This window comes from Chryseobacterium sp. DZ-32, assembly GCF_059587025.1.
The window spans coordinates 57,672-113,324 of the sequence record NZ_JCAIOM010000018.1; the positions used below are offsets into that span (position 1 = coordinate 57,672).

At 36.1% G+C, this 55,653-nt stretch carries 56 protein-coding genes (1 of these 56 cut by a window edge); 48 read left to right on the plus strand and 8 right to left on the minus strand.

The features are described 5' to 3' along the window. The 3 genes from AC59HC_RS18350 to AC59HC_RS18360 all read right to left on the minus strand — a co-directional run. Positions 1-371, minus strand: the 5' portion of a protein-coding gene (locus tag AC59HC_RS18350; RefSeq protein ID WP_411413086.1) for a chloride channel protein. Its footprint begins 1,015 nt before the window's first position; 371 of the gene's 1,386 nt are visible here — the first part of the coding sequence; its start codon is at positions 369-371; its stop codon lies off the left edge, out of view. A gap of 295 nt (positions 372-666) precedes the next feature. After that, positions 667-1,974 carry a dihydrolipoamide acetyltransferase family protein gene (locus AC59HC_RS18355; protein ID WP_343643519.1) on the minus strand — a complete coding sequence of 436 codons (1,308 nt, stop codon included), beginning with the start codon at positions 1,972-1,974 and terminating at the stop codon, positions 667-669. A gap of 63 nt (positions 1,975-2,037) precedes the next feature. Continuing rightward, positions 2,038-2,865, minus strand: a complete 828-nt coding sequence (locus AC59HC_RS18360) for an SAM hydrolase/SAM-dependent halogenase family protein (protein WP_062675025.1) — start codon at positions 2,863-2,865, stop codon at positions 2,038-2,040. Positions 2,866-2,998: 133 nt separating this feature from the next. On the opposite strand from AC59HC_RS18360, the gene AC59HC_RS18365 reads away from it, so the two are divergent. The 5 genes from AC59HC_RS18365 to AC59HC_RS18385 all read left to right on the plus strand — a co-directional run bounded on the left by AC59HC_RS18365 (position 2,999) and on the right by AC59HC_RS18385 (position 7,229). Further along, positions 2,999-3,958, plus strand: a complete 960-nt coding sequence (locus AC59HC_RS18365; RefSeq protein ID WP_202840703.1) for a PhoH family protein — start codon at positions 2,999-3,001, stop codon at positions 3,956-3,958. A 116-nt stretch (positions 3,959-4,074) separates the two neighbouring features. Continuing rightward, positions 4,075-4,737, plus strand: a complete 663-nt coding sequence (locus AC59HC_RS18370; protein WP_110010276.1) for a porin family protein — start codon at positions 4,075-4,077, stop codon at positions 4,735-4,737. A gap of 132 nt (positions 4,738-4,869) precedes the next feature. After that, the gene (locus AC59HC_RS18375) at positions 4,870-5,367 is read left to right on the plus strand and encodes a hypothetical protein (RefSeq protein ID WP_110010275.1); all 498 of its coding nucleotides are present in this window, start codon (positions 4,870-4,872) and stop codon (positions 5,365-5,367) included. Between the two features lie 458 nt (positions 5,368-5,825). Next, positions 5,826-6,482, plus strand: coding sequence for an outer membrane beta-barrel protein (locus AC59HC_RS18380; protein WP_110010274.1), 657 nt, complete (start codon positions 5,826-5,828; stop codon positions 6,480-6,482). Positions 6,483-6,566: 84 nt separating this feature from the next. Further along, a complete protein-coding gene (locus AC59HC_RS18385; RefSeq protein ID WP_110010273.1) occupies positions 6,567-7,229 on the plus strand; it encodes an OmpW family outer membrane protein in 663 nt (220 codons plus the stop codon). Positions 7,230-7,309: 80 nt separating this feature from the next. On the opposite strand, the gene ffh is transcribed toward AC59HC_RS18385, so the two are convergent. Further along, complete coding sequence (gene ffh / locus AC59HC_RS18390) at positions 7,310-8,671, minus strand: signal recognition particle protein (protein ID WP_110010272.1); 1,362 nt, start codon at positions 8,669-8,671, stop codon at positions 7,310-7,312. A gap of 176 nt (positions 8,672-8,847) precedes the next feature. On the opposite strand from ffh, the gene AC59HC_RS18395 reads away from it, so the two are divergent. The 30 genes from AC59HC_RS18395 (at position 8,848) to AC59HC_RS18540 (ending at position 36,986) form a co-directional block, all read left to right on the plus strand. Then, entirely contained in the window at positions 8,848-9,219 is a 372-nt protein-coding gene (locus tag AC59HC_RS18395) for a hypothetical protein (RefSeq protein ID WP_041461471.1), read from the plus strand. 59 nt (positions 9,220-9,278) lie between these two features. After that, positions 9,279-10,376 (plus strand): F0F1 ATP synthase subunit A, encoded by a 1,098-nt coding sequence (gene atpB / locus AC59HC_RS18400; RefSeq protein WP_110010270.1) that lies wholly within the window; start codon positions 9,279-9,281, stop codon positions 10,374-10,376. Positions 10,377-10,423: 47 nt separating this feature from the next. After that, positions 10,424-10,618 (plus strand): ATP synthase F0 subunit C, encoded by a 195-nt coding sequence (gene atpE / locus AC59HC_RS18405; RefSeq protein ID WP_002979108.1) that lies wholly within the window; start codon positions 10,424-10,426, stop codon positions 10,616-10,618. An 84-nt stretch (positions 10,619-10,702) separates the two neighbouring features. Beyond that, the gene (locus AC59HC_RS18410; protein ID WP_047429825.1) at positions 10,703-11,200 is read left to right on the plus strand and encodes a F0F1 ATP synthase subunit B; all 498 of its coding nucleotides are present in this window, start codon (positions 10,703-10,705) and stop codon (positions 11,198-11,200) included. Positions 11,201-11,202: 2 nt separating this feature from the next. Further along, positions 11,203-11,742 (plus strand): ATP synthase F1 subunit delta, encoded by a 540-nt coding sequence (gene atpH / locus AC59HC_RS18415; RefSeq protein ID WP_002979112.1) that lies wholly within the window; start codon positions 11,203-11,205, stop codon positions 11,740-11,742. A 16-nt stretch (positions 11,743-11,758) separates the two neighbouring features. Next, positions 11,759-13,336 (plus strand): F0F1 ATP synthase subunit alpha, encoded by a 1,578-nt coding sequence (gene atpA, locus AC59HC_RS18420; protein WP_110010268.1) that lies wholly within the window; start codon positions 11,759-11,761, stop codon positions 13,334-13,336. A 76-nt stretch (positions 13,337-13,412) separates the two neighbouring features. Next, positions 13,413-14,276, plus strand: a complete 864-nt coding sequence (gene atpG, locus AC59HC_RS18425; RefSeq protein ID WP_110010267.1) for an ATP synthase F1 subunit gamma — start codon at positions 13,413-13,415, stop codon at positions 14,274-14,276. Between the two features lie 267 nt (positions 14,277-14,543). Beyond that, a complete protein-coding gene (locus AC59HC_RS18430; RefSeq protein WP_110010266.1) occupies positions 14,544-15,902 on the plus strand; it encodes a hemolysin family protein in 1,359 nt (452 codons plus the stop codon). A 10-nt stretch (positions 15,903-15,912) separates the two neighbouring features. Then, positions 15,913-16,218: an ATP-dependent Clp protease adaptor ClpS gene (locus tag AC59HC_RS18435; RefSeq protein ID WP_099049883.1), complete on the plus strand. Its 306-nt coding sequence runs from the start codon at positions 15,913-15,915 to the stop codon at positions 16,216-16,218. Positions 16,219-16,428: 210 nt separating this feature from the next. After that, complete coding sequence (gene udk, locus AC59HC_RS18440; protein ID WP_002979122.1) at positions 16,429-17,043, plus strand: uridine kinase; 615 nt, start codon at positions 16,429-16,431, stop codon at positions 17,041-17,043. Positions 17,044-17,046: 3 nt separating this feature from the next. Next, entirely contained in the window at positions 17,047-17,403 is a 357-nt protein-coding gene (locus AC59HC_RS18445; protein ID WP_002979124.1) for an FtsB family cell division protein, read from the plus strand. Between the two features lie 104 nt (positions 17,404-17,507). After that, positions 17,508-18,671 (plus strand): methylmalonyl-CoA mutase family protein, encoded by a 1,164-nt coding sequence (locus AC59HC_RS18450; protein ID WP_496559126.1) that lies wholly within the window; start codon positions 17,508-17,510, stop codon positions 18,669-18,671. Further along, a complete protein-coding gene (locus AC59HC_RS18455) occupies positions 18,671-19,111 on the plus strand; it encodes a DinB family protein (RefSeq protein WP_496559127.1) in 441 nt (146 codons plus the stop codon). The genes AC59HC_RS18450 and AC59HC_RS18455 overlap by 1 nt, the downstream gene beginning before the upstream one ends. A 144-nt stretch (positions 19,112-19,255) precedes the next feature. Next, a complete protein-coding gene (locus AC59HC_RS18460) occupies positions 19,256-20,416 on the plus strand; it encodes a class I SAM-dependent methyltransferase (protein ID WP_496559128.1) in 1,161 nt (386 codons plus the stop codon). Positions 20,417-20,556: 140 nt separating this feature from the next. Next, positions 20,557-20,832 (plus strand): hypothetical protein, encoded by a 276-nt coding sequence (locus tag AC59HC_RS18465; protein ID WP_110010261.1) that lies wholly within the window; start codon positions 20,557-20,559, stop codon positions 20,830-20,832. 157 nt (positions 20,833-20,989) lie between these two features. Further along, positions 20,990-22,369 (plus strand): dipeptidase, encoded by a 1,380-nt coding sequence (locus AC59HC_RS18470; protein WP_227944398.1) that lies wholly within the window; start codon positions 20,990-20,992, stop codon positions 22,367-22,369. A 209-nt stretch (positions 22,370-22,578) separates the two neighbouring features. Further along, the gene (locus tag AC59HC_RS18475; RefSeq protein WP_496559129.1) at positions 22,579-23,499 is read left to right on the plus strand and encodes a T9SS type A sorting domain-containing protein; all 921 of its coding nucleotides are present in this window, start codon (positions 22,579-22,581) and stop codon (positions 23,497-23,499) included. 211 nt (positions 23,500-23,710) lie between these two features. After that, a complete protein-coding gene (locus AC59HC_RS18480; protein WP_202840691.1) occupies positions 23,711-24,634 on the plus strand; it encodes a T9SS type A sorting domain-containing protein in 924 nt (307 codons plus the stop codon). An 80-nt stretch (positions 24,635-24,714) separates the two neighbouring features. After that, on the plus strand, positions 24,715-25,422 hold the full coding sequence (locus tag AC59HC_RS18485) for an SDR family oxidoreductase (RefSeq protein ID WP_137904917.1): 708 nt from the start codon (positions 24,715-24,717) through the stop codon (positions 25,420-25,422). 199 nt (positions 25,423-25,621) lie between these two features. Next, a complete protein-coding gene (locus tag AC59HC_RS18490; RefSeq protein ID WP_047429867.1) occupies positions 25,622-26,368 on the plus strand; it encodes an electron transfer flavoprotein subunit beta/FixA family protein in 747 nt (248 codons plus the stop codon). A gap of 40 nt (positions 26,369-26,408) precedes the next feature. Beyond that, positions 26,409-27,356, plus strand: a complete 948-nt coding sequence (locus tag AC59HC_RS18495; protein ID WP_202840688.1) for an electron transfer flavoprotein subunit alpha/FixB family protein — start codon at positions 26,409-26,411, stop codon at positions 27,354-27,356. Positions 27,357-27,546: 190 nt separating this feature from the next. After that, positions 27,547-28,146: a bifunctional nuclease family protein gene (locus AC59HC_RS18500; protein ID WP_062674981.1), complete on the plus strand. Its 600-nt coding sequence runs from the start codon at positions 27,547-27,549 to the stop codon at positions 28,144-28,146. A gap of 22 nt (positions 28,147-28,168) precedes the next feature. Continuing rightward, the gene (locus AC59HC_RS18505; RefSeq protein ID WP_202840686.1) at positions 28,169-29,551 is read left to right on the plus strand and encodes a nucleoside permease; all 1,383 of its coding nucleotides are present in this window, start codon (positions 28,169-28,171) and stop codon (positions 29,549-29,551) included. Between the two features lie 299 nt (positions 29,552-29,850). Further along, entirely contained in the window at positions 29,851-30,255 is a 405-nt protein-coding gene (locus tag AC59HC_RS18510) for a hypothetical protein (protein WP_202840682.1), read from the plus strand. A 1-nt stretch (position 30,256) separates the two neighbouring features. Continuing rightward, the gene (locus tag AC59HC_RS18515) at positions 30,257-30,667 is read left to right on the plus strand and encodes a hypothetical protein (RefSeq protein WP_202840680.1); all 411 of its coding nucleotides are present in this window, start codon (positions 30,257-30,259) and stop codon (positions 30,665-30,667) included. Between the two features lie 57 nt (positions 30,668-30,724). Further along, the gene (locus AC59HC_RS18520) at positions 30,725-31,903 is read left to right on the plus strand and encodes an acetyl-CoA C-acyltransferase (protein WP_202840678.1); all 1,179 of its coding nucleotides are present in this window, start codon (positions 30,725-30,727) and stop codon (positions 31,901-31,903) included. Positions 31,904-32,197: 294 nt separating this feature from the next. After that, a complete protein-coding gene (locus tag AC59HC_RS18525; RefSeq protein WP_202840676.1) occupies positions 32,198-33,688 on the plus strand; it encodes an MFS transporter in 1,491 nt (496 codons plus the stop codon). 201 nt (positions 33,689-33,889) lie between these two features. Further along, complete coding sequence (locus AC59HC_RS18530) at positions 33,890-34,816, plus strand: mevalonate kinase family protein (RefSeq protein ID WP_227942248.1); 927 nt, start codon at positions 33,890-33,892, stop codon at positions 34,814-34,816. A 10-nt stretch (positions 34,817-34,826) separates the two neighbouring features. Then, positions 34,827-35,756, plus strand: coding sequence for a UbiA family prenyltransferase (locus AC59HC_RS18535; RefSeq protein WP_411413093.1), 930 nt, complete (start codon positions 34,827-34,829; stop codon positions 35,754-35,756). Positions 35,757-35,819: 63 nt separating this feature from the next. After that, positions 35,820-36,986 carry a proline dehydrogenase family protein gene (locus tag AC59HC_RS18540; protein WP_411413094.1) on the plus strand — a complete coding sequence of 389 codons (1,167 nt, stop codon included), beginning with the start codon at positions 35,820-35,822 and terminating at the stop codon, positions 36,984-36,986. 463 nt (positions 36,987-37,449) lie between these two features. Here the strand turns inward: AC59HC_RS18540 and AC59HC_RS18545 are convergent, their stop codons facing one another. Further along, on the minus strand, positions 37,450-37,986 hold the full coding sequence (locus AC59HC_RS18545) for a helix-turn-helix domain-containing protein (protein ID WP_482399148.1): 537 nt from the start codon (positions 37,984-37,986) through the stop codon (positions 37,450-37,452). Between the two features lie 968 nt (positions 37,987-38,954). On the opposite strand from AC59HC_RS18545, the gene AC59HC_RS18550 reads away from it, so the two are divergent. Beyond that, positions 38,955-40,064: a M14 family zinc carboxypeptidase gene (locus AC59HC_RS18550; protein WP_343642692.1), complete on the plus strand. Its 1,110-nt coding sequence runs from the start codon at positions 38,955-38,957 to the stop codon at positions 40,062-40,064. Between the two features lie 207 nt (positions 40,065-40,271). Here AC59HC_RS18550 and AC59HC_RS18555 read toward each other — a convergent pair whose 3' ends face one another. Further along, positions 40,272-40,769, minus strand: coding sequence for a DUF4920 domain-containing protein (locus AC59HC_RS18555; protein WP_202840669.1), 498 nt, complete (start codon positions 40,767-40,769; stop codon positions 40,272-40,274). A gap of 142 nt (positions 40,770-40,911) precedes the next feature. Between AC59HC_RS18555 and AC59HC_RS18560 the strand changes: the two genes are divergently transcribed. The 6 genes from AC59HC_RS18560 to AC59HC_RS18585 all read left to right on the plus strand — a co-directional run bounded on the left by AC59HC_RS18560 (position 40,912) and on the right by AC59HC_RS18585 (position 48,894). Further along, on the plus strand, positions 40,912-42,324 hold the full coding sequence (locus tag AC59HC_RS18560; protein ID WP_110010243.1) for an APC family permease: 1,413 nt from the start codon (positions 40,912-40,914) through the stop codon (positions 42,322-42,324). Between the two features lie 157 nt (positions 42,325-42,481). After that, a complete protein-coding gene (locus tag AC59HC_RS18565; protein ID WP_002979175.1) occupies positions 42,482-42,922 on the plus strand; it encodes a GPW/gp25 family protein in 441 nt (146 codons plus the stop codon). 24 nt (positions 42,923-42,946) lie between these two features. Further along, positions 42,947-44,830, plus strand: a complete 1,884-nt coding sequence (locus tag AC59HC_RS18570; protein ID WP_110010242.1) for a type VI secretion system baseplate subunit TssF — start codon at positions 42,947-42,949, stop codon at positions 44,828-44,830. A 286-nt stretch (positions 44,831-45,116) separates the two neighbouring features. After that, a complete protein-coding gene (uvrA, locus tag AC59HC_RS18575) occupies positions 45,117-47,948 on the plus strand; it encodes an excinuclease ABC subunit UvrA (protein WP_137904926.1) in 2,832 nt (943 codons plus the stop codon). 292 nt (positions 47,949-48,240) lie between these two features. Continuing rightward, positions 48,241-48,645, plus strand: a complete 405-nt coding sequence (locus tag AC59HC_RS18580; RefSeq protein WP_137904927.1) for a hypothetical protein — start codon at positions 48,241-48,243, stop codon at positions 48,643-48,645. A gap of 114 nt (positions 48,646-48,759) precedes the next feature. Then, positions 48,760-48,894 carry a bacteriocin-like protein gene (locus AC59HC_RS18585; protein ID WP_082798797.1) on the plus strand — a complete coding sequence of 45 codons (135 nt, stop codon included), beginning with the start codon at positions 48,760-48,762 and terminating at the stop codon, positions 48,892-48,894. 30 nt (positions 48,895-48,924) lie between these two features. Here AC59HC_RS18585 and AC59HC_RS18590 read toward each other — a convergent pair whose 3' ends face one another. Further along, positions 48,925-49,470, minus strand: coding sequence for a hypothetical protein (locus tag AC59HC_RS18590; RefSeq protein WP_496559130.1), 546 nt, complete (start codon positions 49,468-49,470; stop codon positions 48,925-48,927). A gap of 117 nt (positions 49,471-49,587) precedes the next feature. Here AC59HC_RS18590 and AC59HC_RS18595 point away from each other — a divergent pair, with 117 nt between their 5' ends. The 4 genes from AC59HC_RS18595 (at position 49,588) to AC59HC_RS18610 (ending at position 51,348) form a co-directional block, all read left to right on the plus strand. Then, complete coding sequence (locus AC59HC_RS18595; RefSeq protein WP_202840657.1) at positions 49,588-50,100, plus strand: DUF421 domain-containing protein; 513 nt, start codon at positions 49,588-49,590, stop codon at positions 50,098-50,100. Between the two features lie 5 nt (positions 50,101-50,105). Then, entirely contained in the window at positions 50,106-50,597 is a 492-nt protein-coding gene (locus tag AC59HC_RS18600) for a GNAT family N-acetyltransferase (protein WP_202840655.1), read from the plus strand. A 228-nt stretch (positions 50,598-50,825) separates the two neighbouring features. Further along, complete coding sequence (locus tag AC59HC_RS18605; protein WP_343642712.1) at positions 50,826-51,005, plus strand: quinol oxidase subunit 4; 180 nt, start codon at positions 50,826-50,828, stop codon at positions 51,003-51,005. A 115-nt stretch (positions 51,006-51,120) separates the two neighbouring features. After that, a complete protein-coding gene (locus tag AC59HC_RS18610; RefSeq protein WP_171006281.1) occupies positions 51,121-51,348 on the plus strand; it encodes a hypothetical protein in 228 nt (75 codons plus the stop codon). Between the two features lie 43 nt (positions 51,349-51,391). Here AC59HC_RS18610 and AC59HC_RS18615 read toward each other — a convergent pair whose 3' ends face one another. After that, the gene (locus AC59HC_RS18615; protein ID WP_343642716.1) at positions 51,392-51,706 is read right to left on the minus strand and encodes a DUF4286 family protein; all 315 of its coding nucleotides are present in this window, start codon (positions 51,704-51,706) and stop codon (positions 51,392-51,394) included. A 149-nt stretch (positions 51,707-51,855) separates the two neighbouring features. On the opposite strand from AC59HC_RS18615, the gene gyrA reads away from it, so the two are divergent. Beyond that, on the plus strand, positions 51,856-54,450 hold the full coding sequence (gene gyrA, locus AC59HC_RS18620; RefSeq protein ID WP_496559131.1) for a DNA gyrase subunit A: 2,595 nt from the start codon (positions 51,856-51,858) through the stop codon (positions 54,448-54,450). A gap of 30 nt (positions 54,451-54,480) precedes the next feature. Beyond that, positions 54,481-55,518, plus strand: a complete 1,038-nt coding sequence (locus tag AC59HC_RS18625) for a tetratricopeptide repeat protein (protein ID WP_446105739.1) — start codon at positions 54,481-54,483, stop codon at positions 55,516-55,518. Positions 55,519-55,653: the final 135 nt, after the last annotated feature.

The window sequence follows — 55,653 nt, forward strand, 5'->3', positions numbered from 1 at the left end:
ATAATCTTAATACTTAAAAGATTCCGGATTTTCCTATGTTCTTTCGGATTGGCCAGTTCTACAGCCGCCATCACCTGAGGAATCCCGCTTCCTTTGGCATTCGGCGCAAATTCTTTCACCAGCCACCAGGAAAGTACAAATCCAACAGGTGCAATAATAAAGATCATCCATGCGTGCCAGTCGAAAATGAAATTCATCAGATGTTCGCCCCATGCAAATACCTGTGCGTACATCACAGCAAAAAAGCCTGTAATTACAGATCCTATCCAAAAGGGAATGGCCTGAAGCAGATTATGCTTCAGCTGTTCGTTCCGGATATTATCGAAGGAATTTTTGAGGGATCTTTTTATGAGGACGAAAATTTTCAGCATTTGTCAGTTTAGAGATGTAAAAATACGTGATCTTCTATAATGAGTATCTATTTCAAATAATATTTGTTTTAAAATTAATACTAATACCTTAAACTTCCAAAAAATATTTAAGTGTTAAATTATCAAATTAATAAATAAAAATTGTTTTTATTGAATTTTTATTGTTTGTTTTGTTTGGTTTTTAATCTTATGAGTTTTTATGAGTCTAATTAATAAAAACAAAAAAAACCTCCGATTACATCGAAGGTTTAGTATTTAAAATCAGCAAAAATTACTTATTACTGATTCTCATTACTTATATTTCTGTGTTCAGATCCCAGTTTTCCAGGTAGTCGTGAACGTGCTTCAGCATCATTCCTCCCAGAGAACCGTCTACCACTCTGTGGTCATAAGAGTGAGACATGAACATTAAGTTTCTGATTGCGATTACGTCTCCGTCAGCTGTTTCAAGAACTGCAGGCTTCTTAACGATCGCTCCGATGGCTAAAATAGCTACCTGAGGCTGAGGAATAATCGGTGTTCCCATAAGGTTTCCGAAACTTCCTACGTTAGAAATTGTATACGTAGCCCCTTGAGTATCTTCTGGTCTCAATTTCTTGTTTCTTGCTCTGTAAGCTAAATCGTTGATTGCTTTTGCAAGACCTGAAAGAGATAACTGATCAGCATTTTTGATAACAGGAACGATAAGGTTTCCGTCCGGAAGGGCAGTCGCCATACCGATGTTGATGTTTTTCTTTTTGATGATGTTTTCACCATTTACTGAAACATTGATCATCGGGAAATCCTGGATTGCCTTCACTACCGCTTTTACGAAAATAGGCATGAAAGTCAGTTTTTCACCTTCACGTTTTTCGAATACAGCTTTGTTTTTATTTCTCCATTTTACCACGTTGGTAACGTCAGTTTCAATGAAAGAAGTAACGTGTGGGGCAATTTGTTTTGCTTTCACCATGTTTTCAGCGATGATTTTTCTCATTCTGTCCATTGGAATGATCTCATCACCTGCACTTACCGGAATAGTAGCTGCCGGAGCTGATACTGCCGGTTGTGGAGCAGAAGCTGTCTGTACCGGAGCGGCCTGCTGAGCTGGCTGGCTTCCTCTGTTGGCAACATAAGCTAATATATCTTCTTTGGTAATTCTTCCTTCCAAACCGCTTCCTTTGATAGATTTCAGTTCAGTTTCAGAAATTTTTTCCTGTTGTGCGATAGATTTTACAAGTGGAGACAGATAAAGATCTCCTGAGAATTCTACGTTTGAAACAGCTACTGTTTGCAATGGCTCTTCAATCGCTTTTAAAGTTTCAGCATCCGGAGCAGCCGTTGGAGTTTCAGTTTTTACTTCTTCTGAAGCTGTACCTTCTCCTTCAATTTCTAAAATAGCAATGGCTTCACCTACTTTTGCAACTTCATCTTTTTGCTTTAAAATTTTTACAATTTTCCCCGAAACTGGTGTCGGTACGTCTGAATCTACTTTATCTGTTGCAATTTCTACTACGGAGTCATCCTCCTTTACGTTATCACCTTCATTGAATAACCAAGTGATAATTGTCGCTTCCATAACACCTTCTCCCATGGAAGGAAGCAATAATTTGTATTCTGCCATTTTTGATTTTTAGATTTTGACAAATATATAAAAAAAATCGGTTTTTTTAAGAAATATATAATCTTAGCTGAATTCGATATAAATATTTTCTCCCACATTCAGTCCAAACAGGCTTTTAGCACCGTTTTTCTTGCTTCCTTTGTAGATGGTAAGCTCCAATAACTGACTATCATTGAAGATCGCTGCAGACTGTCCGTGGAATTCGGTCTCCCTTTTCCAGTCTGAAACAACTTCTGTATGGCTGGAAAATATTCTTGAAAGGCTTAAATTTCTGAATTTTATGGTAAAACTGTTGTAACCTTTACTGATGTTCTCAAAAAAATCTTTATTGATATTTGATATTATATTTCCGAAATTATCAATATAGGTCACTTCACCAATAATCATCCCTTCCGATTCATTATAAACCGCCCGCGGGAACATCAGCTGTTTTGCTGTGCTGATTTTTCTTCCTATCACTTCAGGAAGTCCGCCATTGGCAAGATGCACTGCTGCAGGAACAAAAATGTCCGTAGAAGTAAAGTTGATAACGTCGTCAAAACGATTGTTCAGCGTAAGTTCGTAGATGGCTTCCGGTTTTATATCAAAAAATATAAGGCTCAAAAGGCCGTTGTCTGCCGCCAGGAAGTAAGATCCGTCTGCTTTATAGAGGATATTCTTTCTTGATTTGCTGTAAAAACTGTCTACAGAAAGAATGTGAATGCTTCCTTTGGGAAAATATTTATAAGCATTTCTTACAATATATGAAGTCTGTATAAGATTGAATGCCTGGATTTCGTGGGTGATATCAATAATATTAACCTCAGGGTTTAGAGACAGAATTTTGCCTTTCACAGCAGCAACTCTGTAATCTAAATTTCCGAAATCCGAAGTAAGGGTAATAATTGACATGAGCAATTTATAGAATAGTGTAGTATTGCAAAGTTATTTAAAATAAAAAGAAAGCCCGAAAGATTGTTGAAAAGAATTTGATATAAATTTGAAAAAAAGCTTTAATTTTAAAATCTAAAAATAAAAATACTGCATGTTTGAATTAACATATGATTTGGAAGATATCGATGCGAAAATCTTCTATGGAGTTAATAACCAATATTTCAACTTAATAAAATCAAGCTTTCCAACCATTAAAATTACAGGAAGAGATCATTTTATCTTTGCCATGGGAAATCAGGAAGCTTTAGACATACTGAAACAAAAACTGGATGATATTGTCAGTTTTATCTCCAAAAACAATTCAATAGGACTGAAAGATGTTGAAAATATATTGAATATTAAAGACGAAAACGAGAAACAACTGGTATTCGACCAGGATATTATCGTAAAAGGAGTCAACGGCAAAGTAATTAAGGCAAAGACGACCAATCTTAAAAAGCTGGTAAAAGAAACAGAGAAAAAGGACATGGTTTTCGCCATTGGACCTGCAGGGACAGGAAAAACATATACCAGTGTTGCGTTGGCAGCAAGAGCTTTGAGAGATAAAGAAGTAAAAAGAATTATCCTGACCAGACCGGCTGTAGAAGCAGGAGAGAGTCTGGGATTTCTTCCTGGTGACCTTAAAGAAAAGCTGGATCCGTATTTACAACCTTTGTATGATGCGCTTCGTGATATGATTCCCCATGAGAAACTGGAAGGTTTCATGGAGAAGAAAGTGATTGAAGTAGCACCATTGGCCTTCATGAGAGGGCGTACACTGGATGATGCTTTTGTGATTTTGGATGAAGCACAGAACACCACTCATGCTCAGATGAAAATGTTTCTTACCAGAATGGGAATGAATGCCAAGTTCATTATCACGGGAGATCCAAGTCAGATTGACCTTCCGAAAAACCAGCAGTCCGGACTGAAAGAGGCCATGAGAATTTTAAATGGAGTAAAAGAAATAGGATTTGTGCACCTTACAGAAGAAGATGTGGTAAGACACCCGGTGGTAAGAAAGATTATCCTTGCTTATAACGAAGAAGAGAAAAGACTAAGAAACGACTAGTAAAATGAGTAAAAGTTTCTGTTAACCTTTTATTAACCTTAAATTAGTTGGTTAAAATTTGTTAATTTGAAAAAAATAGTTAGTTTTGCACACCTTAAATGTAAAACTAACTAAACATGAAAAAACTTTTACTTGTTGCAGCAGTCGCTGCTATGGGAATTTGTGCCAACGCACAGGAATTTCGATTTGGTCCAAAAGCCGGTTTCGCAATGTCTACTATTAAACTAGACGATAAGCAAGATGATCTTGACGGAAGAAAAATGTCTCCTAAATATACTTTCTATATTGGTGGAATGGCTGAGTACAAATTCAATGATAACTTTGCAGTTCAGGGAGAAGTTTTGTATTCACCACTTGGAGCCAAGGAGAAAATTGATGGAGTAAATGCTGGAGGAATGTATTTTGGTGAATCAACTAAAGTAACTTTTGGAACTCTTTTGGTTCCTGTTTCTGCAAAATACTTTATTACAGAAGGGTTCTCTGTAGCTGCAGGTCTTAACGTAGGAATTATCCTTACTGCTAAACAAAAGACTGTGATAGGTTCAGATTTCCTTGACGTAGAAATGGAAGGAGATACCGGTGATGTAGATATTAAAAAAGATATCAAGTCTTTAAATCTTGCCCCTTTCTTAGGGGTTGAATATATGCTGGAAAACGGACTTTTCTTTGATGCAAGATACAGCTTAGGAGTATCCAACCTATCCAATGATAACAGCGGAGGTACAGTAAAGAACAGCTTTGCTCAGGTAGGTGTAGGTTTCAAATTCGGAGGAAATTAATTCTGAAAAATTTACTTTTAAATGATAATAAAAGCAGGACAAATTTTGTCCTGCTTTTCTGTTATAAGACAATTTTATTCTAATGATGAAAATAATTAGTATTTTTGCAGGGTAAAATTTAAACTTAAAAAAATGAAAAAACTACTATTACTAGGTGCTTTTGCACTTTTAGGAGGTGTTGCTCAGGCACAGGAAGGTTTTAAATTGGGTGGACATATTGGTGTTCCTGTATCTGATGCAAGTGATGTATCTTCATTTACATTAGGAGTGGATGCAGCTTATATGTGGAATATTGCCAAAGGTTTCGACCTTGGGGTAACAACAGGATATTCTCATTTCTTTGGAAAAGATAACTTTGATGATTTTGGATTCGTTCCTGTAGCTGTTTCCGGGAAATATAAATTTAAAGGAGCTCCTGTTTTTGTAGGATTAGACCTTGGATATGGTATTTCTACAAAGGATGGGGTAGATGGAGGTTTCTATGCACAGCCTAAATTTGGATACCAGATGTCCAAAGGAGAGTTGTATATCGGATATCAGTCTATCAGTAACACACGTGATTATGGTTGGTACAAACATAATTGGAACGTAGGAGCTGTAAACTTAGGATTTAATTTCTTTTTGAAATAAGAAAAAGCAATTGCATATGAGAACTCCGGCCGAAGGCCGGAGTTTTTTGATTATATTATATATAGACTGTGCAGATTTTTTATCAGAACTTTTGTTATAAAGGGGCTGTGACAACCAGAAAAAAGAAAAAAATCTCAAATAATAAACATTTGTTTAAATTTTAAGAGTTAATGGCTTTACAATAAGCAGATTAAGTTAATAGGTTTTAGCATTTTACCAGAATTTATGGGCTTTTGCTAAAAAATACAAAATTTAAAAAACTAAATATATTCAGCTCTTGTTGAAAAAAAGTAATTTTTTTATTCATAAAATTGTGAAAAACTTAATAACATCTCTTAACTAGGATTTATTTTTATAAAACCCTATATTTTAGTAATGATATTAATCACATTAACAAATTTTAATATTACTGGGGACCACTGTAAATTTGCCCTCAGAAAGTATTAAAATTTTTTACAATGAAAAAAATATTATTAGCGGGTGCTGTTGCACTTTTTGGTTTATCAAACGCTCAGATTGCTAAAGGAACTACATATTTATCAGGATCTGTTGGTTATTCTCAAGAAGAAACTAACAACGGTAACATTAAAAAAGAAAACTTCAACGTATTACCTACAGTTGGATATTTCGTAAACACTAACCTAGCAATCGGTCTAGGAGTTGGTTACCAAACTGAAAAGAACACTGTAACTACTACAGCAACTTTACCAAACACTACAATCGTAAATGACAAAGTAACTAAAACTCCAGCTTTTGTTGTTGCTCCATTCGTAAGAAAATACTGGACTTTATCTGACAAGTTATATTTCTTCGGACAATTAGCAGTGCCTATGCAGTTTGGAAAAACTGAAACTGAAGACAACACTGTAACTACTACTGGAAATACAGTTGTTACAAACTCTACTTCTACTGAAGCTAAATACACTAAAATCGGTGTTACTGTGAAGCCAGGTTTAGATTATTTCTTAAACAAAAACTGGTCTATCGAAGCTACTATCGGTGAGTTCGGTTATAGCAACTACAAGCCAAAAGATGGTGATGCTACAAACAACTACAACTTCGGATTGAATTTATCTTCTGTAACTTTCGGAGTTAAATATGTATTTGCAAAATAATAAACAAAGCATATAGCAATAAGGCCCTGAGATTTTCTTGGGGTTTTTTTGTATTTTTGGAAACATTTTTTTTATATAATAACCATGAAAAAACTATTATTAGCAGGTGCAGTGGCACTTTTCGGGCTTTCTAATGCTCAAATGACTAAAGGGGACTGGGTGATCAGTGGGAACACCGGGATGGGTTTTAACAACACTACAACTACGGTAAAAGTAGGAGGAAACTCTGTTGACGGACCTAAAGTAAACTCATTTTCAATTACACCTTCTGTAGGGTATTTTGTTATTGATAAATTAGCAGTTGGTATCGACTTAGGGTACTTTAATACTACTACTAAATATCAAGGTGTTAAATCTACAAATTCTACGTTCTCTGTAATGCCTACAGCTACTTATTATTTTACCAATTCCAGCAAGCTTGTGCCGTTTTTAGGGGCAGGTATTGGATATGCATCCAATAAGACGAAATATTCTTTTTATAATAGTAATATCAATAATGAAGGGGTTGATCCTTTATTAATGCAGGATACAGAGAATACTACGGACGGTTTGGCGTGGGGAGTAAAAGGAGGGGTAACTTATATGGCGACTCAGTCTTTAGGAATCAATTTGGGTATTTCCTATGATCAGTTTTCAAATAAAGAAACTATTATGAATACTGATGTTAAAACGAATATTAAAACTTTCGGGGTTAACGTTGGTTTCTCTTATTTTATCAAAGGAAAGGCTCAGAAATCTGATAAATAATCAGCTTATTTAAAGATAAGAAAAACAAAAATCCGACTCTAATTTTGAGTCGGATTTTATATTTTGAATATGTTCTTTTGTTATTTTCCAAACATTCCACCCATTCCAGGCATATTCGGCATTTTACTCATCATCTGCATCATTTGCTTTCCCTGAGGGCCCTGCATCATCTTCATCATTTTACCCATCTGATCAAACTGCTTCATCAATTGATTCACATCTTCAATTTTTCTTCCTGCTCCTTTAGCAATTCTGGCTTTTCTCTGAGTATTGATGATAGAAGGTCTTCTTCTTTCTTCAGGTGTCATAGAATAGATGATGGCTTCAATGTGTTTGAATGCATCATCACTGATTTCTACGTCTTTGATCGCTTTTCCAACTCCAGGAATCATTCCCATCAAATCCTTCATATTACCCATCTTCTTGATCTGGTTGATTTGCTTAAGGAAATCATCAAAACCAAACTCGTTTTTAGCAATTTTTTTGTGAAGTTTTTTAGCTTCTTCCTCATCAAACTGCTCCTGAGCCCTTTCTACTAAGGAAACTACGTCTCCCATTCCCAGGATTCTGTCCGCCATTCTTTCCGGATAGAAAAGATCTAATGCTTCCATCTTTTCTCCTGTAGAGATGAACTTGATTGGTTTTTCAACAACAGAACGGATCGTTAAAGCAGCTCCACCACGAGTATCACCATCTAATTTCGTTAATACAACACCGTCAAAGTTTAAGGCATCGTTGAATGCTTTTGCTGTATTTACAGCATCCTGACCAGTCATTGAGTCAACTACGAAAAGAGTCTCCTGCGGTTTGATGAAATAATGTACGGATTTGATCTCGTTCATCATCTGCTCATCAATAGCTAGACGACCTGCTGTATCCACGATCACAACATCATGACCGTTTGATTTTGCGAAATTGATCGCGTTTTCAGCAATGGTAGATGGATTGGTAGCGCCTTCTTCAGTATAAACAGGAACTTTGATCTGTCCTCCCAATACTTTCAGCTGGTCAATCGCAGCAGGACGGTAAACGTCACATGCTACCAATAATGGTTTTTTATTTCTTTTTGTCTGTAAATAATTAGCAAGCTTTCCAGAGAAAGTGGTTTTACCAGATCCCTGAAGACCGGCAATAAGGATTACAGTAGGTTTTCCTGAAAGATTGATTCCTTCCTGAGAACCTCCCATCAGGTCTACCAGTTCATCATGAACAATTTTCGTCATCAGCTGTCCCGGAGTAAGGGAAGTAAGAACGTTTTCTCCTAATGCTTTATCCTGAACTCTCTTTGTAAGATCTTTCGCAACTTTATAGTTAACGTCGGCATCTACCAATGCTCTACGGATCTCTTTTACGGTTTCCGCCACATTGATTTCAGTAATTTTTCCTCTACCAGAAATATTGTGTAATGCCTTGTCTAATTTATCCTGTAAACTATTAAACATATTTATTGTAAATTATAGGTTTGCAAAAATAAGGAATTTTTAGGATATCCAAAGTGTTTGAACACGTAATATTATATATACACGTAATATTATTACAAAGAAGAAAAATGATAAATATCAAATCATAGTATAATACGATAGAAAAAGTCTATTTTTGCGATCAATTAAAATATAGAATGAAAATTAATCCCAATATTCTTGTTGTCGTTTTATTCTTTCTGACCTTCCTGGTGCATTTTTCCCTATGGAAATTTGTTTTTCACCTGGATGAGATAGTGATCATTAAATTTTACCTTTTTCTAAGTGTCATGTTTATGATGATGATCACTCTTATTATCTTAATCAATAGAGTAGCACCGGAATTTTTAGGATTGTCTGTTATTGGTTTGATCCTTTTAAAATTCGGTTTAATGTACTTAATCAGAAAAAAACTGAACTTTGAAGTGATTCCAGGCTACAAATTCCATTTTATCATGCCTTATTTTGTCCTGACAGCACTGCTTACGTACTATGCAATCAAGCTTATTAATCATGATAAAAAACAGTAAAATTATTTATTGAAACTAGAAAAAATATCATATTTTTGCACAACGAAAAAAACCTATCAATGTTTAAGAAATTCGCAGTTTTATTCTACAGTATTTTTGTATTAAACTTAGTGTCTGCACAGCACGGAGAGGCTGCTGCTGGGGCAGCTCCTGCTCAAGAGCTTTCAGAGAAAGACAAAGTAAGCAAAGAAAACAAAGAGTTCATCGATCATCACTTATTGGATGCACATGATTTCACATTGATGGTTGATAAAGAAGGTCACCACATCGGTTTTCCTCTTCCTGTTATTATTTATGATAACGGTTTCCACTCTTTTATGAGTAACAAAGAAGGGTTCATGCATGGGGAGCCTACTGAAGTAGATGGTTCTTTTTATGTATTGCACCACGAGAAAATCTATAAGACTGATGCTGCTGGAACTTTAACACTTGGTGAAGACGGTCATCCTACCAATGTAAAGCCTTTAGATCTTTCTATTACAAAAAGTGTATTGATTATTTTATTAGTGTCAATCTTTATGTTTGTATTGTTTGTTGGAATGGCTAAATCTTATAAGAAGTCAGTAGTTCCTACAGGAGCAGCAAGATTCTTAGAGCCATTAATTATCTTTGTAAGAGACGAAGTTGCTATTCCTAATATCGGGCACAAGTATAAGAGATTCATGGGTTATTTATTAACAGTGTTCTTCTTTATTCTTTTCCTTAACGTTCTTGGATTAATGCCTTTTGGGATCAATGTTACAGGTAATATTACAATGACATTCTTCTTAGCTATCCTTACATATCTGATTACGACATTCTCAGCGAACAAAGATTACTGGAAACATATCTTCTGGATGCCAGGGGTGCCAGTTCCAATGAAACTGATCATGCTTCCAATCGAATTATTAGGGACAATCACTAAACCATTCGCTTTGATGATCCGACTTTTCGCCAACATGACTGCAGGACACATCGTAGTAATGAGTTTGATCGGGCTGATCTATGTATTTAAGAATTTTATCGCAGGTGTTGCATTCCCTTTCCTTACATTGGTGATTTATTTACTTGAAGTATTGGTAGCATTCCTACAGGCTTATATTTTTACAATGTTATCAGCACTGTTTATTGGAATGGCAGTAGAAGAGCACGAGCACGAACATCATGCAGCTCACTAATTGAAATTATAAATTAAAGTAAAACAAATTTTTTAAAATTATATATTATGGAAATCCCTAAAATTGTAGGTGCTGGTATCGTAGTACTAGGTGTAGGTATCGGTCTTGGTAAAATCGGAGCTGCTGCTCTTGAAGCTATCGCTAGACAACCTGAGCAATCTGGAAAAATCCAAACAGCTATGCTTATCGCAGCTGCACTTGTAGAAGGTGTTGCGTTTGCTGCTCTATTCGCAGTAAACTAATTAAATTCAAACCATTATCTGTGACGGTTGGTTACAGATAGTGGTTCTTTAAAAAAAAGTAATAATTATTTATACATTTATATAATGGAATTAATTCATCAGTTTTCATCAGGACTATTTATTATCCAGTCTGTTATTTTTCTAGCACTATTATTTTTGTTAGGTAAATTCGCTTGGAAGCCTATTTTAAATTCTATCAATGACAGAGAAACATCTATTGTTGACGCTCTTAATCAAGCTAAATTAGCTAGAAAAGAAATGGAAACTTTAAAAGAGGATAACGAAAGAATCATTCGTGAAGCTAAAATCGAAAGAGATGCGATCCTTAAAGAAGCCAGAGAAATTAAAGACAGAATCGTAGGGGAAGCTAAAGATGCTGCTAAAGCTGAAGGAGACAAAATGATCGAAGCTGCTAAACAGACTATCAACGCTGAGAAAAATGCTGCAATGGCAGACATCAAAACTCAAATTGGTACTTTATCTGTAAACATTGCCGAGTCTATCTTGAAGCAAAAGCTAGATAACAGCGAAGCTCAAAACGAATTAGTTCAAAATTATTTAAACAAATCAAACCTTAACTAAGAATGCTTACATCTAAAGTAGCTAAAAGATACGCACAAGGTTTACTTGACTTCACCAACGAAGCTGGGCAAACGGCTACTGTATTTTCAGAAATGAAAGATGTAGTAAAGGTAATGGCTGAATCTAAAGATTTAAACAAGTTTTTCCTTACTCCTTACATCGATTCTAAAAAGAAAATAGAAGTAGCAAACGAAATATTCAAAGGTTTATCTGTTTCTTCTCAAAACCTGATCAGATTGGTTATTAAGCACGGACGTGAAAACCAATTGAAAAATATTGCTCAGGAATTTATCAACAAAGTAGAAGACCTTAGTGGTGTACAAAGAGTAACGCTTACTACGGCAACTCCGCTTTCAAAAGAGAACCTTGACCAGATTTTAAGATCTACAAATCTTGTAAATGCTGATTCAAACTTTGATCTGAAAGTAAATGTTAAGCCTGAAATTCTTGGAGGATATATTCTGAGAGTAGGTGACCAGCAGGTAGATGCGTCTGTGAAGACAAAACTGAACCAAGTTAAAAAAGATTTCCAATTAAATTAAGAAAAACAACCATACAATGGCAGAAATAAATCCGGCAGAAGTATCTGCGATCTTAAAACAGCAATTGGCCAACTTCGATACTCAATCCAACGTTGAGGAAGTAGGTACAGTTTTAACCATCGGTGATGGTATTGCTCGTGTATACGGGTTAGAAAACGTACAATACGGAGAGTTGGTGAAATTTTCTAGTGATGTAGAAGGTATTGTACTTAACCTTGAAGAAGACAACGTGGGTGTTGCTCTACTTGGTGAAAGTAAATTAGTAAAAGAAGGTGATACAGTAAGAAGAACAAACAGAATCTCTTCTATCAAAGTAGGAGAAGGTATGTTAGGAAGAGTAGTAGATACTCTTGGTAACCCAATCGATGGTAAAGGTCCTATTACTGGGGATTTATACGAAATGCCATTGGAAAGAAAGGCTCCTGGAGTTATCTTCAGGCAGCCGGTAACTGAGCCTTTACAGTCTGGTATCGTTGCAATTGATGCGATGATTCCTGTAGGAAGAGGGCAAAGAGAGCTTATCATTGGTGACAGACAAACAGGTAAAACTACTGTTGCTATCGATACGATCATCAACCAAAAAGAATTCTTTGATGCTGGTCAGCCAGTATATTGTATATATGTTGCTATCGGTCAGAAAGCTTCTACTGTAGCACAAATCGTTAAAACGCTTTCTGATAAAGGAGCTTTAGCTTATACGGTAATCGTTGCAGCTAACGCATCAGATCCGGTTCCAATGCAGGTGTATTCTGCAATGGCAGGAGCTTCTATCGGTGAGTTCTTCAGAGACACTGGTAGACCGGCGCTTATCGTTTATGATGATTTATCTAAACAAGCTGTTGCTTACCGTGAGCTTTCTCTACTATTGAGAAGACCACCGGGCCGTGAAGCTTACCCTGGAGACGTTTTCTACCTTCACTCAAGACTATTGGAAAGAGCTGCAAAAGTAATCGCTGATGATAACATTGCTAAGCAAATGAATGATTTGCCGGAGTCTCTTAAGCCAATTGTAAAAGGTGGTGGTTCATTAACAGCCCTTCCGATTATCGAAACTCAGGCTGGTGACGTTTCTGCGTATATCCCTACAAACGTAATCTCTATTACAGACGGACAGATCTTCTTGGAGTCTGATCTATTCAACTCAGGGGTTCGTCCTGCAATCAACGTAGGTATCTCTGTATCAAGGGTAGGAGGTAACGCTCAGATCAAATCAATGAAAAAGGTATCTGGTACATTGAAACTTGACCAGGCTCAGTATAAAGAATTGGAAGCGTTTGCTAAGTTCGGTTCTGACCTTGACGCTTCTACTTTAGCAGTAATTTCTAAAGGAGAAAGAAACGTAGAAATCCTTAAGCAGCCGGTAAATGCACCACTTCCTGTAGAAAGTCAGGTAGCTATCGTATATGCCGGAACAGAAAACTTAATGAGAAACGTTCCATTGAACAAGATTAAAGAATTCCAACACGAATACATCGAGTTCCTTAGATCTAAGCACCCGGATACAATGGCTGCTATCAAAGCTGGAAAAATCGATAACGATATTACAGGTGTTCTTAAGCAGGCAGCTAACGATTTAGCTTCTAAATACAACTAAAAAATTCAATGTTTAAGGTTTGAAATATAGCGTTTTAAACCTTAAACTTTAGACCTTAAACTTTGAACCCAAATTAATGGCAAACTTAAAAGAAATACGAGGCAGAATTACGTCAATTTCATCTACGATGCAGATTACACGTGCTATGAAGATGGTTTCCGCAGCGAAACTTAAAAAAGCACAGGATGCAATCGTGATGTTAAGACCTTATTCTGAAAAATTACAGGAGCTTATCCAGAATGTAAATTCTAGCTCTGATCCTGATCAGATTTCTGTATATGCTCAGAAAAGAGAGGTTAAAAGAGTACTATTCATCGCTGTTACTTCAAACAGAGGTCTTGCGGGAGCTTTTAACTCTTCTATCGTAAAAGAGCTTAACCTTCAGTTTCAGAACAACGCTCAGTACGAGATTGAAGTTCTTCCTGTAGGTAAAAAAGTATATGATGCTGTGAGAAAAAGCCGTAAGGTATATACTAATGGAAGTACTGTATATGATAATCTGAACTTTGATGCAGTTGCTCATATCACTGAAGGGGTAATGACAAGCTTCAGAGAAGGTAAATTTGACGAAGTGTATGTTATCTATAACAAATTCGTTAATGCTGCTACTCAGGAAGTTACTACAGAACAGCTTCTTCCTATCTCAATGCCGGAAAATACTGAGCCGCAGGTTGAAACGGATTATATCTTTGAACCTAACAGAGCTGAAATCCTGGATAACCTGATTCCAAAGTCTATCAAAACTCAGGTTTTCAAAGCGATCTTAGATTCAGTAGCATCTGAGCACGGAGCGAGAATGACTGCAATGCATAAAGCAACAGACAATGCTCAGGCTTTAAAGAATGATCTTGTGATCTTCTACAACAAAGCAAGACAGGCTGCAATTACCAACGAAATCCTGGAAATTGTTTCCGGAGCAGAAGCTTTGAAAAATTCATAAAGAATTATTTTACTATACCATAAAAGCACCGAATTTATCGGTGCTTTTATGTTTGTGGAAGGCTGAAACGGATATTTACCGCTTAAAAATATCGTTTCTGTTGAAAAACGAGTCGTTGTTCCAATTATTTTTTTTATTTGAAAATAGCGGTATTTTATTGTGTCACTTTCTGTTCCGAAAATTCCTCCATCGAAATAATCTATCCCGGATTCAGGTTATTTTTATTTTACATATCTTTGTACCTAATAAAATTTATACAATCTCTAAATGGACTCGGACATAGTCAGGCTTTTGCTGGCCTTATTTCTTGTTTTACTCAATGGCTTCTTCGTAGCCGCAGAATTTTCAATTGTTAAAGTTCGTTACTCTCAAATTCAGCTAAAAGCTGCAGAAGGAAACTCTATGGCTAAGCAGGCAGAACATATTATCAAGCATCTTGATGAATATCTTTCCGCTACACAATTAGGAATTACATTAGCATCCCTTGCCCTTGGTTGGGTGGGAGAAAGCGCCTTGCACCACGTGGTTGAAAGCCTCTTTCATTCGTTTAATATAGACTTGACACAAACAACGATTACCACCATTTCAGTGGTGACCAGTTTTGTATTGATTACCATCATGCACATCGTTTTCGGTGAGCTTATTCCAAAATCAATCGCGATCAGAAAATCTGAAGCCACTACAATGGCAACAGCAGTTCCGTTGAGAGTTTTTTACACGATTTTTAAACCGTTTATCTGGTTGATGAATTCCATGTCAAATGGTTTCTTAAGACTTGTGAAAATTCACCCGGCTTCGGAACAGGAAATTCACTCTACAGAAGAACTTCAGCTTTTGGTAAAGCAAAGTGCAGACAGCGGAGAGATAGAAGAAGAGAACTATGAGATCATCAAAAATGCATTTGATTTTACAGATCATTCTGCAAAACAGATCATGGTTCCAAGGCAGAATATTACCTCTATTGATTTTGAAGAAGATATCAATGATATTATCAACAAAATAATGGATAGCGGTTACTCTCGTATTCCAGTTTATATTGATTCTATTGATAATGTGATCGGAATTTTCTACACAAAAGAAATTATAAGAGAATTTGTGAAGAGAAAAGGAGATCTGGATCATGAAGATCTTAAAGACTTAATGCGTGACGCCTTCTTCGTGGTGGAAAGTAAAAAAGTTTCAGACTTACTGAAGACTTTCCAGCTTAAAAAACAGCACATCGCCATTGTTATTGATGAATTTGGTGGAACTGAAGGAATTATTACACTGGAAGATATTCTGGAAGAACTGGTAGGGGAAATTCAGGATGAAGAGGACGATGAAGAAAAAATTGTTGATAAAATAGCGGATAATACCTATTGGGTACAGGCTACACAGCCTTTGGAGGAAATCAATGAATTCCTTCCCAGAAAACTTCCTCTTTCCGAAGAAAGCGAGTACAACTCACTGGCCGGATTTATTCTTTATGAGCTCGAAGAAATCCCTGAAGAAAACCAGGAGTTTGATCTTGCAGACTATCACTTTAAAATTCTGAAAATGAATAACAAGAGTGTTGAACTGGTGGAACTTGTTTATCAGGAACCTAATGCGATTGATAATCTGGCAGACAAAATAGGAGAAGTTTAAAAGAATAAAAATGAATTTTTATAACAGCATAAAAGATTACGAAAATCCAAAACGTCAGTACGAAGAAGAAGTACTTGTTCTGGATGATACGGATGAAGTTTATAAACTGGTACTGCATAACGATGATATCCATACATTTGATTATGTGATAGACTGTCTGATCGAAATATGCAAGCATACGCTGGAACAGGCAGAGCAATGCACGATTCTTGTTCATTACAAAGGCAAATGTACCGTAAAAACAGGCTCAATGGATGTTTTGAAGCCTATGCATGAAAAATTAATTTCGCGCGAATTAACAAGCGAAATCGTATAAAATAAAAAACCGGCAAATGAATTGTCGGTTTTTTTTATTAAATCCCAAAAAGAAAGTTAAGTAATACCAATAAATCATAAAGACCTGTCAGTTTTCAGAATGTATTTTAATCTTTAAATCCTTTAATCTTTTAATTTCTCAATACTCTTACATTGTCATATTTTATCTAAAATAGTATATTTGTACCAACTATAAAGAAACAAAAAAACAATGCTTGTAATAGGAATTGCCGGTGGTACAGGATCCGGCAAAACTACAGTTGTTGATAAGATACTTCAGCAGCTTGATATTGAGGGAATGAATATCCTCTCTCAGGATAATTATTATCACGACAACCAGGGTCTTACATTGACGGAAAGAGAAGCTCTGAACTACGACCATCCGAAATCAATAGACTTTGACTTACTGATAAAACATGTAAAAGCTTTAAAAAACAATGAGCCGATTGAACAGCCGATTTACAGCTTTGTTACACATTCCAGAACAGGAGATCATGTCACTGTAGAACCTAAAAACGTATTGGTAGTAGAAGGAATTCTTGTTTTGACCAACAAAGAATTGCTGAAAGAATTTGATCTGAAGGTATTTGTTCATGCAGATTCTGACGAAAGACTGATCAGGAGGATCAGGAGAGATACCCAGGAAAGGGGAAGAGATCTGAGCGAAGTATTGCACCGTTATCAGACCACATTGAAACCAATGCACCAGGAATTCATCGAGCCGTCTAAAAATGAAGCCGATCTTATTATCCCCAATATGAAACAGAATTCCGTAGCCATTGATTTTTTAACTACTGTTATTAAAAACTCGTTGAAAAAACATTAAAAAATGGAAGAAAACAACCTTATCAAAGACATTCAGCCGAAATCTGAAACATTCAAACTTATCCAGAAATATGTTTTGAACAAGTATACCATTACGATCTGTCTGTTTTTGGTATGGATGATTTTTTTCGATAAAACTTCATTTCTTGTTATTAATGAACTGAATGGTGAGATTCATAAATATGAAGAGCAGCTGGATTATTATAAGAAAGAGTACGAAAAAAATGATGCTTTTTATAAGAAACTGATGAACAACAAGTCAGAAAAAGAAAAATACGCAAGAGAAAATTATTTTATGAAAAAACCGAATGAAGAAATTTTCATTTTGGTGGTAGACAGCACAAAAGTGGCTAAAAAGTAATAAAAGTTGAATAGAATTACGTTAATGATGAAATTAATTTTTAGTTTTTAAAAATTCACTTGCAAAGCAAAATTCACCATTAACAATTCACAAATAAAAAACTAATGTCAAATACAGATATACTTTCAAACTGGGAAAACCTGGTCAAAAAACAACTTAAAACAGAGGATATTTATCCCGTTTTAGAAAAACAGAATCTGGAAGGAATAGAAGTGAAGCCTTTTTATACTGAAGTTCAGAAGCCTTTGGTAAACCTGCCAAGAGTTGAAGAAAGTACCCATCTGGTTGCAAGATACCACGAAAGTCTGGAAGAAGAAGTATTTGCATTTATGCTGGATCAGAATGTAGAAAATCTGGATCAGAAAACCATTTTTGTGAATAATAAAGATCTTGCAGGGCACATCAGTCCTAAAGAAGAAGACCAGTATTTTTCACTGATTGATGTTTTTAATGAAAAAGAAGGAAGTATTGATGATCAGCTGGTAAAAGAATTACTTTCAAAAGATTTTAAAAGAAATATCTGCGTAGATATCTCACTGCATCAGAATGCCGGAGCTGCCATCTATCAACAGCTTGGAATTGCCCTTGCGAAAGCTAAGGAGTTAGCAGAAGTGTATGGAGCTGAAATTTTAAATAAATTGATTTTCAGAATAGCTGTTGGAGGAAGTTATTTCTTTGAAATGGCTAAGCTGAGAGCTTTTAAGATTATTTTCAACCAGCTTTCAAAAGAATACGGACTGGATGTAGTTCCTTACATCTTTGCTGAAACTTCGTTACGAAATAAAGCTGTTTCAGATAATGAAAATAACCTGATCCGTTCTACGTTGGAGCTTGCTTCTGCCATGATTGGCGGAGCAGACGCTGTTTTCTCCAACAATTATCTTGTAGACAGAAGTACGGATAACTCGGAAGAGATCTCTTTCAAGCAACAGATTGTTCTGGCATACGAAAGTATCATCAACGTATTTGAAGATGCTTCAAACGGAAGTTATTATGTTGAAGATATTACCCGGCAGTTTGCAGAAAAAGCATGGGCTTTATTTGTTGAAATTGAAGAAGCAGGAGGATATCTTGAGCTGTTGAAACAGGGAGCTATTCAGAAAAAAATCTATGATCATGCGATTGAAGAGCAGCAATGGATTGAAGAAGGTAAAATAAAGCTGATCGGAGTGAATCTGTACCCTAAATTAGACGTTAAAAAGTCTATTACGGATCTTTACAGCGAAAAAGAAATAAAAGCCGTACGCTGGGCTGAAATGTTTGAGTAATGAAAGAAAAACTGATAGATTTATTTGAATATACCCATCATTTCAACGCTGAGATGATTAAAGTTATTTCTGAAAACAGAGAGCTTATTAACGATAAAACGGTCAGTTTGATAAATCATACCTTTAATGCACAACAGATCTGGAATGCCCGGATATTGGGAGAGGAAACCTTTGAAGTATGGCAGATCAATCCCTTTGAATCCCTGGAGGAGATTAATCATAAGAATTTTCTTAAAAGTATTGACATTATCAGTAATCTTGATTTGGATAAAAGAATAGAATATCAGAATTCAAGAGGGACAAAGTTTGAAAACACTATTTTTGAAATGCTTTTTCATGCAGTAAATCATTCTACCTATCATAGAGGGCAAATCAATTCTTTGCTTAAACAGAAAGGTATAACACCGGTATTGACTGACTATATTTTTTATAAAAGATAATTTTAAGATAGTGATACTTTGACTCCGCTTAGTATGACACGGTTAATTATACTGTCTTAATCTCTCAATAGTAAATTAGGCATTTAGCATTAGCATTGTCATGCTGAGCGGAGTCGAAGCATTTTAAACACATGAATATAAGTAGTGGCAGAATCTGTGGGAAATAAACTGTTAAACAAAGACGTTCAAAACTATATCAATGCAAATCTAAAAACAGATCTGCACTCATTATTACTAAAAAAATCCCCTTTTCCTGAGGTTTCCATGCATGAAATTGTACAACAGATCAAAGGAAAACAGGTGGCAGAGAGAAAATTTCCGTTTCTCTTAAAAGAGGGTATTCTCTTCCCACCACAGCTTAATCTTGAACAGTCTTCATCAGAAAAAACAGCGCTTTATAAATCAGGATTTCTAAAAGGAAATAAATTCATTGACCTTACAAGCGGTTTTGGGATTGATGCCTTTTATCTGTCTCAAAATTTTGAGAATGTCACTTTAATAGAGCAGAATACAGAGCTTTTAGAGATTGTTGAAAATAACTGGAACATCCTGGGCTGTAAGGCAAAATTTGTCAACAGAAAACTCGAAGATTTTCTGGATGAAAATCAGGAATATTTCGATGTTGTTTATCTTGATCCGGCAAGGAGAGACCAGCAAAAGAACAAAGTTTTTCTTTTAGAAGACCTGTCACCTGATATTCTTGAAATTCAGGGAAAATTACGGGCTATTTCCGGTCAGGTAGTTGTTAAACTGTCACCTCTTATTGATCTTAAATATCTTGTCTCTGTGCTGCCCGGTATTACAAGAATTGATGTTATTGCCCTCAAAAATGATGTGAAAGAAGTTGTCGTATTTCTCTCCAACGAAAATACGGATAAGATCATCTGTAATTGTGTGAACCTTGAAAGCGGAGAAGAGACTTTTACATTCAGATTTGGGGAAGAAGAAACTGCGGAATCGGAATATTCCGAACCGGAAAAATACATTTATATTCCCAATCATTCTATTTTGAAGGCGGGAGCTTTTAATTTGATTTCCCTGAAATTCGGATTGAAAAAACTTCATCCCAACAGCCATCTTTACACTTCCTCTGAAAAGATTGAAAACTTTCCGGGAAGGATTTTAGAAATGGAATCTGTTGATTCTAAAAGTATTAAAAAGAAAGGACAGTTTAATATCATTGCAAAAAATTACCCTTTAAAACCTGAAGAAATCAAAAAGAAATACGGTTTAAAAGACGGAGGAGATCAGTATCTTATTTTTACCCAATCCAAAAAAGGGAAAATAATATTAAAATCAGTATAAAAATGTTGCCGAAAAAAGCAGGATTTCTTACTTTTGGGCAATCAAAAATTGAAGCATGTAATCGCTTGCTGTTTGGAGGGTCAGAATAGATTGAAAATAGTGCGGTTCCATATTATCTTTTAAAAAAAATAATTTTACATATGAAAAAATTAGTTATCTGTTTAGCGATTGCAACGGTAGCGGTAAGCTGTAAAAAAGTTCCGCAAGGAGGAAACAAAGCTACTTTGAAACTTGAAGAAGGAGTAGAAAGATATTCTGACGCTCCTCAGGGAGAAGCTCACGGACATGAAGCTGCTGCAGCAGAGCATAAAGAAGAAGCTCCTGCAAAACCTGAAGAAGCTGCTGCTCCAAAAACAGACAGTACTGCTGCTGCAAAACCTGCTGAAGCTGATAAAGCTCCAAAAGCTGAACACTAATTAGAAGTACAAAATATATAAGTGCCCTGTTTCTGCAGGGCATTTTTTTATTAAAAAGAGGGCTATGGGGTTCATTAGCATGAGATTGGGAAAATCCTTTCTTTTTGTTTGTCCCTGCCAGGCATTTTTTTTAATTTTAACAAAATAAATTTTTACAATGCAAGAGACATTAAATTACATCAACGAAAACAAACAACGTTTCGTGGATGAATTATTTGAGTTATTGAGAATTCCTTCTATTTCTGCGGATCCGGCGTATAAAGATGACGTTTTGAAATGTGCAGATGTAGTGGCGGCACACCTTAAGAATGCTGGAGCTGACAATGTTGAAGTTTGCCAGACAAAAGGATATCCAATTGTTTTCGGGGAGAAAATTTTAGATAAAAGCTTACCTACAGTATTGGTATACGGACACTACGATGTTCAGCCGGCAGATCCGTTGGAATTATGGACAAAGCCACCTTTTGAGCCTTATATTGAAAAAACTGAATTACACCCTGAAGGAGCTATCTTCGCAAGAGGTTCTGCTGACGACAAAGGACAGTTCTTCATGCATCTGAAGGCTTTTGAGGCCATGATGAAAACCAATGCTCTTCCTTGCAATGTTAAATTTATCTTAGAAGGAGAAGAAGAAGTGGGTTCTGTAAGCTTGGGAGACTGGGTAAACGAGAACAAGGAGAAATTAGCTTGTGATTGTATCTTAATTTCCGATACCCATATTTACAGCAATGAGCAACCTACTGTAACAACTGGTTTAAGAGGTTTAAGCTATGTAGAAGTAGAAGTGGAAGGTCCAAACAGAGACTTGCACTCAGGTCTTTACGGCGGAGCGGTTCCAAATCCTATCCATGTTCTTTCGAGAATGATCGCTAATCTGATTGATGAAAACGGTCATATCACTATTGATGGGTTCTACGACAATGTAGAAACTGTTTCAGATGCTGAAAGAGCTGAAATGAACAAATTGAAAGACAATCCGGAAGAATTCAAAAAATCAATCGGATTAAGTAATATCGAAGGTGAAAAAGGATATACTACTCTAGAAAGAACTTCTATCCGTCCTACTTTAGACTGTAACGGAATCTGGGGTGGTTACACAGGAGAAGGAGCTAAAACTGTAATTCCTTCAAAAGCTTTTGCTAAAATTTCAATGCGTTTGGTTCCTTACCAGACTCCTCAGGAAATCACGGAAAAGTTCACGAAATATTTTGAAAAAATCGCTCCGGATACAGTAAAAGTAAAAGTAACTCCTCACCATGGAGGAATGCCTTATGTTTTACCAACCAATACAAAAGAATTTGCTGCTGCAAAACAGGCGATGGAATCAGCATTCGGAAAAGAAGTTCTTCCTTACAGAGGTGGAGGAAGTATTCCGATTACCGCCATGTTTGAACAGGTGTTAGGGGCTAAGTCTGTATTAATGGGCTTCGGGTTGGATTCTGATGCGATCCACTCTCCAAACGAACATTATGGATTGTTCAATTTCTATAAAGGGATTGAAAGTATTCCATTGTTCTTTGAGAATTATTCAAAGTAATTGATCAATAATACGATATCATAAGGTATTTCTGGAAAGAGATACCTTATTTTTTGCTTTATATTATCCTGTTATCAACTGCTGGCAGAGTCTTTTTAAGAATTTTAAAAATTAAATTCACTGAAAATAAAAGGGTTAATTTTTATTTGCAATAAGTTATTTCACTATTCATTGAAAGTTTATATTTTTAATACAAAACTTGATTTACTATGAAAAAATACTATTCAGTTGCAATTTTGCTATCTTCAATATGCATTTTAGCTCAGCAGACCATTTCCTTTGAGTCTAATGAAGGGTTTAACACCGGAGATATCAATGGGCAGACAGGCTGGATCAGTACTCCCACAGGAGGTATACCGCAAAATGTTACCCATCAGACCATCAGCATGGATAAAGCCAGTGATGGTAGCCGTTCCCTTAGAATCGTAAAAGAAAATACATATGGAACTCAGAATGATCCGATCATAGGAGGGTTTTATAATCTTCCGGCACCGTTGGCTTCCAACAATTTTTCTGTATCATTCGATATCAACATGTCGCAGTTCAACGGCTCTGATTTTGGTTTTCAGGGTGTAGACAGTATTGATGACCAGTCTGTGGTGAGATTGGATTTTGAAAAAACAGGATCGGTAAAGATTTTAAACACGGTTTCAGGTATACAGAATCTGATTTCCCTGCCTTCAATCTGGATACCTAACACCTGGTTTCGGTTAAAAATAGTAGGAAGTGCCACAGATGTGCGGTATTACCTTAATAATGTGCTGATCTACACTGGAACAGCCGCCAATTCTTTAAATATAGACCAGCTTCGTTTCGTCCATAATAATTCATTGGGATCAGCTTATATTGATCATATCAAAATTAATAGTGAACTGGGGGTAATGGCGGTACATGATTCTAAAGAAAACACTAAGGAAATTGCGGTTTATCCTAACCCCGCCCATGATTTTATCAATATTAATACAGTTGCCAAAGTAAAAAGTATTGACCTCTATGACGAGACAGGAAAACTCATAAAGACGGAAATAAACAACAATAAAATAGAGGTAAAAGGCTTAAGTGCAGGAATATATAATGTCAATGTTAAAACCGAAGGAGGAAATTTTACAGAAAAAGTGATCATCCGATAAATTATTTCTTACCTCTGGAAACATGGGATCTTTTTAGCGCTTTAATGTATTCATGGATGATTTTTCGGAATTGATCTTCTTTCTTGGATTTAATATCTTTGCGATTTTTGATTAAAAATATTATGTTAATTCGTTAATATGTGTAAAAAATTAACGTGTTTTGTTTTTTAGATTTAAAACGTATATATTTGCTTGAAACTAAAAAAATATCATGAAGAAACTTTACATTTTCGCAATTTCGTTGATTTCAATATCATCTTTTGCCCAGCAGACCATTTCTTTTGAAGCCAGTGAAGGATATACAGCAGGGAACATTAATGGACAGCAGGGTTGGGTTACTACCAATGATGGAGGAGTACCGCCGGTATATATAACAACCCAATTGGTGTCATCTGAAATAGCAAGCCAGGGATCAAATAGTTTTAAAATCACTCCGGATCCAGCGTATGGGCCGCAACAGAGCCCGGTAATGGGTGGCTTTTATACCTTTACGACACCCCTGACATATAACAGCTTTACACAGTCATTTGATGTAAGACTTACCCAAAAAAGTACATCCAGTTCAGATTTTGTTTTTAGAACAGTAAGTACAACAGGAGCTGGAGGAATTGTTACCTATATCGATTTTTCTTATGACGGAAGTATTTTACTCGCTACAGCAGGATCCGGTAATCTGGTTAATACCAACCAGACCTGGAATGCCAATACCTGGTACAGGGTAAAAATAGTTTCTACGGCTACAGGAATCCAATATTTCCTGAACGATGCTCTAATCTATACAGGACAGCCATTCAGTAATAATAATATTAACAGAATGGATTTTGTACATGACAACTATGGAGGTTCGGCCTATATCGATAATATTAAAATCAATAATGAAGCAGCGTTATCTACGAAAGATGCCGTTAAAAATGATGTGAAACTGTCCATCTATCCAAACCCTGCTACTGAGGTTATAAAAATCACAACTCCTAACAAAATTAAACATGTTGAAGTATATGATATGTCCGGAAAAAGAGTGGATGCAACACTCAATGGCGATCAGGTAAACGTTAGAAATCTATCTGCCGGAACGTATTTATTAAATGTAGAAACAGAAGGAAGAAACTTTACAGAGAAGTTCATCAAAAAATAATTACTGATAAATCTTAGTATCAGCAGAACGCTCCAATTGGAGCGTTTTTGTTATTTTAGAGAATTAAAAATTTTAATCATATGTCAGATCATAAAACAGCTTATATAACAGGCGGAACCAAAGGAATAGGTTTCGGGATTGCGAAAATTTTACTTGAAAATGGCATTTCTGTAGCATTTTCAGGAAGAAAAAGAGAAGATGTAATGAAGGCGGAAGAAGAACTTAAGCAATATTCAGAAAATGTTTTGGGAATTGTTTCTGATGTAAGAAGCTTGGAAAGCGAACAGGAAGCTGTAAAATATACCGTTGAAAAGTTCGGAAGGCTGGATTATGTTATTGCTAATGCAGGATTAGGGATTTTTAAGCCCGTAGATGAACTTACCGCAGCAGAATGGAATGATATGATAGAAACCAATCTTACAGGGGTTTTCTATACTTTAAAAGCCTCTGTAGAAGAGTTGAAAAAGACAGAAGGCTACTATATTACCATTTCCAGTCTTGCAGGTGCCAATTTCTTTGAAAACGGAACTGGATACAATGCTTCCAAATTCGGAGTGGTAGGTTTCACTCAGGCTGCCATGATCGATTTAAGAAAATACAATATTAAATCTACTGTAATTATGCCTGGATCAGTAGCCACTCATTTTAATGGAAATATTCCGTCTGAAAAGGATAATTGGAAGATCCAGCCTGAAGATATGGGGAATCTTGTACTGGATATTTTAAAGATGAACCCAAGGGTTTTGCCGAGTAAAATAGAGTTTAGGGCAACAAAACCAGCGAAGTAACTACATCTAATGTATTGAATAATAATTTAATAAGTATTATGCATGCATAATATATTTTTTATTTATATTAGCAAAAATTAATTCAAACAAAATCTCTGCATAAACTGTCATGATTTTATGCGCCAAAAGGGAAAAAATAAAATAGCACACATGAAACCTTAAGGTTACATATGACCAATAAAAAAATTAAGAACAACATATGAAAATATTAGTTTGTATTAGTAGTGTTCCGGATACTACTTCCAAAATTAACTTTACAGCAGACAAATCTGCTTTCGACAAAAACGGAATTCAGTGGGTAATTAATCCTCTAGACGAATTTGCGTTGACAAAAGCGGTTAAACTTCAGGAATCTCAGGGAGCAACAGTAACGGTAATCAACGTAGGTGATGCTGCTACAGAACCTGTAATCAGAAAAGCTTTGGCAATTGGAGCTAACGATGCTGTAAGAGTAAATCTTGACCCGAAAGACAGCTATTCTACAGCAAAAGAAATTGCAGCTGTAGCTCAAAACGGAGGATATGATCTTATCCTGTGCGGAAAAGAATCTATCGATTATAACGGAGGTTCGGTTCCTGGAATGGTAGCTCAGTTATTAAACCAACCTTTCGTAAACGCTTCAGTAGGATTAGACGTTAACGGAAGCGAAGCTACTGCAGTAAGAGAAATTGAAGGAGGAAAAGAAACTATTTCAGTAAAATTACCGGCAGTTATTGCAGGTCAGAAAGGATTGGTAGATGAAAAAGATCTTATCATCCCAAATATGAGAGGAATTATGTCTGCAAGAACAAAACCTTTGCAGGTAGTAGAGCCTTCTTCCTCAGAAGTAAAAGTTCAGGGTGTATCTTATGACAGCGTTCCGCCAAGAGCTGCTGTGAAAATGGTTTCTCCTGATAATCTGGATGAATTGGTAAGATTACTTCACGAAGAAGCTAAAGTAATCTAATCTTTAAATTTTTCAATCTTTAAATTTTAAATGTAAAACAATGGCAGTATTCGTATACGCAGAAAATATAAATGGAGTTTACAAAAAAGCAGCTTTCGAAGCAGTTTCTTATGCTAAAGCTATTGCTGATAAAGCGGGAGATACCGTTACGGCAATCTCTGTAAACCCAACTGATTCTTCAGATCTATTATACAAATATGGAGCATCAAACGTTATCAATATCAAAGACGAAGGTCTTAAAAATTTCTCAGCAAAAGCATTTGCACAGGCTGTAAGTGAAGTAGCAGACGGAAATATTATCGTTTTCCCTCACACTACTGACGCTTCTTCCGTAGCTCCTATGCTTGCTGTAATGAAGAACTATTCTTTAATTACCAATGCATTGGAAACTCCAGAAAGCCTTTCTCCTTTCCAGGTAAAAAGAAGAGCATTCTCAGGAAAAGGTTTCATGCATGCAAAAGCAGAAGGAAACGGAGTAATCGTTACTGTTTCTCAAAACGCTTTCGGTGTTAAAGAAAATGCAGTATCAGGTTCAGAAGAAGTGAAAAACTTATCTGTTGCCAATGAAGATACTAAAGTGATTTCTCACGAGCAGAGTTCTGGTAAATTAGACCTTAAAGAAGCTGAAATTGTTGTTTCTGCAGGTAGAGGTATGAAAGGACCTGAAAACTGGGGAATGATTGAAGATCTGGCAAACGTTTTAGGAGCAGCTACAGCATGTTCCAAGCCGGTTTCTGATATCGGATGGAGACCTCACACAGAACACGTAGGACAAACAGGTAAAGCAATTTCTCCGAATCTTTACGTTGCAGTAGGAATTTCAGGAGCGATTCAGCACCTTGCGGGAGTTAACTCTTCAAAAACTATCGTGGTAATCAACAGTGATCCTGAAGCACCATTCTTCAAGTCTGCTGACTACGGAGTAGTAGGAGATGCTTTCCAGATTATTCCTGCATTAACAGAGAAAATTAAAGCAATAAAAGGATAAGAAAGTAAATTGTGAATAGTCAATTCGCTTTGCTCGTCAATTTTTTAATGAAATAATTCACTTGCGAAGCAAAATTCACTATTGACGTTTGACAATCATCAACTATACAGATAAAAGCTCGGCTTTCCGGGCTTTTATTTTTGCGTAAAAAAGTGAAAACACAATAAAAAATTAATCTATATTTGTAGCTATGGATTATAAGCAGCTAATTATTCGCGGAATATCGTACAGCCAGACCCAGTCGGGGGCTTATGCATTGTTATTGGAACATGAAGAAACACACATAAAATTACCTGTTGTTATAGGAAATTTCGAAGCCCAGTCTATCTCTCTCGGATTGGAAAAAGATATTCATCCACCGCGTCCTCTTACTCATGATTTATTTACAAAATTTATAGTTTCTGCCAATTATGAGTTAATTTCTGTCATCATCTATCAGATTGTAGACGGAGTTTTCTTTTCAAATATTAACTTTAAAAATAAAGTAACAGAAGAAGAACTGATCCTAGATGCCAGAACTTCAGATGCTGTTGCCATGGCCGTAAGATTTGATGCGCCAATATTTACAACGCAGCAGGTTTTAAACGAAGCAGGAATTTTACTGGAACTGGAAGACGTTTCAAAAGAAGAACAATCATTCTCAGAAACTGTACAGACAGAAGATAACTTAAAATCTCTTTCTATGGAAGAGCTTCAGAAATTATTAGATGAAGCCGTTAAAGAAGAAGACTATGATACCGCTCTTGAAATCCAGGAAGAAATCAAGAGGAGGAAAAAGAAAATTGATTAAAGAGATACTTTTTATATAAACTATGAATTTAAAATTACGACTGACCATCCTCAGTTTTCTCCAATTTTTTGTTTGGGGAGCGTGGCTGATTACGATGGCAAACTTCTGGTTTGGCACAAAACATTGGGATGGAACTCAGTTTGGAGCTGTGTTCGGAACAATGGGAATTGCTTCTATCTTTATGCCAACCATTACTGGAATTATCGCTGACCGTTGGGTAAATGCGGAGCGTATATTTTCAGTATTACACATTCTTTATGGGGTTATTCTTTTTATACTGCCTCATTCTGCAGATCCGAATTCCTTCTTTTCGGTAATGCTTGTAGCCATGTGTTTCTACATGCCTACCATCGCATTGGCCAATTCAATTTCTTATACAATCCTGAAAAATAACAATCTGGATGTAGTGAAAGACTTTCCACCGATTCGTGTATGGGGAACTATTGGTTTTATTGTTGCCATGTGGATCACCAACCTTAGTGGAAATAAAGCAACAGAAGGTCAGTTTTATATCGGAGGTGTTGTAGCAATTTTCTTAGGAATTTATGCCCTTACACTTCCAAAATGCCCACCACAAAAGCTGATTGATAAAAACTCTCCATTATCTGAACAGTTAGGCTTAAATGCTTTCAAGCTTTTCGGAAACTATAAAATGGCATTATTTTTTATGTTTTCAATGCTTTTGGGTGCTGCGCTTCAGCTTACCAATGCCTATGGTGATGTATTCTTAAGTGAATTTGCTAATTTCCCTAAATATGCAGACTCATTCGTGGTACAGAGATCTACCATCATTATGTCAATTTCCCAAGTTTCAGAAACCCTGTTTATTTTGGCAATTCCTTTCTTCCTGAAGAAATTCGGAATTAAAAAAGTAATGCTGATGTCTATGCTGGCCTGGGTGTTAAGATTCGGTTTCTTTGCTTATGGGGTACCGGACGGATTTGGACTTTCATTGATCATTCTTTCATGTATTGTGTACGGAATGGCCTTTGATTTCTTCAATATCTCAGGATCACTCTTTGTGGAAACAACTACCGATAAAAAGATACGTTCTTCAGCTCAGGGATTATTTATGATGATGACGAACGGTTTTGGAGCTGTTTTTGGAAGTTATGCTGCAGGATGGGCTATTGATAAGTTCTTTACCCATAAGTTTTCTACGGCTTCAGATCTTTCTGCTTATCTGCAAACGACACCTGATAATCCTACATTCCTGGATATTTTAAAGAAGAGTTTCAACGCAGCTGTGAATTCAGATGGAACTCTTTCCTCTGTGGTGATGGTAAAAGACTGGCAGCAGATATGGCTTTCTTTCGCAATCTATGCATTAATACTGGCTGTTTTCTTTGCGGTATTGTTCAAGCATAAACATAACCCGGAAGATGTTTCATCAGTTAAACATTAATTAGACCTTATATATATTAAGATATTAAATTGCATTTTTGAAAAAAGATGCAATTTTTTTTTATTCAAATATCCTTTTATCAAATAATGCTTTGCCGGAGAAAAATATGGACTTCAGATTGATATAGAAACAGTAAATGTTAATTTTTAATTTGATAATAAATCTCATTTTTCTTTATATAATAATTAGAAATATCGATTTTTTTTTATGGCTAACAAGTGTTCGGGTGCGGAATTTCTATTTTTAAAACACCCTATTTAAAAGTGTGTTTTTTTTTGTATTTTGGCACTTTAGTAAATATGAAAAATATTCAGTTATTAGGATTACTGTTAGTAATTGTAGGTAGTTTTCTACCCTTGGTACATGTACCTGTAATAGGGAACTGGAACTATTGGAAGCTTGATCATTATCTGGCTATCGCATGCTGGATTTTCTCCGCATGTGCAGTTTTTGGGATTGTAAACAATAGTGCAAAAATTGTAAGGTTCTTTGGTATTCTCCTTATTCTTCTATTCGGATTTACCTTAGTTGCTGTGAAAATGCAGTCGCTGCAATACTTTAGCTTTTTACCATTCAAATCCTGGCAGGAAACTTTTGCAGGAATCGTTACATTGAAATGGGGTTGGGCTGTAGAGTTTTCAGGTGCTTTTCTGATGGTTTTTGCACGAGGAAATAAAAAAGTAAATAACAGAACACAAATATAATATGAACTTTTTAAAAAATTTTTCAGCAGGAATTTTGTTGATGACAGCTGCACAGGTGTATGCTCAGGCAACAGAACAGAAAAAACCGGATAATCCGCCTAAATGTACTAACATAAAAGAAGGAAAATTTCTAAGACCCAATTATCCGGAAGCAATATGGCATATGACCATTAAAGATAATGTTCAAACCGAATATTTCAATAATGGAAAAGATTATATCAAATCGACATTGGTTTTTGTGGATGACTGCAATTATAAAGCAATCGTGATAGAGAAATCTGATAAAAATGATCCTGCACAGATAGGAGATGTCTTCAATAATAAAATAGTCGCCACTCAGGATAATCTTCTGAAAGTGAATACCAAAATTGAAGGGACTCAATTTGACCTGGTATACATAAAAGTGAAATAAATTCTAACTATAAAAACGGGATTTTTATTCCGTTTCAGCTAAATAAAAATTATATACATGAAAGAAGTATTCATTGTTTCCGCAGTAAGAACGCCTATGGGGAGTTTTATGGGAAGCTTATCAACGGTTCCGGCTACAAAACTGGGAGCAACTGCTGTAAAAGGAGCATTAGATAAAATCGGTTTAGATCCTAATCAAGTTCAGGAAATCTATATGGGAAATGTTCTTCAGGCAGGGGAAGGCCAGGCGCCGGCTCGTCAGGTTGCTTTAGGAGCAGGTCTTTCAATCAATACACCTTCTACTACAGTCAATAAAGTTTGTGCTTCAGGAATGAAGGCTGTAACAATGGCAGCTCAGGCTATTAAAGCTGGTGATGCAGAAGTAATTGTTGCAGGAGGTATGGAAAACATGTCTTTAGTTCCTCATTATTACAATGCAAGAGTTGCTATAAAATTAGGCGATATCAAAATGCTTGACGGAATGGTACTTGACGGACTTACAGACGTGTACAACAAAGTACATATGGGAGTATGTGCAGAAAAATGTGCTACAGACTATAATATCACAAGAGAAGATCAGGATAACTTCGCTGTAGAATCTTATAAAAGATCTGCAAAAGCCTGGAGCGAAGGTAAATTCAGCGAAGAAATTGTACCGGTTTCTATTCCTCAGAGAAAAGGCGAACCAGTTATCTTTGCTGAAGATGAAGAATACAAAGCAGTAAACTTTGACAGAATTTCAACACTTCCTACCGTATTCAAAAAAGAAGAAGGAACAGTAACAGCAGCAAACGCATCTACTCTGAACGATGGAGCTTCTGCGTTGATCCTTGTTTCTAAAGAAAAAATGGAAGAACTTGGATTGAAGCCTCTGGCAAAAATCGTTTCTTATGCTGATGCAGCACAGGAGCCTGAAAACTTTACAACAGCTCCGGCAAAAGCGTTACCTATCGCGCTTAAAAAAGCAGGATTAGAAGTTTCCGATATCGATTTCTTCGAATTCAACGAAGCTTTCTCAGTTGTAGGACTGGCAAACAACAAAATCTTAGGGCTGGATGCTGCTAAAGTAAACGTAAACGGAGGGGCTGTAGCATTAGGACATCCACTGGGAAGTTCAGGTTCAAGAATCATCGTTACATTAATCAACGTATTGAAGCAAAATAATGCGAAATACGGAGCTGCTGCTATCTGTAATGGTGGTGGCGGTGCTTCTGCAATTGTGATTGAAAACGTATAATTGATAAGTATATAACCGCATTTTGTGGTTTAAAATATAAAAATCGGGGTCTTTAAACCCCGATTTTTTAGTTACAGGGCTGAACTTTATAATTCCAGCCAGATAATTTATCTACATAAATATAGGAGGTTGTATACCTTCAACAGATGCGGTCTAACCTTTGATGGTATCAAATGTGATTAAAACTTTGCTGAGTTATTTCAATACTTTACAATTATTATTTTCAAAATAATATTAAAAACCGTAGAATATTCCGTAGTTTTTCTATTTTTGTGCTACTAATATATATTTGAAATGTCTGAAACTGAGAATCGACAGCCTAAAAACATAAAGAATAATCCGAAAATTATGAAAGCCTGGGCTGTATATGACTGGGCAAATTCTGTTTATTCCCTGGTGATTACCTCTACCATTTTTCCCATTTATTACTCTATCCTTACTACTGCTTACGAGAAAAAAGAATACGTGGCAGAAACAAAAACATGGATTGATGTTCCGGTAAGACATATGATCAAAATTTTTGGAGAAGAATATCAGCCAGATGCGGTGTATGGATATTCCCTTACCATATCATTCTTTATCGTAGTATTGCTGTCTCCATTTTTATCTTCATTAGCGGATACGATTGGAAATAAAAAGTCTTTCCTGCAGTTTTTCTGCTATCTTGGTGCAACATCTTGTATGGGATTGGCCATGTTTACGGGAATGCATAATGTATTTCTGGGACTTTTATTCAGCATTACAGCCAGTGTCGGTTTCTGGGGAAGTTTAGTTTTTTATAACTCTTTCCTCCCGGATATTGCAACACCGGACAGACAGGACGCGCTTTCTGCAAGAGGGTATGTTTACGGATACATCGGTTCCGTAGTTTTGGTGGTGATCTGTTTGGTACTGATTCAGGTTTTTGCTAAAGGAGCCGCGCAGCAGCTGCTGTTTACAAGAATCAGTTTCCTTCTGACAGGAGCATGGTGGTTCGGTTTTTCTCAATATACATTCAAGCACCTTCCTCAGTTTGGGGATGTGAAAGATAAACTGCCTAAAGATTTAGTACTGCTGAACTATAAGAATATCTTCAAAAAACATGAAGAACAGGGAGGCTTCTTTGAAGTATTTAAAGATAACCTGAGCTTCTATAAAGATATTGCAAAAGAAAGTTTCCACGAGCTGTTTAAGGTAGGAGGAGAGCTTTTCAAAGATAGAAACCTGAAATTCTTCCTGTCGAGCTTCTTCTTTTACAGTGTAGGAATGCAGACGATTTTCCTTATGGCTACATTATTTGGAAAAAGTGAAATTAACCTTGCTCAGGATAAGCTGATCGGAACTCTTTTGGTGATTCAGATTGAAGCAATCATTGGAGCGGTTATTTTCTCACGGTTATCAAAGAGAATTGGTAACAAAAATGTTATTTCAATTGCGATCATCCTATGGATTGTAGCTTGTCTTTGGGCTTATTTCCTGAACAAAGAAAACCCAACAGTAGAATACCAGTTTTATGGAGTTGCTGCAGTAGTAGGGTTAGTAATGGGAGGGCTTCAGGCAATGTCCAGATCCACCTATTCAAAACTTCTGCCTGAGAACTCAATGGAGAATACAACCTATTTCAGCTTCTATGATGTGTTGGAAAAAATTGCTATTATCATCGGAACATTTATCTTTGCAACATTGATCGAACATTTCAATAATATGCGTATTGCAGCATTGTCCATGACTATATTCTTCGCCGCAGGATTGGTTTTAATCAGATTCCTGAAGGTTAAAATGAGAAAAGACAGAGAAACATTATAAAATTGAAAGACGTTATTTTTAACGTCTTTTTTTTGTCAAGGTAATTCATTGAATTTTATCTGTGAAATTATAGTATTTACCATATTTTTTCGTATTTTTAATAGAAGAACTGAAGAAAGAAAAATAAAAGACAATTCGGCCTGAGTTTTGCTTATATTCAGCGGAATAATTTTTAACTTTGCAAAAAGATTTATTGTCAATATGACCAATCCTTTATTTTATGCAAAAATAATCCTGTTTGGAGAATACGGAATGATTGAAGATTCCCAGGGGCTTGTTGTACCTTACAGCTTCTATAAAGGGACTTTGAAATTCTCAGATCTGAGTTCTGATTTCGAACTTAATTCCAACAGACATTTGCAGAAATATTCTGAATTTCTTACAGCACTTGATCTTTCCGACGACTTTAAGCTGGATATCGAGAGCTTCAAAAATGATATTTCAAACGGACTTTTCTTTGATTCCAATATTCCTCAGGGATATGGAGTGGGAAGTTCCGGTGCTTTAGTGGCTGCTATTTTTGAAAAATATTCAGTCAGCAAGCTGAATCCTGAAAACATTTCAAAAGATAATCTTAAAAAATTAAAAGCTGTTTTTGGTGAAATGGAAAGCTATTTCCATGGAAAAAGTTCAGGAATGGATCCACTGATCTGTTATATGAATCTGCCAATCCTTATCGAAAATAAAGAAAATTTAGACAGGGTGAATATTCCCGAAGGCGAAGAAGGAAAAGGAGCTATTTTCCTGATCGATTCCGGAATGACTGGTGAAACAGGACCTATGATTCAGATTTTCTTCGAAAAAATGAAAACAGAAGGTTTCCGTAAAACCCTGAAAGAAGAGTTCATCCGTTATAACAACGCATGTATCGAATCTTTCCTTAAAAAAGACATGAATCCGTTCTTCAGAAACCTTAAAAAGCTTTCTCACTGGGCTTATGAACATTTCCGTCCTATGATCCCTGAAAGTATTTTTAACATCTGGAAAAAAGGTCTGGATTCTAACGCTTATTATCTGAAACTGTGCGGTAGCGGTGGAGGCGGCTATATCTTAGGATTTACCAAAGACTATGCAAAAGCAGAAAAAATGCTTGACGGCTTCCAAAAAGAAGTGATTTACAGATTTTAAACAGATTGGAATGAATTCTGAAAAAGAACCTTTCCAATCTAAAAACTATTTATCAAAATCTCTATTTTACAGATTTTCACAATTCGTGGGCTTTCTTCTCGGAGCACGGTTTTTTGTAGCTGCTCTGTTGACGTTTGCACTTTATGTATCTACTTTTTTCCTGTTCAATCAGGATGAATCTTTCAGAAAATTTGTCTTCGATTTCAAAGTACACGGGATTATTTTTTGTACTGTCCTTACGATTCTGGCAGGTGGTATCATCAACCAATTTTACGATCTGGAGAAAGATCATGTAGTAAAACCCTTCAGAACAAGGGTTCAGAGTTTCATCAAACAAAAATATTTTCTCTATGCCTACCTGGCACTAAGTGCAATTTCTCTAGGGGTAGCCTGGATAATTTCTCATAATGTATTTGTTTTTTTTCTGGTCTATCAGTTCTTTATGTGGTTTTACAGCCATAAACTGAGCAGAATACTGATCCTGAACAACCTTACTTTTGTCAGTCTGACGCTGTATCCGTTCTTTGGAATGATGGTGTATTACGAAACTTTTTCCAAAAAGGTTTTTCTGATGGCTGTTTTTCTATTCCTTATCCTGCTATGTATTGATATTGTGAAAGATACGCTTACTAGAAGTGTGGATAAAGCTTTCGGATATACTACCATTCCCAATTATTTTAAAAGCAGAAATACAAAAATTATTCTGACTTCTTTACTGATCGTTACCATGGCAGTTTCAATGAATATTATTACGAAAACCAGCACTACCGGATTCATGGCTTATTATTTTGCCGGCGGGCTTTTTGTCATGATTGTATGCATATATCTTCTTTTAAATGCTTCCAGAAGAAGTAACTTTCTTACATTGAATGTATTACGATTCTGGGTTTTTGTCGGAATCATCGCCATGCTTTTAAACGGAATAGAGCATAAATTGTAAAAAAATTCTTTAAATAAACTGAGGTTATTATTACCTTTGCATAACTAAATTTAATAAATAGGAATGCCCATTTTTAATGATACTAAAATTGCATTTGCAGACAAGTCTGATGCACAATTGAGAAAGGCTTACTGGATGTTTAAAATGATTGAACAGCCCACTCTTACAAGCCTTGGAACATCTGTTCTGAATTTCACAGTACACAACAATTTCCCTTTCGTTACCGGAATTGTAAAAAATACCTTATTTGAGCAGTTCTGCGGTGGTGAAACCCGTGAAGAAAGCATGAAAGTTGTAAAACAGCTGTTTAAAAGGGGAGTTGGGAGTATTTTTGATTATTCCATTGAAGGGAAAGAAGATGAAGAAACTTTTGATGCGGTTTGCAAAGAAATCAAGGACATTGTAAGATTCTCAGTAGGAAATCCGGCGATTCCTTTTATTGTATTTAAACCTACCGCATTCGGAAGAATTGATCTTTATGAAGCTGTTGGAAAAGGCGCTGAGCTTACTACCAGCCAGAAAGAAGAATGGGAAAGAGTGGTAAAAAGATTTGATGAAGTATGCAGTCTTTGCCATGAACATGATAAAAAAGTAATGGTAGATGCTGAAGAAACCTGGATGCAGGACGCAGCAGACCATCTTTGTGAAGAAATGATGGAGAAATATAACCAGCAGAAACCTATAGTTTGGAATACCATCCAGATGTACAGAACCGGAAGACTGGAGTATATGGAGGCACATCTTCAGAGAGCAAGAGAGAAAAATTACTTCATCGGTTATAAAATCGTTCGTGGTGCTTACATGGAAAAAGAAAGAGCCAGAGCAGCAGAAAAAGGATACGCAGATCCTATTCAGCCGACAAAAGAGGCTTCAGATAAAAATTATAATGCAGGAATTGACTTTGTAATGGATCATCTGGATAAAGTGTCAGCATTCTTTGGAACCCATAATGAAATCTCTTCTGAGCTGATTATGGATAAAATGAAAGCAAAATCTCTGGAAAACAGCAATCCGCACATTTATTTCGGACAGCTTTACGGGATGAGCGATAATATCACTTTCTATCTGTCAGATAAAGGCTATAATGTGGCTAAATATCTTCCATACGGACCTGTAAAGGATGTTGTCCCTTATTTAACTAGAAGAGCCCAGGAAAACACCTCTGTGGCCGGACAAACCGGAAGAGAGCTTGGACTGATCAAAAAAGAATTGGAAAGAAGAAAGAAATAATAGTATTGTCCACAATATATATAAAGAAATAATAGTATTGTCCACAATATATATAGGGCCTGCAGTTTTGCAGGTCTTTTTTATTGGAATTAAAAGACGGAATGGAACAGTGAATTAATGATAATGAATATAATAGTAAGATGCGTTGGTTATAGTGTAAAATAATTCGATTTTTATTGTTGATTTAATTTTAAATAGTTATATTTGATAAAACTATAAAAAAACATAAAACACTATCTTCATTTACTAGTACACTTCTGTCCTCTGAGAATAACTCTCCAATACACTAATCACTCTTATTAAAACTAAATTATAAAAATATAATAGGGGATCAGACGATCATAAAAGATAAAAATTCTATCAGCTTGTATCCGTGAAAATTTTTTAAAATAAAATAAAGCAATAGCTTTAGTTTTCTTCTTCAAATATTTTTTTAACCTGATCATTTCCTTGATCAGGTTTTTTAAGGCTCAAAACTTTCAAATTTTCCGTTTTCGTAGAACAGAACAATTCGTTTTATCTTACTTTGTTGATTACCAAATAGTTGTCCTAAAATATGATCACCCGAATTTTCTAATCGCTGAGAATCCGATATTTGCGGCTGAGCTTTATCATGGGCCGGTATAAACGATTCTCCAGAGCTTGATTTTGGAGCTTCTTTTTCCGTTTCATTACTTCCGAATTCATCATCATCATTCATCATCGTAAAAAGATCGGGTAGTGGAGTTGTTTTTATTTTCTCCTCTTCCGTATATTCTTCTTTAATTTCTGATTCGGGCAGCTGGGACTTTAGCATCTCACCTTCACCTGTAACCAGCCAATCCCATAGAAGTTCCGGGAAACGGGATTTTATTTTTATGATAAACTCAAGAGAAGGTTTGTTTCTTCCTGACGTGATATGTGAAATAGACGAACGCTGCACATCAATCTCATCAGCAAACTCGGAAGGGGTAAGTTGAGAATACTCTATAATTTTTGAAATTCTTTCATTTAAACTCATAAAAATAAGCTTTTAATTATTTTACAAATGTAACTTATATAATTTACAAATACAATACACAAATGTAAATAAATGAAAATATTCTTTGTATACATTTGTAACTTGATTTTAATTATATTTAAATCAGTTAGTTATGCTTTAATTACAATTGTATTTGCTTATTATACTAATCTATTGTTAGAATTTTCAACAGGTTATTTGTATCTATTAAAAGACTTGTACTTTTCCAAAATATTGGTTTAAAAATGTAAATCCAGCCCATTTAGGGAGCTATTTTGTCCATTAAATATCTTTAAAAACAGAGTATACATTATTAAACAGCTTATATCGTTTTCGGTAATAAGATTATCAATAAATACCTCATAAAACGCCCATAAACGCCCATTTAACAGAGTTACATAGGTAAATTACTGATGTAAATACATCATTTTAAGCCCATATTTGGCTAAATCGGAGGTAAAATGGGTTCCTGTTAAGCAACTCATTTTATCAAAGATTAAAACTCCTGATAAAAGTATTATTTGAATAATTTTCAGACATCCATTTGATTTTTCTGTGGTTTTACATATGTATACACTACTAAGCAACTTGGTTTTCCACAATTTTTATGTTTAGCAAAATAACCCTCAAATAGCAAAAACACTCTATTTTTACACTTAAAGTACGGTTATAAATACAGTTGAATTAAACTTTATAAAGTACTGACTTTTAATATTTTAAATATATCATATTAAATTATTCGCAATCCACAATTTTATCCACAGACAAATTGTCCTCCAGTGCTGTTTAATAATATTACAATTGTCAATTTATTTTTATAACTCTCAATTTGAATAATTTAAATCTTGTAAACAATTTTCAGAACAGATGTCAAATGTAAATTCGTGAATTTTGCTAACATTTACAAATGTTAATTTAAATTTTTGGCTAAAAATGGCTAAATTTGATTCTTGTAAACTATTCCTACAATGAATTTTGAACAGATCTATTCTCAAAACCCCGATTTCTCAAATCGCTATATTTCCCCTGAAAAATTATTTTCTTATCTACAGGCCAATCTCAGCGATTATATTCACGAGATCGGAACATCCTATTTAGATAAACCGATTTATCAGTTAAGTATCGGAACCGGAAACATTCAGGTATTGGCCTGGTCACAAATGCACGGAAATGAATCTAATGCCACTCATGCTATGCTTGACCTTTTGGTAAGCCTTGATAAAGCTCCGGAAATGAAGGAGGACTTATTCAGTAAAATAACACTTGATTTTATATTCATGCTGAATCCGGACGGATCCGAAAGATGGACCAGACTGAATGCTGCCGATATTGACCTGAACAGAGATTTTCATAACGAAGCAAGTAAGGAGATTAAATTCCTGAAAAAAGCAGCAGCTTCCAAAAAATATGATTATGCTTTAAATCTTCATGAGCAGAGAACCATTTTTACCACTGATGGTATTCATCCTGCTACGCTTTCCTTTTTGGCTCCTTCGGAAAACGTAGAACGGACGGTTACCGAAAACAGAAAGAAATGTATGGCAGTCATTGGAAGTATATACAACCACTTAAAAGAAATGATCCCCAACCAGATCGGAAGATATTCTGATGAATTTTATCCGACTTCTACCGGAGATAACTTTATCAAAGCAGGGATGCCAACCATCTTATTTGAAGGCGGGCACTTTGTAGAAGATTATACCCGGACAGGAACAAGAAAATACTATACAATTGCTCTTTATTATGCTTTGAAAGCAATCAGTGAACTTAACTCTGATACTACAGGCTGGGAAACTTACCTTGAAATCCCTGAGAACCAGGAAACTCATTATGACTTGATTTACAGAAATGTAAAGCTGAATACAGAGCATGAATGTATTCTTGATATTGCAGTTCAGTACAGGGAAATCAAAGAAGATGGGAAAAGTGACATCTCATTTATTCCTTTCGTAATGGAAGCCGGAGATGTGAAACAAAAAAAGGGCTGGCTGGAAATAGACTGTACCGGAAAGAAATTTATTTCTGCAACTAAATATCCCAAACTGGACGCAGTTGTGGATTTTAAAATAGAAGATTAAAAGACTTTAAATATCTCCCATATAAAAAGTTTCGGCAGCCCTTCAGGCTGCCGAAACTTTTTATATAACTAATTTCCAAAATTCAAATGGGCTATCCACTCAATTATAATGTTATTCAATAGGAATGGGCTTTAGCCCATTTAATTTAATGAATATTCATCCGGCTTTAGCCAAAACTTAATTTTAGAATGTCGATTCCTCTAAAGATTAGTTAACCACTTTAATTCCATTCGCTACAAATCTGATTTCTTCTTTGGGCTGAGTGATAGCATCAATTTCAGACTGAGGCTTTTTAGCATCTTCCGCGTAATGTTTCTGTTCATTTACAGAAGTTACTTTTCTTTCTGCGTTCCCCTCCAATACAACATTTTTCCCTTTTAATGCGGTAGGTACAAAGAAAGCGTAATCTTTCATTTTTACAAAAAACTTAGAATTATCTTCGGTCTGGATCGTAAGCCAGCAGCCTTTTTTGTCGCATACGTCTGTTACTTTTCCTTTAACGGAAACATTCTCAACTTTTTTGTTATCTTTTTTAAGCTGCTTATTCAATTTATCTGCGGTGATCGCTTTGGATTCAGCGGATGAAGTTACCTGATCTCCGTAAGTATCACCTACCAAAGCTTTTCCTTCCGGTGGTCCGGATTGAGCAAATGCTAATGAAGAAGCTGTTAAGGCTGCACCCAATAATATTGCTTTAAATTTCATGTTTAATATTTTTCTCAAAAATACTAATTAAAATTGAATCATAAAGGAATAAAAAATAACAAAAAACAGGTATTTCAATGAATTTTCAACAAAATTGAAAATCAAAGACAGATTTGATTATATTTGACTCCTATACTTGACTATGCAAAAAAAACTGAAACTATGGGATGCCATCATGCTTGTGATGGGATCTATGATCGGAAGCGGGATCTTTATTGTAAGTGCTGATATGATGCGAAACCTGGGATCAGGATATTGGCTCATTGTGGTGTGGGTGATCACAGGAATAATGACAGTAGCCGCAGCCATAAGTTATGGAGAACTGTCCGCACTGTTTCCGAAAGCCGGAGGGCAATATACTTACCTGAAAGAAATCTTTGGTAAAAGAATGGGATTCCTTTACGGATGGGGATTGTTTACCGTAATACAGACCGGAACAATTGCAGCCGTAGCAATGGCTTTTGGTAAATTTACAGCGTATTTGATTCCTTCATTAAACGATGCTGCCCCTATTTTCCAGAGTGGTGAATTTAAAATTACCTGGATACAGATTCTGGCAATTGCTGTGATTCTGTTGCTTACGTACATCAATACCAGAGGTGTAGAAAGTGGGAAAATTCTTCAGAATATCTTTACCGGTTCCAAAATTATTGCATTACTGGGACTGATTGCCGCCGGTTTTATATTGGTAGACATTTCTCATTTAGCAGAAAACTTTAGCTGGGGAACAGATTCTTTTAATAACCTTAAAAAAGATTTGAGCGGAAATTTCCTTAAAGAAGGCTGGGAACCGATTGGAGGAATGACTCTTTTAGGAGGAATTGCTGCTGCAATGGTAGGATCTGTTTTCAGTTCCGTTGCGTGGGAAAGTGTAACATTTGTTTCCGGGGAGATTGAAAATCCTAAAAAGAATGTAGTCAAATCAATGATTTATGGGACTTCTGCTGTAATGATCCTTTACATCGCTGTAAACTATGTCTACTTAAATGCTCTGGACAGAGATGGAATTGCATTTGCTGCTAATGACAGAGTAGCGGTAGCGGCATCCCAGAATATATTTGGAAGTGCAGGAACTATCATCATTGCCTTATTAGTAATGATTTCTACATTTGGATGTAACAACGGATTGATTCTGGCGGGAGCAAGAGTTTTTCAGACGATGGCCAAAGACGGCATGTTCTTTAAGTCAGCAGTAAAAAATAATAAAAATGAAGTTCCTGAAAATGCATTGTGGATGCAGGGAGTCTGGGCTTCCATTTTGTGTCTGAGCGGGCAGTATGGAAATTTGCTGGATATGATCTCTTTCGTGATCGTTCTTTTCTATATGATTACGGTTTTTGGAGTTATTTATTTAAGAATCAAACAGCCGGAACTGGAGAGACCTTATAAAACATGGCTTTATCCTGTAACGCCGGTTATTTATCTTGTCATAGGAACATGTTTCTGTATCCTGTTGCTTATTTATAAGCAGCAATATACATGGCCTGGTTTTGTTTTGGTATTGCTGGGACTTCCTGTGTACTATTTTATCAATCGAAAAAAGGTGGATAATTAATATAAAAAATAATATAACAGATTCATGGGCCTTTCAATTCAGTTTGAAGGCCCTTGTTTTTGAATAATATTTTAAAGTATATCATTATTATTTGTCGAAAATGTGTAATTTGGTATTTCGTTTTTAGAACAGGACCATGAAGTAAAAACAATAAGTTATGGATACACCAAATTACAGAATGCCTTTCGTACCGTCTACTTTAATGACCGAAGGCGGAAGTATCGATACCTGCGATATGGGCGAAAGTATTGCCCACAATATTATGCTGCTGATCACCACCAAAAAAGGGGAGAACAGATATGATGAAAACTATGGAAACGATGTCTGGAACCTTGAATTCGATAATGGAGTTACAAGTGCCATCTGGGAAAGCGTTTTTATCAAAAGCTTAAGAAGACAGATTCAGGAATATGAACCAAGAATCGTGAACCCGCAGATTGATGCTCACATACAATTTGTAGAGCACAGCTACGATACTAAAGAACACACCGAAATTAAAAAGAAAGTAAGAATTGCCATCAATGCAAAAATGGAAGAAACAGGAGAACGGTTCAGCTTCTCAACAGAACTGTTTCTAAGCCCGATGTCTATTGATTAATATTTTTAACAGCGAAAGAAAATTATGAATTTAGATCAGAATATTTATTCCAAAGAATCTGTAAAAGCAAGAATGCTGCAGAATGCAACTAAAGTATGGGGACTAAGAAGCCCGCAGTCTTTAGATCCTTTTGTAAAACTGCTGATAGACGCATTCAGTACAGAGGTCTTCAAAGCGAATAATGAAATACAGACGGTGAATGCCCGTATATTGGAAAAACTGGCAAAACTGCTTACACCGTCCATTTATACACATCCTATTCCGGCTCATTCCGTAGCTTTTACACAGCCTTATGAGTCTTCTGAAATTTTATTGGAACACACGGAATTCTTTTTCCGTAAACAGATGACTTCCACGGTGAAATCGGAATCGGACAAACAGCTGAACATTCCATTTACTCCCGTAGGAAATGTGAGAATCAATAAAGTTCACACTTCGATCATGTTTGTAGGAAATACCTGCTACAGCATCGACGACAGATTCAACAAAATTCCTATTGCAAGATTTCAGGGAAGACCTGAAGATTACAGAAAAATCACAATAGGAGTAGATGTAAGCAAATATGTAAGTGAAAACTTTCCCAAATACCTGAGCATATTCTGCTCCAATCCTGCCTTCGAGCACCTTGATTTCGTATACAAATTATTACCGTATATCACGGTTTCAAGCAATGGTAACCCTCTGTTTGTAAGAGAAGGATTAAGCTATCTTACGGAAAGTCAGAACGATGGTTATGAGCAGATGTTCAAAGAACAATCCATCAGAAATAAGGTGATTGAAGATATTAAAAGTATCTATCGTCATAAATTTATTGAAGTAACAGGAATCTCTCAAAGTCTGTTCTCAGAACCGGGACAGCTTCCACAGAACCTTGATTTCCTGGCTGGAAAAGAAGAAATTACTAAATTTCTGGATAATAAAAGTTATCTGTGGCTTACGTTTGAGTTTCCGCCACAGTTTTCAGCAGAAATCCTGGATAATTTCTCATTTGTGCTGAATGCTTTTCCAATCTATAACAGAGGCTGGAAGAAAACAGAATACAGCCTTGATATCATGGGGAATAATATCCCTTTGGTGACAGACGAAGGCGAGCATTTCCTTTATGTGGATGAGGTACAGGATGGTGACGGCAGAAGATATACTGAAATTCCTTTTACTCCGGCCGATGATCTTAAAAAAGGATTATATACTGTAAGAAAGGGAGGAATGGAACGTTTTACCAGCCGAAATGCAGTAGATATGATTGCCAATGTTCTGGAACTGACAAGAGATGAAATTGCTGCATTTTCCCTTTTGAACAGAGATAATGTAAAAGGAGTTCTCAGCGAAATGTCTGACAAAATGAAATCCATGGTGCAGAAAGTAAATAATGCCAAAAGGAATATCAGACAGGAGCTGAATTACGTGATCATGGAACCGGTAGAAAAAACCGATCATACTTACGCTTCTTTTTGGATTACACACTGTACGCTGGCCAATCATATGCGTCCGGGAACTGAACTTTCCAACCAGCTGAAATCTCAGACTGTGGTACTGCTTACCGAAACATTGGGAGGGGCCGAAGAACAAAAAGGAACGGATAGTATTCAGGCTTATAAATATGCATTAACAACCAGAGATAAGATCATTTCTTTAGAAGACGTTAAAAACTACTGCCGTATGATTCTGAAAGATGAAGTAAGAGAAGTAAGGGTAAGAAGAGGAACGATGATCAGCAACAAACCAAAAGAAGGATTTGTAAGAACGGTTGAGGTAGAAATCATTCCTCAGAACTATTCTTTCTACGGAAGAGCCTATTGGGAAAATATGGCCAATATTATAAGGAATCAGATTATTGCCAAAGCCATTGATGGAATCGAATATATCGTAAGGATTACCAATGAAGATATTGATTTCCAGGATATGTAATCCTTAAAAAAATAAATCAGTTTAAAATATAAAATGCCGTATCAATTGCGGCATTTTTGAATCAATAGGAACGGGCTTTGACCCGTTTTTTTAATAAATGAGCTTTTCATTGGCTTCAGCCAAAACTTATAAAATCTTTCCGGAAAAATTCAATAACATTGGGTTCAATGCATTAACAATACCTAAGAATTTTTTATGAAACTTTTATCCCTTTTATATTCAAAAAAAGTCTATAAAATTTCGTATTTTTGCACGTTGTGATTTTCAGGCAAAATCACCCCAAATTATGAGTAAATCAACAGAATATATAGAAGTTTACGGAGCCCGTGAACACAATCTTAAAAATATTAACGTAAAAATTCCGCGCAACGAATTGGTCGTGATTACCGGCCTTTCCGGAAGTGGAAAATCGTCGTTGGCTTTTGATACTATTTTTGCAGAAGGCCAGCGTCGTTATATCGAAACATTCTCTGCCTATGCACGCCAGTTTCTGGGCGGATTGGAGCGTCCCGATGTGGATAAAATTGAAGGACTTTCTCCGGTTATTGCCATTGAGCAGAAAACAACCAATAAAAACCCGCGTTCTACCGTAGGAACGGTCACCGAACTGTACGATTTTCTGCGTCTTCTGTATGCCAGAGTTTCGGATGCGTACTCTTTGTCCACAGGACAGAAGTTGGTAAGCTATACTGAAGATCAGATCCTTGAAACCATCAAAGAAAATTATAAAAAAGAGAAAATCATGCTTTTGGCGCCCGTGGTGCGTTCCAGAAAAGGACATTATCATGAGCTTTTTGTTCAGATGGCCAAAAAAGGTTACGGGCAGGCAAGGATTGATGGTGAGCTGCAGGATATTGAATATGATTTAAAACTTGACCGTTATAAAACCCATGATATCGACATTGTAATCGATCGTTGGATTATCGGGGAGAATGCTTCGGAAAGCAGAATGGAAAAATCATTGCGTACTGCAATGGAAATGGGGGAAGGAATTATCGGAATTCAGAAACTGGGAAGTACAGATATTGAATACTTTTCCAAAAATCTGATGGATGCGGAAACAGGACACTCTCTGGCGCTGCCGGAACCGAATACCTTCTCATTCAATTCCCCAAAAGGAAGCTGCCCGAATTGTAAAGGTCTTGGAACTATTAAAAAGATCAATACCGATTACTTTATAGACAATCCAAAACTATCTATCAATCAGGGAGGATTACTGCCGTTGGAAGATATCAAGTCCAACAAATGGATTCTGTCACAGATCAAAAACATTCTTGAAATCTTTGGATTAGGATTAACAACGCCATTGCAGGATATTCCTGAAGAAGCACTGGATTATATCTATAACGGATGTCATAAAGAGTTTAATAAAGACCTGAAATACGCCGGAATTACCAAAAAAATAAAAATTGGTTTCGATGGTCTGATTGCTTTCATGGAGGAGATTATTGATGATAGAGACTCATATGAAGCTGTTTTATTGGAAAGACATTTTACTACAGAAGAAATATGCCCTGAATGTCATGGTACCCGCCTTCAGCCTTCAAGCTTAAGTTTTAAAATTGATGGAAAGAACATTGCAGAGGTCAATGCTTTAAGCTTAGCGGATTTAAAAGACTGGCTGGCTGATGTTAAAGATAAATTCTCAGAAAAGAATAAAATCATTGCTCACGAGATCTTAAAAGAAATTGAAACCAGACTTCAGTTTTTGCTGGATGTAGGATTGGATTATTTAAGTCTGAGCAGAAGTTCAAAAACACTTTCCGGAGGAGAATCACAGAGAATCCGCCTGGCAACACAGATCGGATCTCAATTGGTGAATGTTTTATATATCCTTGATGAACCAAGTATCGGGCTTCACCAGAGAGATAATGAAAGACTCATCCATTCCCTGAAAAACCTGAGAGATATCGGAAACTCCGTATTGGTAGTAGAACATGATAAAGACATGATTCTTGAAGCTGATGAGGTGCTGGATATTGGTCCCAGAGCAGGAAAATTCGGTGGAGAGATTCTTTGGCAGGGAAAACCAAAAGATCTTTTGAAAGCTGATACCATCACGGCACAGTATATTAATGGAAAAAGAAAAATAGAAATTCCGGCAGAAAGAAGAGCAGGAAGCGGTAAAAATATTGTGTTAAAAGGCGCTACAGGGAACAATCTTAAAAACGTAACCCTGGATATTCCTCTTGGAAAACTTGTAGTGGTAACCGGAATTTCAGGAAGTGGAAAATCTTCATTGATTAACGGAACATTGTATCCGATCCTCAACAAGCATTTCTACAGAGCGGTTCAGGAACCGTTACCTTACAAGAAAATTGAAGGGTTAGAGAATATTGATAAAATCGTAGACGTAGACCAGACGCCAATCGGAAGAACGCCACGTTCGAATCCTGCAACCTATACCGGAATGTTTACCGATATCAGAAACCTTTTTGCAGAGCTGCCGGAAAGTAAAATCCGCGGATATAAACCGGGAAGATTCTCTTTCAATGTAAAAGGCGGAAGATGCGAAACCTGTCAGGGCGGAGGATTGAAAGTGATCGAAATGAATTTCCTTCCGGATGTATACGTGCACTGTGAAACCTGCAACGGAAAACGTTTCAACAGAGAAACCCTGGAAGTCCGTTACAAAGGAAAATCAATCTCTGACGTATTGGATATGACGATTGATGAAGCGGTAGATTTCTTCCAGCCGATTCCTAAGATTTTTGCGAAAGTGAAAACATTACAGGATGTAGGTTTGGGATATATTACGCTTGGACAGCAATCGACAACCCTTTCGGGAGGTGAAGCGCAACGTATCAAGTTAGCAACCGAACTGGCAAAAAGACAAACCGGAAATACCCTTTATATCCTTGATGAACCTACTACAGGATTGCATTTTGAAGATGTGAAAATCCTGATGGATGCCATCAATCAGCTGGTAGAACTCGGAAACTCATTCATCATCATCGAACATAATATGGATGTCATTAAATTAGCAGACCATATTATTGACGTAGGACCAGAAGGAGGAAAACATGGCGGGCAGATTGTAGCACAGGGAACTCCCGAGGAAATTGTAAAGTCTAAGAAGAGCTTGACCGGGAAGTTCTTGAAGAGGGAACTGGAGTAGATATTCATAATTATGCAGTATTTATCATTCCAAAGAATCTAAATGATTTCCGTTAGAATATTTTATAATAAAAAGGCTAAACTATTAAAGTTTAGCTTTTTTAATGCTTAAAAATTACCTTTCAATATTAAATTTTCAATTATTTTTAAAATTTATAACACTGATAATCAATTAATTAACCTTTAATATTAACTCAATGTTAACTGAATGTAAAATTAATATGAATTATTTTTAATAACTTTGGTTAAGAGATACAAAAATAGGTTAGTATAACATTTAAAACCAGTTAGTTATGAAAAATAGAATTCAAATATTGATGGCTTCACTTTTCGTTTGCGGATTTGCTGCTGTTTTGAACACTGCTAAAGCTCAGACTACAGATCATAATACCATTCAGGAAATTCAGTTGAACAGGAGTGAAACATTTAATGATATCAGAAATAAACTAGAAGCTAATTTTGATCTTACCAATCCTGATTACAAACAGGGAACCGTAAACTCTGTGGTGAAGTTTGATATTGCTAAAAACGGAAAAATCGTTAATGTTCATTCCAGTGGTGACTGTAAAACCGTAAGCAAGGAAATTGAAGCAGTGTTAAGCGATCTTGACTATAGAGTAGACCGCAAAAAACTAACTGATAACATGGTTGCTTACACCTATGTAATGCCTGTGACAGTAGAGATCCACAGCAGATAATATTTATTGCATATTATTCATGAATGTGTGAATAATGAAACCTTATCAGATTAAATTGTAATAAAGAATAAACAGATATGTTTTAGTTTTGGGCTACCATAAAATTAAAACGATATGAAAAATTTAAAGAAGCTGACAAAGTCAGAGTTGAAGTCAGTGAACGGAGGAGAACCTGTAAAATACTGTACGTTTTGCGAGTGGGCAAATAAAGTAATCTGCAGCGATATTCCAATCGTTCAATGTCCGTAAAAAATAAAGCCGCTTACAAAAGCGGCTTTTCTATTGTTGTGTACCCTGAATAAACTCTGTTAATCTTGCTTTAAGATCTTTAGAATTTCCTATTGTATCAAAAGTAACATTATCTATTCTCCATCCTTTCTCTGTATTGATAAGATGCACGGTGTCCATCCAGGTTTCTTTGGGGGAAACTGCATTATATTCAAAGGCTAACAATGCTTCAGCAGTCTTATCCTGTATCTTAACAGACTTGATTTTATAATCTGTAAAGCCTTCATACAGGCTGGAAAAAATAGCCCCTTCGAATATTAAAGGTTTCTCATCAGGATGATCACTCTTTTTTACCTTTTCAATATCAGCCTTTGATGCATTGATGGCCTCGTCTAAAGCTTTTTTTAAATCCTGAGAAAATAAAGCATCTGGAATCGGCTGGTTATAAACAGCTTCGTTGGATTTTCCATATTGAGTATACAGTTCATTTACTTTTTCAATAATGGCAGTTTCTGAAAACCGGGTAGGTTGAGGTTCATTCTTTTTGCAGGATACAAAAAACAGAAATATTCCTAAACAGAGAAAAAAAATTTTCATTGGTGTTATTTTGTGGTATTATTTGAATTTCAAGCTCAAAATGTATACCAAAATCTGTCCGTAAAATATTTCCCACGAATCACAAAAATCAATACATTTGAGTAGATAAAAAAAATTGTGGATCCTATTCTTAACGTTGCTGTCCGTTCCCTCTGCGTTTACCTTTTCATGGTAATTGCCATCCGGTTATTTGGTAAAAACCAGCTTTCTCAGCTGAATGCAGGGGATGTTGTATTGCTGTTATTAATTTCAAATGCTGTTCAGAATGCAATGGTAGGTCCTGATACCTCTCTTCAGGGAGGAATCGTGGCGGCATTGGTTTTGTTTGTTGCTAATTTCATTGTGAAGAGATTCATGTTTTCCAGCCGCTCCTTTCAGACTTTTATGGAAGATGAGCCGGTTATTCTGATCAAGGATGGAATTGCCGATCAGGCAGCCCTGAATCGGGTAAAGATTACAGAAAGCGAATTGGAAGAAGCGATAAGAGAACACGGAATTGAAAACATTAACAATGTAAAGCTTTCCGTTCTGGAAGTGGATGGAAATATCAGTGTGGTTTCTCAGGACGAAAAAAGCAAGCAGACACACTACTCAAGAATTAAAAGAAAAATCAAAAGAAAATACCATTAAATACGATGAATTACGAATTAAGAGAAATGCTTCCCACTGATGAAGCCAGGGTTCTTGAAATTTTCCGCCAGGGAATAGACGGTGGAATTTCCACTTTTGAAACAGAAGTCCCAACTGCTGAGGCATGGAGCATGGGCTATTTTAACGACTGCCGCTGGGTACTGGAAAATGAAAAAAATGAAGTTGTGGGATGGTGTGCCTTAAAACCGGTGAGCAAAAGAGAATGCTATAAAGGAGTTGCAGAGGTAAGCATTTATTTTGATAACGAATATCAAGGAAAGGGATTGGGTTCCGTATTGCTTAAAAAATTGATTTTGGATAGCGAGGATCACGGATTCTGGACATTACAGACCAATATCTTCTCCGAAAATGAAACTTCTATCAAATTTCATCAGAAAAACGGTTTCAGAATCGTAGGCGTCCGTAAAAAAATCGGAAAACTCAACGGAGAGTGGAAAGATATTATCCTGATGGAAAAAAGAAGTGAAATCGTCTAGAGAACTATAATCGATAATAGATGATTGATAATTGATGATTTTGTTGGTAATATAATTCTCCCTAACAAAATTCCCCATTGACCTGCGAAGCAAAATTGACCATCGACAATAAAAGCCCATCTATTCCAGCCTTAAACCTTAAACCTTAAACTTTGAGCTTTGAACTTTAATTTTTTTAACCTTTGGCATTACCATTGTTATATTAAATAAAGTTGAAAAATAGAAATAATGAAAAATTTGATTAAAATTACAGGAGTTCTTATTGTAACATTCATGTTATCATCTTGTGTGGTGCATGACAATGGACGCCGGGTTAAAACAGTTCCGCCAGGACAGGCTAAAAAAGTGTTTGGAGGAAGTGCAAAAGACTATGCTCCTGGGCAGGTGAAAAAAAGAAGCGGCTATTAACTGGTACAAAAAATAAAAAATTAGCAGTCAGTTTTAACATACATTAGCTTAATTTCAATTTATTTTGGCATTAACATTGATATATTTCGCTATCGAAATTGAAAAAGTGAAAATAATGAAAAGTTTGTTTAAAATGGCTGGGGTAGCTGTGGTAGTTTTAATGCTGTCATCTTGTGTGGTACACGATCATCATGGAAGAAGAATGCCACCGGGTCATGCAAAAAGGTATTATGGCGGAAGTGCAAGGTACTACGCACCAGGACAGGTAAAGAAAGTGTATATTTATGACGATCGCGGGCATCATCACAAAGGTAAAGGCCGTGGTCATGGACATCACAGATAAAAAAGAAAAGCACTGAATTTTTTCAGTGCTTTTTTATGATCTGTTATAATCTCGATTTTTTGGGATTAAGGAAAGTGTTGAAAACCATTACTTCCTGTCCGAACTTTTTCTCAATTCTTTCGGAAATATTTAAAAGTTCACTTTTAATAAAATCTTCCCTTAGTTCATCATTATCAAAAATTAACAGGAGATTATAATTTTTACCTTCGTCGATAAAGTCACTGTGCACCTCAGAAAGAATATATTTGTTAACATCCATAAGGTTTTCAGTCATTAAAACCAGTGTTTCATCAATATAATTTTCCCATTCTTCCAGGTTATCTTTTGTGCAGTGGAAAGTTATACTTAATACGCTCATATTTTTATGAATTTTTAAGATTTTTTGGATAAATTCTACCACAAAAATCGGCTTTTTTTTCGTAAATTAGCCCGTTAATAAAAATTGGAAATAAATAATTTTCAAACTGACAGCTAAGAGTTTGAATATCATTACAATAAAATTTGTTTATGCAAAAAGAAGGAGAAAGACTGATTCCTATCAACATTGTTGATGAAATGAAGTCGTCTTATATCGATTATTCGATGTCCGTTATCGTTTCAAGAGCGTTACCGGATGTAAGAGACGGCTTGAAACCCGTTCATAGAAGAGTACTGTATGGTATGTATGGACTAGGGGTGTTTTCTAATAGAAAATATTTAAAATCTGCGAGAATTGTTGGGGACGTTTTGGGTAAATACCACCCGCACGGAGATTCCTCTGTATACGATGCTATGGTAAGAATGGCTCAGGACTGGAGCTTGCGTTATCCTCAGGTAGACGGACAGGGTAACTTTGGTTCCATGGATGGTGACCCGCCTGCAGCAATGCGTTACACCGAGGCAAGATTGAAAAAAATCTCTGATGAGGTTCTTTCAGATCTGGACAAAGAAACAGTTGATTTCCAGAATAACTTCGACGACAGTTTACAGGAACCGACCGTAATGCCTACTAAAATTCCGAATCTTTTGGTAAATGGTACTTCAGGTATCGCCGTAGGTATGGCAACGAATATGGCGCCTCATAACCTTTCAGAATCTGTAGATGCAATCTGTGCGTATATCGATAATAAAGAAATTACGATTGACGAACTGATGCAGCACATCATTGCACCGGATTTCCCTACAGGTGGTATCATCTACGGATATGACGGAGTAAGAGATGCTTTCCATACAGGAAGAGGTAGAGTCGTTTTAAGAGCTAAAGTTAACTTTGATGAAATCGGAAACAGAAACGCGATTATTGTTACCGAAATCCCTTATCAGGTAAACAAAGCGGAAATGATCGCCAGAACAGCAGAGCTTGTTAAAGACGAAAAAATCCCGGGAATCCACGAAATCAGAGATGAGTCGGATAGAAAAGGACTTCGTATTGTATATGAATTGAAAAACGATGCAATACCGAATGTCGTTCTTAACCTATTATATAAATATACAGCACTTCAGACATCTTTCAGTGTAAACAATATTGCATTGGTACACGGAAGACCAGAGCAGCTGAACCTTAAAGATATCATCCATCACTTTGTAGAGCACAGACACGAGGTCATCGTAAGAAGAACTCAGTATGAGCTTAAGAAAGCAAAAGAGAGAGCACATATTCTTGAAGGATTTATGAAGGTGATCGGAACTCAGGATGCTTTAGACAGAGCAATCTCTATTATCCGTCACAGTGCCAACCCTCAGGCTGCAAAAGAAGGCTTGATCGAAGCTTTTGAACTTTCTGATATTCAGGCTCAGGCAATTCTTGATCTTAGATTAGCCCGTCTTACAGGAATGGAGCTTGATAAGATCCGTGATGAGTACGATGCGATCATGAAAGAAATCGCGAATTTGGAAGACATCCTAGCTAACGAGCCGAGAAGATTCCAGATCATTAAAGAAGAATTAATCGAAATCAAAGAAAAATACGGAGACGAAAGAAGAACTGAAATAGATTACTCAGGAGGAGAAATGTCTATCGAAGATATTATCCCGAACGAATCTGTCGTTCTTACTATTTCTCATGCAGGATACATCAAGAGAACTTCTCTTTCAGAATATAAAATCCAAAGTAGAGGTGGTGTAGGTAATAAAGCGGCAACGACAAGGGATTCCGATTTCCTTGAATATATTGTTTCTGCAACCAACCACCAGTATATGCTGTTCTTCACTGAAAAAGGAAGATGTTACTGGTTAAGAGTATTTGAAATTCCTGAAGGCTCCAAAACGGCAAAAGGAAGAGCAGTACAAAACCTTATCAACATTGAACCGGATGATAAGATCAAAGCATATATCAGAACCAACAACCTTAAGGATTCCGAATATGTAAATCAGATGAGCGTAGTGATGGTAACTAAAAACGGAACCATCAAGAAAACATCGTTGGAAGCATATTCAAGACCAAGAGTAAACGGGGTGAATGCTATCGAAATCAGAGATAATGACCAGCTATTAGGAGCTTACCTTACCAATGGAACTTCTCAGATCATGATTGCCACTAAAAATGGTAAGTGTATCCGTTTCCCTGAGGAGAAAGTAAGAGAAGTAGGTAGAGGATCTATCGGGGTAAGAGGAATCCTGCTTGAAGATGGTGACGAAGCTATTGGTATGATTGTTGTGAACGATGTAGAGAACGAAACAGTACTTGTAGTATCTGAAAAAGGATATGGTAAGAGAACTGCGGTAGAAGACTACAGAATTACCAACAGAGGAGGAAAAGGAGTTATTACGCTTAATATTACTGAAAAAACAGGAAATCTTATTGCTATTCAGAACGTAACAGACGAAGACGGATTGATGATTATCAACAAATCCGGTGTTGCCATCAGAATGGGAATGGATGAAATGAGAGTAATGGGTAGAAATACTCAGGGTGTAAAACTGATCAACCTTAAGAAAAATGACGAAATTGCAGCCATTGCAAAAGTAGAAATGGATAAAGATGTAGAGGAAGATTCTGAAGAACTTGAAGAAACAGAAGAAGGTGTTGTAGGATCGCTATTTGATAACCAGGAAAACGAAGAGGCTCCTCAGGCTGAAAATGAAAATTCTGCAGAGGAAAATGAGAATTCTGATTCCGAATAAATTGTACAATATAAATATAAAATAGTTATTATGAAGAAACTAATTTTAGGAATGGCTATCGTAGCATCTGCTTTTGCTTTTGGGCAGAAAAAAGATGCGGCAGCTTTAAATGCTCAGCTTCAGGAAGCTAATAAAGTGGCTATGGATGCATATAATGCAAAAAACTATGCTGCTGCAGCGCCTAAGTTTATAGAAGTCTACGACTTGTTAAAGGCTAACGGGCAGGATAATAAAATATATATGTATTATGCCGGATTGAGCCACGCATTAGCTAATAACAGTGATCAGTCTATCAAAATATATACAGACCTTATCAATTCCGGATTTACAGGAGTAGAAACTACATACACTGCAAAAGAGAAGAAGACAGGTCAGGTTGTAAATCTTGATAAAGCGACGTGGGAACTGATGAAAAAGAACCCTGATTACAGTGATTTTAAGACAGAACAGACTAAAAGTATAGAGTCTGATTTGTATGAAACTTTGTCTTCATTGCTTTTGAATGCTAAAAAACCAACTGAGGCTCTTACGATTATCGAAAAAGGTTTGGTGAAATTCCCAAACAATGCTAAGCTTAAAGAGGCTCAGACTACAGCATATCTTCAGTCTGGAAATACAGACAAATTTGTTTCAGGATTGAAAGAACAATTGGCTAAAAACCCTAACGATGCTACAAACTGGTATAACCTTGGGGTAATGCAGGCTAAAAACCCGGCTACTGTTAACGATGCTTTGGAAGCGTTCAAAAAAGCTGTTGAGCTGAAGCCTGATTTCTCTGATGCATATCAGAATTTAGTATATACGACTATTGGTGATGATGCTAAAGTAGTAGGAGAGATCAATGCCTTAAGAAAAGACAAGCCGGATGAGGCTTCTAAGCTGATTGATGCAAGAAGAGAAAGATTTGGAAAAGCACTACCATATGCTGAAGGATGGTATAAAGCCAACCCAAAGAGTCTTGATGCGGTTACTGCGTTAAAAGAAATTTACATTGTAACTAAAAACATGGATAAAGTTAAAGAAATGAAAGCTAAAGAAGCTGAACTTACAGCTGCTGGTGCAAAATAATCATTTTTTGACACAACAGATAAAGCCGGAATAGAAATGTTCCGGTTTTTTTTATTGTTGTCTCGTCCTGAAAAAGGTTGACTAAAAAACCATAAAATTAGTCACCCTTATGAATCTAAAAAAACCATCGTCCCC

Excerpts from the sequence above, each read along its gene's own strand:
- AC59HC_RS18355 (WP_343643519.1), bottom strand. The coding sequence starts at position 1,974 with ATGGCAGAATACAAATTATTGCTTCCTTCCATGGGAGAAGGTGTTATG.
- AC59HC_RS18360 (WP_062675025.1), bottom strand. The coding sequence starts at position 2,865 with ATGTCAATTATTACCCTTACTTCGGATTTCGGAAATTTAGATTACAGA.
- AC59HC_RS18365 (WP_202840703.1), top strand. The coding sequence starts at position 2,999 with ATGTTTGAATTAACATATGATTTGGAAGATATCGATGCGAAAATCTTC.
- AC59HC_RS18370 (WP_110010276.1), top strand. The coding sequence starts at position 4,075 with ATGAAAAAACTTTTACTTGTTGCAGCAGTCGCTGCTATGGGAATTTGT.
- AC59HC_RS18375 (WP_110010275.1), top strand. The coding sequence starts at position 4,870 with ATGAAAAAACTACTATTACTAGGTGCTTTTGCACTTTTAGGAGGTGTT.
- AC59HC_RS18380 (WP_110010274.1), top strand. The coding sequence starts at position 5,826 with ATGAAAAAAATATTATTAGCGGGTGCTGTTGCACTTTTTGGTTTATCA.
- AC59HC_RS18385 (WP_110010273.1), top strand. The coding sequence starts at position 6,567 with ATGAAAAAACTATTATTAGCAGGTGCAGTGGCACTTTTCGGGCTTTCT.
- ffh (WP_110010272.1), bottom strand. The coding sequence starts at position 8,671 with ATGTTTAATAGTTTACAGGATAAATTAGACAAGGCATTACACAATATT.
- AC59HC_RS18395 (WP_041461471.1), top strand. The coding sequence starts at position 8,848 with ATGAAAATTAATCCCAATATTCTTGTTGTCGTTTTATTCTTTCTGACC.
- atpB (WP_110010270.1), top strand. The coding sequence starts at position 9,279 with ATGTTTAAGAAATTCGCAGTTTTATTCTACAGTATTTTTGTATTAAAC.
- atpE (WP_002979108.1), top strand. The coding sequence starts at position 10,424 with ATGGAAATCCCTAAAATTGTAGGTGCTGGTATCGTAGTACTAGGTGTA.
- AC59HC_RS18410 (WP_047429825.1), top strand. The coding sequence starts at position 10,703 with ATGGAATTAATTCATCAGTTTTCATCAGGACTATTTATTATCCAGTCT.
- atpH (WP_002979112.1), top strand. The coding sequence starts at position 11,203 with ATGCTTACATCTAAAGTAGCTAAAAGATACGCACAAGGTTTACTTGAC.
- atpA (WP_110010268.1), top strand. The coding sequence starts at position 11,759 with ATGGCAGAAATAAATCCGGCAGAAGTATCTGCGATCTTAAAACAGCAA.
- atpG (WP_110010267.1), top strand. The coding sequence starts at position 13,413 with ATGGCAAACTTAAAAGAAATACGAGGCAGAATTACGTCAATTTCATCT.
- AC59HC_RS18430 (WP_110010266.1), top strand. The coding sequence starts at position 14,544 with ATGGACTCGGACATAGTCAGGCTTTTGCTGGCCTTATTTCTTGTTTTA.
- AC59HC_RS18435 (WP_099049883.1), top strand. The coding sequence starts at position 15,913 with ATGAATTTTTATAACAGCATAAAAGATTACGAAAATCCAAAACGTCAG.
- udk (WP_002979122.1), top strand. The coding sequence starts at position 16,429 with ATGCTTGTAATAGGAATTGCCGGTGGTACAGGATCCGGCAAAACTACA.
- AC59HC_RS18445 (WP_002979124.1), top strand. The coding sequence starts at position 17,047 with ATGGAAGAAAACAACCTTATCAAAGACATTCAGCCGAAATCTGAAACA.
- AC59HC_RS18450 (WP_496559126.1), top strand. The coding sequence starts at position 17,508 with ATGTCAAATACAGATATACTTTCAAACTGGGAAAACCTGGTCAAAAAA.
- AC59HC_RS18455 (WP_496559127.1), top strand. The coding sequence starts at position 18,671 with ATGAAAGAAAAACTGATAGATTTATTTGAATATACCCATCATTTCAAC.
- AC59HC_RS18465 (WP_110010261.1), top strand. The coding sequence starts at position 20,557 with ATGAAAAAATTAGTTATCTGTTTAGCGATTGCAACGGTAGCGGTAAGC.
- AC59HC_RS18470 (WP_227944398.1), top strand. The coding sequence starts at position 20,990 with ATGCAAGAGACATTAAATTACATCAACGAAAACAAACAACGTTTCGTG.
- AC59HC_RS18475 (WP_496559129.1), top strand. The coding sequence starts at position 22,579 with ATGAAAAAATACTATTCAGTTGCAATTTTGCTATCTTCAATATGCATT.
- AC59HC_RS18480 (WP_202840691.1), top strand. The coding sequence starts at position 23,711 with ATGAAGAAACTTTACATTTTCGCAATTTCGTTGATTTCAATATCATCT.
- AC59HC_RS18485 (WP_137904917.1), top strand. The coding sequence starts at position 24,715 with ATGTCAGATCATAAAACAGCTTATATAACAGGCGGAACCAAAGGAATA.
- AC59HC_RS18490 (WP_047429867.1), top strand. The coding sequence starts at position 25,622 with ATGAAAATATTAGTTTGTATTAGTAGTGTTCCGGATACTACTTCCAAA.
- AC59HC_RS18495 (WP_202840688.1), top strand. The coding sequence starts at position 26,409 with ATGGCAGTATTCGTATACGCAGAAAATATAAATGGAGTTTACAAAAAA.
- AC59HC_RS18500 (WP_062674981.1), top strand. The coding sequence starts at position 27,547 with ATGGATTATAAGCAGCTAATTATTCGCGGAATATCGTACAGCCAGACC.
- AC59HC_RS18505 (WP_202840686.1), top strand. The coding sequence starts at position 28,169 with ATGAATTTAAAATTACGACTGACCATCCTCAGTTTTCTCCAATTTTTT.
- AC59HC_RS18510 (WP_202840682.1), top strand. The coding sequence starts at position 29,851 with ATGAAAAATATTCAGTTATTAGGATTACTGTTAGTAATTGTAGGTAGT.
- AC59HC_RS18515 (WP_202840680.1), top strand. The coding sequence starts at position 30,257 with ATGAACTTTTTAAAAAATTTTTCAGCAGGAATTTTGTTGATGACAGCT.
- AC59HC_RS18520 (WP_202840678.1), top strand. The coding sequence starts at position 30,725 with ATGAAAGAAGTATTCATTGTTTCCGCAGTAAGAACGCCTATGGGGAGT.
- AC59HC_RS18525 (WP_202840676.1), top strand. The coding sequence starts at position 32,198 with ATGTCTGAAACTGAGAATCGACAGCCTAAAAACATAAAGAATAATCCG.
- AC59HC_RS18530 (WP_227942248.1), top strand. The coding sequence starts at position 33,890 with ATGACCAATCCTTTATTTTATGCAAAAATAATCCTGTTTGGAGAATAC.
- AC59HC_RS18535 (WP_411413093.1), top strand. The coding sequence starts at position 34,827 with ATGAATTCTGAAAAAGAACCTTTCCAATCTAAAAACTATTTATCAAAA.
- AC59HC_RS18540 (WP_411413094.1), top strand. The coding sequence starts at position 35,820 with ATGCCCATTTTTAATGATACTAAAATTGCATTTGCAGACAAGTCTGAT.
- AC59HC_RS18545 (WP_482399148.1), bottom strand. The coding sequence starts at position 37,986 with ATGAGTTTAAATGAAAGAATTTCAAAAATTATAGAGTATTCTCAACTT.
- AC59HC_RS18550 (WP_343642692.1), top strand. The coding sequence starts at position 38,955 with ATGAATTTTGAACAGATCTATTCTCAAAACCCCGATTTCTCAAATCGC.
- AC59HC_RS18555 (WP_202840669.1), bottom strand. The coding sequence starts at position 40,769 with ATGAAATTTAAAGCAATATTATTGGGTGCAGCCTTAACAGCTTCTTCA.
- AC59HC_RS18560 (WP_110010243.1), top strand. The coding sequence starts at position 40,912 with ATGCAAAAAAAACTGAAACTATGGGATGCCATCATGCTTGTGATGGGA.
- AC59HC_RS18565 (WP_002979175.1), top strand. The coding sequence starts at position 42,482 with ATGGATACACCAAATTACAGAATGCCTTTCGTACCGTCTACTTTAATG.
- AC59HC_RS18570 (WP_110010242.1), top strand. The coding sequence starts at position 42,947 with ATGAATTTAGATCAGAATATTTATTCCAAAGAATCTGTAAAAGCAAGA.
- uvrA (WP_137904926.1), top strand. The coding sequence starts at position 45,117 with ATGAGTAAATCAACAGAATATATAGAAGTTTACGGAGCCCGTGAACAC.
- AC59HC_RS18580 (WP_137904927.1), top strand. The coding sequence starts at position 48,241 with ATGAAAAATAGAATTCAAATATTGATGGCTTCACTTTTCGTTTGCGGA.
- AC59HC_RS18585 (WP_082798797.1), top strand. The coding sequence starts at position 48,760 with ATGAAAAATTTAAAGAAGCTGACAAAGTCAGAGTTGAAGTCAGTGAAC.
- AC59HC_RS18590 (WP_496559130.1), bottom strand. The coding sequence starts at position 49,470 with ATGAAAATTTTTTTTCTCTGTTTAGGAATATTTCTGTTTTTTGTATCC.
- AC59HC_RS18600 (WP_202840655.1), top strand. The coding sequence starts at position 50,106 with ATGAATTACGAATTAAGAGAAATGCTTCCCACTGATGAAGCCAGGGTT.
- AC59HC_RS18605 (WP_343642712.1), top strand. The coding sequence starts at position 50,826 with ATGAAAAATTTGATTAAAATTACAGGAGTTCTTATTGTAACATTCATG.
- AC59HC_RS18610 (WP_171006281.1), top strand. The coding sequence starts at position 51,121 with ATGAAAAGTTTGTTTAAAATGGCTGGGGTAGCTGTGGTAGTTTTAATG.
- AC59HC_RS18615 (WP_343642716.1), bottom strand. The coding sequence starts at position 51,706 with ATGAGCGTATTAAGTATAACTTTCCACTGCACAAAAGATAACCTGGAA.
- gyrA (WP_496559131.1), top strand. The coding sequence starts at position 51,856 with ATGCAAAAAGAAGGAGAAAGACTGATTCCTATCAACATTGTTGATGAA.
- AC59HC_RS18625 (WP_446105739.1), top strand. The coding sequence starts at position 54,481 with ATGAAGAAACTAATTTTAGGAATGGCTATCGTAGCATCTGCTTTTGCT.